The organism is Collinsella sp. TM09-10AT (assembly GCF_003436275.1).
GTDB lineage: Bacteria > Actinomycetota > Coriobacteriia > Coriobacteriales > Coriobacteriaceae > Collinsella.
In genome coordinates this window covers 1-57,671 of the sequence record NZ_QSOP01000013.1, presented here as the reverse complement: position 1 = coordinate 57,671, position 57,671 = coordinate 1, and the positions used below count along the sequence as shown (strand labels likewise).

Here is a 57,671-nt window from a genome sequence, read left to right as displayed (position 1 = left end):
GACATGTCGCTGCTCATCTCGCAAATCCTGGGCATTGTGGTGACGGTCGCTATTGTGCTGGTGCTCGACTTGGTGATTGCCGCGGTGGTCAAGGCGCTGTTCCGCGGCAGCCTGCGCGTGGACGAGGCCGATGAGGCGCTGGGCTTGGATGCGAGTCAGCACGGCGAGAGCGCTTATCCTTCGTTCTCCGGACTCGATTAGCAGCTTCCCCAAGCACCGCACCTTGCCGTTCAATCGTCGCTCACGTACTTAAGTACGCTTCGCTCCTCTTTCACGGCAATCTGCGGCACTTGGGAAACCTGCTAAGACCAGTCAGTTGAACTTTTTGATTTCTGAGGTTGGTTTGCGGCACCTGGGAAACCCGCGTCTCATGTAAAGGGATACGTTGATTTTTGAGAGGAATTCATTATGAAAAAGATCACGGCTATCGTGCGCCAGGAAAAGCTTGAGGTTCTTAAAGACGCGGTGTTTGCTGCTGATGTTCGCGGCATGACTATCAACCAGGTGCAGGGCTGCGGCGCGCAGCATGGCTGGAAGGAATACGTGCGCGGCAACGAGTTGCTTGTCAACACGATCCCTAAGGTGCAGTTCACCCTCATCTGCGCCGATGAACATGTCGACGGCATTGTCGACATCATCTGCAACGCCGCCCGTACCGGCGCCGTTGGAGACGGCAAGATCTGGATTGAGCCGGTCGAGGAAGTTATCCGCATCCGTACCGGCGAACACGGCCCCGCCGCGGTGTAGGATCGACCGCCTGCCATCCGCAACGTTAAAATGCTGCAATGAGGCACAAGACTTGCGTTGCGGATGGGCGGATTATGGGTCGCAATAAATATCCCGAGGAGACGGTCGCGAAGATTCTCGACGCGGCACTGGAGCTATTCTGCGCACAGGGTTATGAGGGGACGAGTATTCAAGATATCGTTGACCGTCTCGACGGCATGACCAAGGGCGCTGTCTATCATCACTTCAAGAGCAAAGAAGAGATTTTCAACGCCGCGTTTGATCGGGCGATGACTCCGATTGTTGAGCACCGCCGCTCGATGCTTGGCGTCGGTAATATGACCGGAGCCCAAAAGCTCAGGCGGCTGTACGCGCCCGAGTCCGTTGTTCCGCAAATTGAGCTATGGGCACGCATGCATCCTGCGGCGGATCCGGTAAAAAGCTCGCGTCTACTGGCGATGCAGTACCAGGGCTCGTTTGACGAGTCAGCCGATGGCTGTCTCTTGCCAGTGATCGAGGAGGGCATCGCCGACGGCTCCATTGCGTGCGAATGCCCGCGCGAAGCGGCGGAGGCCGTGTCGTTGCTGGCGAATCTCTGGTTGCTGCCACTGTTCCGTCCGCTCGAGCCCAAGGAGCGAATGCTCGCTCGTGCACAATGTCTGGCGCAGATGGCCGCTGCGGTGGGACTCGATTTGGGCGAGGAAGTGCTCCAGACAACGGCACGGATTTGGGACGTATGGGACCGCGCTGGGTGGTAATATAGATACCAACGGTATGTAATTGATTTGTGAGGGTAGCCACGGCTGCCCTTTTCAAGTCATTAAATACATACTAGTGGTATGTATAGGGGGTGGGCTTATGGCTGGGCTGAGAGACGTCGGCGTCTCGTTGAAATCAAAAACAGTGCGGTCAATCAGGCTCGCGGAACTTCTGGTTGCGCAGCTGTGCACGTATTCGATGCTGTCGGCGCTGTGCTTTGCGTATCCACTTTACTTGTTCGATTGCAGTGGATCGTCAACGTTATATGGCGTCGTCGTGGCGACGGCATTCATACCCGGCGTACTCGCAACTCCGGTTGGCGGAATCTTGGCGGATAGGGGAAGACATCGCGAGGTCCTCGTGGCCCTTGGCATTGCTCTGATGACTGCATCGCTGCTGTCTATCCCCATGAAGCGCTCGTTGCCTCTTGCGGTCGTCGTAGTAGCGATACTTTGTGTTCAATATGGTGTTCAATCGCTGCTAAAGCCAATGCTCCAAATTGAGACGGTGCACATGGCGGGTGAAAAGAAGGTTGAGCGGGCCACTGCATTGGTTTCGCAGGTGACCATGGTGAGCAATATCTCGGGTCCTGTGGTCGGGACGGCAGTCTATGGGTGCTTTGGCATCGATGCTCTTTGCGCAACCGCGTCGGTGGCGTTTGCGATTTCAGCTCTCTTGTTTGGGGTCGCAATCAAACAAAATGCCTCATCTGAAACGATGGGAGACGGCGCGACTCGTACGACATACCGAAACGATTTTTGGGAGTCGATTCGGTATCTGTTGCAAAATGCATCATTGGTCGCTGTGATTTTGCTTGCGGCCGTTTTGAACCTTGCGTTGGTTGGGCTAACGATTGGCGCTCCCATTATTGTTACAAAGCATCTCGGCATGCAATCGTCCTGCGTTGGGATAGTTGAGGTTGCTCTGGGCTTGGGTGGTCTTACTGGCAGTGGCTTGGTCAGCATTTGGCCGCATCGCTTTTCTCTCAATGGCATATGTCGATATGTTGCGAGGATCTGTTTTGGAGTCGTACCGATTATCGTTACGCTACTGTTCGGCGCAGATGTATGCGTGTTCACCGTGTTTGCGGTTGGTTCGGCATGGATCATGGTGTGGGCAAGCATTGCGTCGGTTGAAATCATCGCGTTTGTTCAGCGGGTAGCGCCGGCTGAGCTCTGCGGAAAAGTGCTTTCGGTCGTTTACATGGTCCTTTCCTGCGCAACACCTATCGGCCAATTGACGTACGGGGTTGCATATGATCGATGGACACCGGCGATTGTATTCGCAGGCATGCTGGCGGTGCTGACGTTGACGACGGCTCTGTTTTATCGGCTGAAAAATCGCTTGCGGCGATTGTCTTAACGTGCTGGGGCACCGTGAATTTGCGGAGGCAGTGGCCCGCCGCGCCGGGACGGCATTGTTTGGGCATGCCTCTCCTTCGTCTACAATATCGTGCAGACGAAGGAGAGGCACGCCCATGATCAAGATGTTCGCGAGTGACTTAGACGGAACGCTGCTGAACGCCCTGCACGAGGCGGATGGGACCATCCGCCGTGCCATTCGCGAGCTGACCGAGGCCGGCCTGCATGTGGTTCCCGCGACCGGACGCTCGACGCTGCCGATCGGCGAGCATGGCTTTACGGGGCTGGCGCTCGATGCCTGCTGCTCTAACGGCTCCATCGTGCGCGACAGTCATGGCGAGGTGCTCAAGACCTGGACCATCGATCCGCAGATCACCGAGGAGCTGCTCAAGGAGTTTCCGGATATCTGTTTTGACTGCTCCACGCCCGACGGCATGTTTTCGAGCGGATCGTTCGAGATGCACCAGGCGGGCTTTAAAAAAGACAGCCCTATCAAGCGCATCGTGATGCGCGGCATGCGTGCGCGTGGCGGGTACCACGAGGAACAGTACTTCGACCAGTCGATCGGTGACATCCTGCGCCACGATGTGTGCAAGATCAACTGTCGCGTGACCTCGCCCGAGCTGGAGTGCGACCTTAAGGCGTATCTGGCCGAGCGCTCGGACCGCGTGGTCAACGCGCCGTTCGATCCGGTGATGTTCGAAATTACGGACGTGGCGTGCAACAAGGGCGAGAGCGTGGCATGGCTGGCGGGCTACTACGGTATTGCCGAGGACGAGGTCGCGGTCTACGGCGACGGCGGCAACGATATCGCCATGCTCAAACGCTTCCGCCACAGCTACGCGACCAAAAACGCTAGCGATGCAGCTAAGGCCGCCGCGAGCGCAACTATCGGCAGTTGCATGGTCCACGCCGTCCCCAAACACATGCTCGCCACCATGCGCAAGCAAAACTCCCGCACCGTCATCGAATAATGTGACAAAGAGACTGCCCCCTCGTCACATTCCAAATATTGCCTTTACGTGTTGATACACACGGTGTGCAATAATACTCGCACTGTGCAATAGCGCACAGGCTGAGTAACAAGGAGGACGCTTGTCCCAGCTCGAGAAATGCGATCGCCGGTCCCTTCGCTCGCAGCGTGCCCTTCGCCAGGCGCTTGCCAGCGAGCTTGCCGAAAGCGGCGACCTTTCGCGCATTAATGTCGCGTCGCTCACCGAGCGCGCTGGCCTTACGCGTCGCACGTTCTATTCGCACTACCGCGATATCTCCGACTTTATCAATCAAATCGAGGACGGCTTGCTGGCCGAGATCCGTGAGCGCATTGAGTTCATTACCGCAGCTCAGCTGCCTGATCTCTATCACAATATCGATGAGCTCGAGCCGGCGCCCGGTTCGGTTGAGCTGCTGCGTTATCTTGCGGCCAACCGCGACTTAATCGGTGCGCTGCTGGGGCCGGGCGGCGACCAGGCCTTCATTAAAAGGATTATCGACACTGCGCGTGAGGCTGTGGTGCCGCGTGCGCAGACGGGCATTTTGGGCCTGGCGCTGGGCACGTTCTTTGACTACTACGTCACCTACGTCGTGAGTGCCGAGGTCGGCATGATTCAGCGCTGGTTTGAGCGTGACCTTTCCGAATCGCCCGAGGCCATGGCGCGCATTATGACGGTGCTCGCTTTTGTTCGTCCTGGTGACCTGTATGGCCAACCCATCGATATCAACGTGCCGGAATACGGCATGAAGCTATTGAACTTGCAGCTCGAGGACGCGGCCGACACCGCCGCAACCGTCGAGTCCAACAACTAAGAGGAGAGACAGATGAGCAAACTCGTCGAGGGCATCAAGGATCGTATGGTTGCTGCCGCACGCGAGGCCGCGCCCGCCGTGGTGGACGCCGCGCAGAAGGCCGCGACCGCGGCAGCCGAGAAAGTTGCCGAGGCAGTTGCCGATGCCAAGAACGCGGCAGGGGAGACGTCCGTTACTAGCGAGCCCGCCACCGCCGCTGAGCCCATAGCCGCCGCCCACGCCCCCGAAGGCGCGATCTTCAATCCCGAGAACGCCCGCGGCAACCTACACCTGGGCATCGACGTGGGCTCCACCACTGTTAAGCTCGCCGTGCTCAACGACGACAACCAGATCGTCTACGCCAAGTACCAGCGCCACCACACCGACGTCCGTGCCTGCGCCCGCGACCTGTTCGAAGGCGCTGCGACCGTGCTGCCGACGGCCCAGATGACCTGCGCCATTACCGGCTCGGGCGGCCTGCTGCTGTCCCAGTGGCTCGACCTGGAGTTTGTCCAGGAGGTCATCGCCAGCAAGCGTGCCGTCGAGACCCTCATCCCGGCCACCGATGTCGCCATCGAGCTGGGCGGCGAGGACGCCAAGATCATCTACTTTGATAACGGCATCGAGCAGCGCATGAACGGCACCTGCGCCGGCGGTACGGGCGCGTTCATCGACCAGATGGCAACCCTGCTGCACACCGACGCGAGCGGCCTCAACGAGCTCGCGGCCAACGCCACCACCATCTATCCCATCGCCAGCCGCTGCGGCGTCTTTGCCAAGACCGACGTCCAGCCGCTGCTCAACGAGGGCGCCCGCCCCGAGGACGTGGCCGCTTCCATCTTCCAGGCCGTTGTGACCCAGACCATCTCGGGCCTGGCGTGCGGCCGTCCCATCCGTGGCAACGTCGCCTTCCTGGGCGGCCCGCTGCAGTATCTCTCCGAGCTGCGCCACCGCTTCTACCTCACGCTCAACCTGGACGAGGAACACCGCATCGTGCCCCAAAACGCTCACTTGTTTGTGGCGAGCGGCGCCGCCATGGCGCACGAGTCCAACAAGCTCAGCACGTTCCCGCAGCTCATCGAGGCCATCGACAGCTTGGGCGACACGCAGGGCGCCGAGGTCGAGCGTCTGAATCCGCTCTTTGCCACCGACGAGGACTTTGCCGAGTTCAAGGGTCGCCACGACCAGGAAGTCGTCCCCAAGGGCAAGCTCGACGGCTACACCGGCCGCGTGTTCATCGGCATCGACGCCGGCTCCACCACCATGAAGGCCGCGCTCGTGGGCGAGGACGGTCAACTGCTGCACACTTGGTACGGCAACAACAACGGTGACATCCTGGGCACGGCCAAGGTCATCATGGCCGATTTCTACAACCACATCCCCGCGGGCTGCACCATTGGCCACGTGACCACCACGGGCTACGGCGAGGCGCTGCTCATCGAGGCCCTCAAGGCCGATTCCGGCGAGATCGAGACCGTCGCCCACCTGCGCGGCGCCAAGGCGTTCCTGCCCGGCGTCGAGTTTATCCTGGACATCGGCGGCCAGGACATGAAGTGCCTGCGCGTCAAGGACGGCGTGATTGAGCACATCATGCTCAACGAGGCCTGCTCGTCGGGTTGCGGCAGCTTTATCGAGAGCTTCGCCGTCTCTATGAACATGGACGTACGCGCGTTCGCCGATGCCGCCATCCATGCCAAGGCCCCCGTCGACCTGGGCAGCCGCTGCACGGTCTTTATGAACTCGCGCGTCAAGCAGGCGCAGAAGGAAGGCGCCACGGTGGGCGACATCGCGGCCGGCCTGTCTTATTCCGTCATCAAGAATGCCCTGTTCAAGGTCATTAAGCTGCGCGATCCCAAGGAGATCGGCAGCCAGGTGATCGTTCAGGGCGGCACCTTTATGTCCGACGCCACGTTGCGCGCGTTCGAGCAGCTCACCGGCGTTCACGCCGTGCGTCCCGACATCGCCGGCTGCATGGGCGCCTACGGTGCGGCCTTGCTCGCCCGCGATCGCGCTGGTGCCGACGGCACCTCGACCATTCTTTCTGCCGAGGACATCGCACACCTCACCGTGACGCAAAAACACGTCCGCTGCGGCCGTTGCTCTAACAACTGCCAGCTCACCGTCAACGACTTTGGCGGCGGCAGGCGCTTCATTACCGGTAACCGCTGCGAGAAGGGTGCCGGCCACAAAAAGCAAAAGACCGAGGCGCCCAACCTCTTCAAAAAGAAGAACGATCTGCTCTTTAACCGCGAGGTGCTGAGCCCCGACGAGGCCCCGCGCGGCACCGTCGGCATCCCGCGCGCGCTCAACATGTACGAGAACTACCCCTTCTGGCACGCGTTCTTTACGCGCTTGGGCTTTAGCGTGCAGCTGTCTGACCAGTCGAGCAAAAAGACCTACCAGGCGGGCATCGAGTCCATGCCGTCCGAGAGCGTGTGCTATCCGGCCAAGATGAGCCACGGCCATGTGATGAACCTCATCGACCGCGATGTCGACTTCATTTGGATGCCGTGCGTGCGCTGGGAGCGCAAGGAGGATCCGACCGCCGGCAACTGTTACAACTGCCCCATCGTCATGAGCTACCCCACGGCGTTGGCACTCAACATCGACGAGATCCGCGAGCAGAACATCGAGTTCCTGTACCCGTTTGTGCCCTATCATGACAAGACCGAGCTCAAGCGCCGTCTGTACCAGGTGCTCGCCGTCGACCGTGTGGCCGATGCTGAGGCCGGTCGCGGACGCGTGCGCGGTCCCAAGATCACGCGCTCCGAGGTCGATGCCGCCGTCAACGCCGCCTTTGAGGCCGATGCGCGTTTCCACGAGGACATCCAGACCATGGGCGAGGAGGCTCTTAAGTGGGTCGAGGACCACGGCGGTCACGGCATCGTGCTCGCCGGTCGTCCCTACCATAACGACCCCGAGATCAACCACGCCCTGCCCGAGCTTATCTCGAGCTTTGGCTTTGCGGTCTTTACCGAGGATTCGCTCGCGCATCTGGTAAAGCCCGAGCGTCCGATTCGCGTCGTCGACCAGTGGATGTACCACAGTCGCCTGTACGCCGTCGCCCGTTTTGTGACGATGCGCAACGACCTGGACCTGATCCAGCTCAATTCCTTCGGCTGCGGCCTCGATGCCCTGACCACCGATCAGGTGCAGGAGATCCTGGAGGCCAGTGGCAAGATCTACACCGTGCTCAAGATCGACGAGGTGTCCAACCTGGGCGCCGCGCGCATTCGCATCCGCTCGCTCATGGCGGCACTCAAGGACCAGGAGGCCGAGCGCTTGGCCGAGGCCACGGCTGCGGGCAAGGTCTTTGAGCAGGGCGACGCTGCGCCGGTGGCGCCCTCCACGGATGCCCCCGCGTTCGCGAGCCGCAAGTACACGTTCGAGGCTCAGCGCGAGAGTGCTTCGACCGCATGGCCCAAGGTGCCCTTTACCGAGCAGATGCGCGACGAGGGCTATACCATCCTGTGCCCGCAGATGGCGCCGATCCACTTTGACCTGGTCAAAGAGGTGTTCCGCGGTGCCGGCTACAACTTGGAGCTGCTGCCCTCGACCGACCACGATGCCGTCGAGGCTGGCCTGCGCTATGTGAACAATGACATTTGCTACCCGTCGATTCTGGTGACGGGCCAGATTATGGAGGCCATCGAGAGCGGTCGGTACGACCTGTCCAAGACCGCCGTGGTCATCAGCCAGACCGGCGGCGGCTGCCGTGCCACCAACTACATCGCGCTCATCCGCAAGGCCCTGCGCGAGAGCGGCCACCCCGAGATCCCGGTGATCTCGCTTTCGGCCGTGGCGCTTGGCGAGGACAACCCCGGCTTCAAGCTGACGCCGGCGCTGCTTAAGCAGGCAGTCTACGCGGTGCTCTTTGGCGACGTGATGATGCAGATGCTCTACCGCTGCCGCCCGTACGAGGCCACGCCCGGTGCCGCCAACGCGCTCTATGAGGAGTACATGGCGCGCGCTCGCAAGCTGGCGCCCAAGTTCAACAGGCATAACTACACCAAGCTGTGCCGTGAGGCCATTCGCGCGTTCGACACCATGCCACTTGTGGGCGAGGGCACCAAGCCGCGTGTGGGCGTGGTCGGCGAGATCCTGGTCAAGTTCCACCCCACGGCCAACAACCACGTGGTCGATGTCATCGAGCGCGAGGGCTGCGAGGCCGTGGTGCCGGGCCTGCTCGACTTCTTCCTGTACTCCATGAGCAACGCCGAGCTGCAAAAGGACGAGCTGGGCAGCTCCGCTACGACACGTGCGGGCATGCAGGCGCTCATCAAGCTCGTGGACTGGATGCGTACGCCGGTTGAGGAGCTGCTCGAGAAGTCCCAGCGCTTTGAGGCGCCCGAGCGTATCGGCACCATGGCCGACAAGGCCCGCACGGTGCTATCGGTGTGCAATAACATGGGTGAGGGGTGGCTGCTCACAGCCGAGATGCTCGACCTGATCGACCACGGTGCGCCCAACATCATCTGCACGCAGCCCTTCGCGTGCCTGCCCAATCATGTGGTGGGCAAGGCCGTAATCAAGGAGCTGCGCCGTCAGCATCCCGAGAGCAACATTGTCGCGGTGGACTACGACCCCGGTGCGTCCGAGGTCAACCAGCTCAACCGTATTAAGCTCATGATCAGCGTGGCGAAGGAGAACATGCGCGCCGGTAAGGGCTTTAAGCTCGAGAAGGTGGCGCCGCTCGCGATGGACGAGGTCACCGGCCAGATGCGTGCTCATGACGGCTGTGTGAGCTGCGGGCCGGCCAGCGAGGAGGCCGTGGCATCGGTCGCCGAGCGCCTGGGACGCGGCATTAAGAAGTAACTGGCCTGCTATGGGCTAGATATGGGACAAACGGGTGGCAGCCGTACCGGTTACCACCCGTTTTTACTGGACATCTGTTGCGTAAACGGTCCAACTATCACCCCCTGCGAACTTAGATTTCGGAAGTATGCGGCAAAATTTGAATAGGCCGAGCACGCTGGATATGTCCAAGCTCTGTGCCTGCGGTTTTATTGGTGAAAAACCGGGGTGTGCTCGAGGGCTCCGGAATTTGCCGCATACTTCCGAAAACAACGTCTCGGTGGCACCAAAAATTGCCTCCAGAACCCTGAGATAATGAACATATGTAGCCGTTCGCCGCAAATTATCGTCCGTTCATGGAACCTATCTCCAACGAGTTGTAACCATATGGTTTGATGTTGGAAACATATGATTGCCGGCGGGCCGTAGGTGACGTTTGCGCTGATATCGGAGGTACCAAGTATGTTTCGTGCTCCGTTAAACAAGTATCGGGCTGGCTAACATGAGCCGCCGTTTTGTCTCGATAACCCTTGCAGTGGTCTGCCTGGCTGTGCTCCTGGGCGCTACAGGGCTGTTTGCTATAAGCCGAGAAACGTCCTATATGCAGGAATGCGTTTCCGAAGGCTTTGCCATTGATGGTTACTATCGGGATGACAAAACGAGTCGGGAAACCCTGGCTTTTCTTGAGGAGGACAACTGTCGATGGCAGCTGGTCGACCAAGACGGAATCTGCACAGACGGGCAGTTTAAGCGTACGGATGACCCCAACATCCTGTTATTAAAGAAGGAAAACGGTGAAGAATTCGGTACGGTCCACGTGGCGTATATTTCGCGTCGACGCGATCAGGGTTGGCTCTACCTATTTAGAGATACCAAGGTGACCCGCTTTAATCTGGTGAGCACTTATCCGGCGTTTATGGTGGAGTCCGGCGATGTCGATGTGGAAAGTTGATTTACGGCAATAAAGCAGCGAGCGGGGGCGCGGTCATGAACTACGCCCCCGCTTTTTGCTCGTATTCGTGCCGCGTCTGCGCCTCGTCTCGGCCTGCGCCCTGCGTTACCTCACATCAAACTCCACGCGATCGAGTTCGGGTACATTGAGGTCGATGAGCTTGCGGGCGACGTGGCGGTCGTGCGCCCCGAGCGCCTCGCTTGTCGTCACGTGGGCGACAATCTCACGCTCGACAATGCCTTCTTCGTTGCCCTCAGTTGCCGAGGTCTCGACGGCAACGGTGTAATCCTTAAAGCCCGGCAGCACCGCGGCAAGCTCGCGCGTGGTCTCAGTGATGCCGTAGCCGTCCTGCACGCCGGCCTGCGCCGAGCCAATGGACCCCGCGGTCATAACGATGCAGGGGATGGCAAAGATGATCGTGTCCACGATGATGCGGCGGCGCACTTTGCGCGACAGCTCGTCGACCTCGGCATTTTCCTCGGCGGTCACAATGCCGTCGCCGTTGAGGTCACGCTTGAGCGGCACGCGCAAAAGAAGTAGTACGGCTTCGGCCGCCAGCGCGATAAAGACGACGTTGATGCCAAACTCGTAAAGCGCCGAGAGAAACAGCGACCCGCTTGCGATGGCGATGCCATAGCCCGCCGCGCACAGGGGCGGCATGAGCGCGGTCGCCACGGCCACGCCGGCGATGAGCGTTGCGGGCTCCTGGTCGCGTGAGTTGCCTAGGCCGCCCGCAAAGCCGCCGGCGAGCGCGACGGCGAGGTCCCACACGGTGGGCGTCGAGTTGTCGATAATGGCGGCTGTGGTGGCGCCAAGGGGCGAGAGCTTAAAGTACAACGTGGATGTGACCAGGCAAAAGGCCATTTGCAGCGCAAGGCCGGCGACGGCTTCGACGGTAATCTCGCGGTCGAGCGTGGCGATGCCGTATGCCATGGCAAGGACCGATCCCATAAGCGGGCAGATGAGCATGGCGCCCACGATGGCGATGTCCGAGTCGATATCGAGGCCGATGCTTGCGATGAGCATGGCGATGATGAGGATGCACAGGTGAGAACCGGTCAGGCGTGCCCCGTTTACAAAGCGCTTGCGAATCACGTGGTAGGGCGCGCGACCCTCGCGAATATTGAACGCTTGCTTTAGGAAGCGGGTGGCGTTCTCCATGGCCTCGCTATGGGCGGGGCGGATGCCGTGGCGCCGGTGATGGCGTTCGCGTAGTCGCTTGATCTGTTGTTTGTCGAGTTCCATGTCCACCTCGTTCTGGCACGGGCCGCGCAACGCGCCCGTTGTCCTAACTCTACACCGTGGCGGGCGGGGTGTCTGTTGGATGCGGGATCCGATAGGGCGGATGACGCGGGAGCAAATGCAAATCACAGGCTCAATTCGATCCCGCAAGAATATGATGCACCAGCTCCTACATATGTGACGAAATTGTGAAGCACGAGAGCGCGAATTTCAAAAAAATCCGCTGGTGACCAATGTTGCGCAACAGAATTCAAAAATCGGCACCTACAGTTTGAATCGTATGGATACATCCGTGTCAAAGGGAGAAAGCCATGGCAAACTACAGTCCACAACACTTTGAGCCTCGGGCTAAGGCCGTCAACGTCAAGGGCGTTGCCAACCGCGCCGTCGCAACCGTTTTGACGGCGGGCCTCATCGCTCAGCCGCTCATGTCGCCGCTGGCGGCAATCGCCGCACCGACGGCAGATAACGGCGATTCTGTTCAGGGGGGGGGTAGTTCTGTAGAGAACACCGTTGCCGCCGGTAACCAAGCGGTCGTAAAGACGGCTGCCCAGCTGGCCGAGGAGTCGGCAAAGCAGTTCAAGGACGCTCAGGCCGCCTACGATGCCGCCCAGAAGAAGGCCGACGCGGCGGGCCAGTCTCAAAAGCAGGCGCAGCAGCAAAAGAATCAGGCCTCGCAGGCCGTGACCGATAACGCCGCCGAGCAGAACGCAGCAGAAGTCGCCGCGCTCCAGGAGAAGATTGACGAGCTCAAAGCCGCCGTCGAAAAGACCGAGCAGCAGCAGAAGAAGCTGGGCGACCTGAACGATCGGCTCGAACAGGCCAACAAGAGTGTCGAGGATAAGACCCAGGCGCTCAAGGACGCCAAGGCAAAGCAGGATGAGGCCAAGAAGGCCCTCGATGATGCCCAGGCCAAGCTCGAGGCCATGGGTATGGACGAGTACGAGGCCGCCAAGAAGGCCGTCGAGGACGCGCAGGCAAAGCTCGATGACGCCAATAAGGCCGTTACTACTGCACAGGCCAATCTGGACCAGGCCAAGGCTGCCGAGGCCAGCGCCCAGCAGGAAAAGCAGAATACCGAGGCGGCTTTGACGACTGCCCAGGCCAAGAAGCAGGAGACTGCCGCTGCTCTCGCAGCCGCAACCACCGCGCGCGATAACGCCCAGCAGAAGTTCAACCAGGCGCAGGCCGCGCTCGATGCTGCCGTCTCGGGTACGGGTGTTGACCTGAGTGCGCTTGAGGCCGCCAAGAAAGCTGCTGCTGGTGAGCTCAAGACCGCGCAGGCGGAGCTCAATGCCGCGACGGATGCCGACGCCACCGCACAGACAAATCTGCAGGCCGCCCAGGCTGCCGTCGCTGCCGCGCAGGAGAAGGCCAACGCCGCCAACGCTGCTGTGGCATCTGCCCAGTCTGCATACGATGCGGCAAACAAGGAGTACAAGGACGCGGCCAGTAAGCGTGACGCCGCGAAGACGGCATACGAGCAGGCCCAGCAGACCGAGGCCGACAAGAAGGCGGAGTACGATAAGCTTGTCGAAGTTCGCAAGCAGAAGCGCAGCGAGTGGGAGGCAGCCTGCGCTGCTTCGAACGCCGCGGAAAAGGCTTATGACGCTGCTAATGTCCAGGTTGAGGCTCTTGAGCAGCAGATTGCTGAGCTCAAGTCCAACATGACCGTTGACCAGGAAGTCATCAGCCAAGGTATACTCGGCTTCATGAACTATATTAGCGACGGCAGCCAGTTCACAGCCACGCAGAAAAAGAACGCCCAGGAAGCCGTATCGATGCTGACCGGTGCCGCTGACAAGGCCGAATGGTATGACCAGTACGTCGATCAGGACATGTCTCGCGACACCAACCCGCTTTCCTTGGAGCAGATGCGCAACGCCCTGACATATCTCGACACCCAGAACAACCTCCGCAAGGCGAACGGTCAGTCGGCGCTCAGCGTCAGCCTCCGCATGACTGCGGCAGCCGCTCTTAATACATCATATTCATCGAACATCTGGGGACACTCGAACTGTTACTTCGACAACGGCGAAAATCTTGCTGGCGGAGGCGGCGCATATACCGGCGGCGAGACCGAGGATACGCTTGGCTGGCCATATACCGGTCTCTACACCCAGGAGAAAAAGGCATTCGATAAGTACGTCGAACAGTATGGTGACGCACTTGGAAGCCATCGATATGATTCATACTATATCTACCAGCACTACTACAGCATCTACAAAGAGTGCGGGCACTATCTCAACATCATCGATGCCGGCACGAAGGCTATCGGTATCGCGACCGGTAGCGGTAAGAACACCGATTCCGAGGTAACCATATTCGATTACAGCGCTGATGACACTCAGGCCGATTTCACTGTCTCCGAGTTCAAGAAACTCCTCAACGACTACATCGATTCCGCTTACAACGCAGGCGGCACGCAGGAGCAGAAGGAGCAGCTCAAGGAGCTTCAGGGCAAGCTCGCCGAGGCGCAGAAGAACTTTGGAACTACTAGGAAAGCTTACTTCGCAGCTGTAAACGGGCAGGATGCCGCCCAGGACGCTTTCACCGCAGCAGATGTGAACATGAACACCGCCAAGGGTGAGTACGAGAAGGCTAAGTCCGACACCGCCGCCGCGAAGACGGCATACGACGCCGCGAAGGACGCACTCGGCGGAATCGACATCGAGTCCCTCAAGCAGAACCTCGATGCCGCCAAGAGCAAGGCCGCCACTGCCCAGGCAGCTCTCGATAAGGCAAACGCCACGCTTGCTGACAGCAAGACGAAGGCAGCCGAGGCCGCTGCTCACAAGGCGAAGGCTCGCAGCGCCCGCGACGCCGCCAAGACAAAGTCCGAGCAGGCCAATGAGGCGTATGACAATGCCACTGCTTCGGTCAAGGATCTTACCGCCAAGCGCGATGCCGCCAAGACGGATCTTGCGAACAAGCAGGGCACGCTTAACGATGCCAAGAAGGCCGACGACACTGCCCAGGCTGGCGTTGACAAGGCTCAGGCCGCAGATGTGCACGCCGCGACCGCTCTTTCGGGCGCCAAGCAGGCAGTTGCCGCCAAGACGCAGACCCTGTCCGACGCACAGGCGAAGGCCAAGGCCGCCGAGGGCGAGCTGGCTACCGCGAACAAGGCCTTCGAGCGCTTCGCCGGCGCTCAGAAGGCGGTCGACGACGCCAAGGCCGCCTATGACGCTGCCGTCACCGGTGTCGCCGATGCCCAGAAGCAGCTCGAGGCCGCCAACGAAGCCGTCGTCGATGCGAACCTCGATATCGTCAAGGCCAAGGCCGAGCTTGCCAACGACGAGGCGCTCAAGGCCGATCTTGAGGCTGTCGACCACAAGGCATCCCTTGCCGCGGGCACGACGGGTAACGAGAAGCTGGTCAAGCTGAACGCTGCCTACGCTCGCTATAAGGCCGCCGTCGATGCCGCCGCTGGTCTCAAGGCTGCTCTGAGCGATGCCGATGCCAAGCTGTCCGATGCCAACGACGCCTATGCCGCCGCGCTTGCCGAGCTTGGCGATGCCAAGGATGCCCTGGCTGCCGCTCAGGCCGAGTACGACAAGTATCATCCCAAGGCTGAGCCGCAGGCCAAGCCTCAGGTTGCGCAGGCTGCTGCAAAGGTCTCCGTTGCCAAGAAACAGGCTGCGCCTGCCGCGCTCGCCCAGACCGGTGATGACTCCGCGCTTGCGGGCGAGGTCTTCGTTATCGGCGGTATTACACTCGTGGCTGCGGGTGTGACGCTCGGCGATCGTCGTCGCAAGCAGATGTAGCGTTTCGAGCGTAGTTTCTGCAACGAACTTCGGTTCATAGCGGGACCGTCTCGATAGCCAAACGATAAGGCCGGCGCGCTGTCATACGCAGCGCGCCGGCCTTTCTTTGCGTTGGTATCAAAAAGCCCGGTCGGCAGCCGCAAAAGCTACCGACCGGGCAAGTCGTAGGCAATATGGTTGCCGTCGAGCAGCTGCTCAGCTTAGCCCAGCAGGCTTAAGCCCACGGAGACAAACGCCAGGATAACGCCGACGATGGACTCGCCGCCGAGCAGGCCGCTGGCGACAACCAGGCCCTGTTCCTGGAAGGCGGCGTCCTTGGCAGCCCTCTCCTCGTCAGAAAGACCAGCGGTGGCGTCGCGGTGGGCGGACCACTTGTCGTAGGCGAGCTTGACGCAGGAGCCCAGGAATGCCGTGAGTGACATGTAGAACGGCAGATACACGCCCAGGCCGATCATCATGGCCGGAATGCCGAGCCAGTACATGACGATGCCGGCGATAAAGCCGCCGGCGAACCACGGCACGCTCGGGATGCCCGAGACCATGGTGGCGACCACACTTGCCTGCGCGGCAACAAAGCTCTTGTCGGGGCCAAAGGCGTCCGGGCCATAGGCGGTAACGAGCGCGACCATGACGGCTGCGGCGACCAAGGCGCCCACGATGCCGCCGATGGCCTGGCCGATCCACTGTGCGCGCGGGTTGGTGCCCAGCACGGCACCGGCCTTAAAGTCGTTCATGACGTCGCCCGCAAGGCCGCACGCCACGGCTACGATGCCGGCGATAAAGAACAGCTTGACCTGAGCGATCTGTGCGAAGGCAGCCACGATGAGCATAACGATGAGGCCAAAGATTTCCATGGGGTCGATGCCCGTCTGGCCGCAGCTCTGTGCGCTCATGATGGTGGTGACAAAGGTGAACAGCGTGACGATGACGGCCGGAACGGGGCCAAGGTCAAGCACGATGGCGATGACCACGGCGATGGCGGCAGCGCCTAGGCCGATGATGCCGGCGTCGAGCTTAAGGGAGCCCGAGATGAGCGACTGCTCGTCGGTGTCGGTGGAGCTGTCGGCGGCAAGACCGCGGACGATGCCGGCGATCTGCGGCAGGATGTCCTTGAGGACGACGGCGACGCCAAAGCCCATCATGAGACCCATACCCAGGGACTTGACGATGCCCTGCGCGGTTACAACGTCGAACAGACCGGCAGCGGTGCCGCCCACAATGATGCCAAAGTTGCCTAGCAGGGCACCGGCAAACCAGAAGGCGACCGGGGCGAAGCCCACGAGGAAGCCGACGGAGAGCAGCATGGGCGAGTTGTAGATGCCAAAGGTCACGCCGGGGATGTTGAGCGTGCACAGCATGCTGGGCACCACGCCCAGGGCGTCACGAAGCACGCTGTAGATGCCGGCGATGGCCATGGAACCAAAGAGCTGCTTGCCGGTCTTGCCGCCGGCCTCGGTGGCGCGCAGGGTCTGAGCTGCGGCGTTGCCGGTGGGGAACTCCAGCGCGGCGTCCACGATAAAGTGACGGTGGATGAGCGCGGTGGCCAGCAGACCCAGGATAGTGCCGGCGAGTGCCACGATAAACATGTCGAGCCAGCTGATCTGGTCGGCATAGCCCAGCATCCAGGCACCCGGGATGGTAAACGCCAGGCCGCCGGCGACCATGGCGCCTGCGGACATGATGGTGTGGGTGACGTTTGCCTCGTTGAGGCTGGCGTTGCCCATGAGCTTAAGGAAGAACAGCGAGATGACGGCAGCGAAGACGATCGGCCAGGGGAGTGCGCCCATCTTGAGGGCGGTGTAGGCCGAGCTTGCCGTGATGATCACGCAGCCAAGGACACCGATGACGACGCCGCGCAGCGTGAGTTGCCCGCGCATCGAGGCGCGGTTCGAGGGATTGCTCATATAGAACTCCTTTGCGTATATCCGCTTCCCCCGGGAGCGCCGCTACGGATACGGCGCGGGAAGTCGGGTTACCAAGGGCCGCCGCGTGAGCTCGCGCGCGACCGCGCACCAGTATAGCCGCAAGCTAGTCATTTTGGGATGACTGGTTTAGGTAGGCGATATACTGCTGGGCAGACGAAAGGAGCGCCGACGATGCTTAATGGGTGCGCATATATATTGACGGTCGACGTGGGCAACACGTTCATTCGCTTTGGCCTGTTTGCCGAGGATTCAGCCGCGGCACAGGAATGCCCGCTCGCGACGTGCGAGATCACCACGCCGTCGAGCATCACAGCCGACGAGGCGCGCATGAGGCTCGCGCAGGTCATGGGTGCACTGGCAGCCGATGCGGGCATGCCGGGCGCGCTTGTGCCCACGGCTGCCGTGCTGAGCTGCGTGGTGCCGGCGCTCGAGCGCCCGTGGAAGACGGCGCTTTCCCGTACATGCACGGGGCGTGTGCTCACGGTGGGGCCGGGCCTCAAGACCGGCATGCCCGTGCACTACGACGATCCGGCCGAGATCGGCCCCGACCGCATCGCCGACGCCGTGGCTGCCCGCGCCGTCTACGGATCGCCGTGCATCGTGATTGACCTGGGCACTACGACCAATATTGAGGTCATCGATGCGCGCGGTACCTTTGTCGGCGGCGTCATCGCGCCAGGTCTGGCGCTCGGCGCCCGCTCGCTCTCGGCTGCTGCGGCACGCCTGCCGCAGGTCGAGCCCTCGGCACCCACGCATGTAATCGGCCGTAACACGCGCGAGGCGATGCGCTCGGGCGTGGTTCTGGGCGAGGTGGCCCGCATCGACGGCATGCTCGACATGGTGCTTGCCGAGATGCGCGCGACCAAGGCCGCGGGGGAGGGCGACGTGCCCATCGTCATTACCGGCGACGACGCTGAGGCACTCGCGGCGTTGGTCGGCCACAGCCTGACGGTCGACGACGCGCTGACGCTGCGGGGCCTCGCCGAGCTCTACCGCATCAACCAAAAGCCCCGCCGCGTGTAAAAGTGAGGGCGCCGGTGGGACAAACGCCTCCACCTTTCACCTGCTACAATGGGTCAAACTATTGCGATTACGGAGGTGTCTGCCATGTCGGACGATCTTCATCAAACTTCGTCAGGCAAGCGCCTGGACGTCATTAGCTGGGACGAGTTCTTTATGAGCGTGGCCATCGCCGCGCAGCGCCGCAGCAAGGACCCCAACACGCAGGTGGGTGCGTGCATCGCCAGCACCAACCACCGTATCCTTTCGGTGGGCTACAACGGTACGCCCTCGGCGCTCAACGACGACTTTTTCCCGTGGGGTACGAGCGACGACCCGCTACAGGACAAGCATAACTACGTAGTCCATGCCGAGGCCAACGCCGTGCTCAACTACCGCGGCTCGCTTAAAGACCTTGAGGGATCCACGGTCTACGTCACGCTGTTCCCGTGCCACGACTGCGCCAAGATCCTGGCGCAGGTGGGCGTGGGCGAGGTCGTCTACCTGGACAATAAGTACGCCGATACCGACGACGGCCGCATCAGCCGTCGCATTCTCGACTCCTGCGGCATCAGCTACCGCCAGGTTATCGTCGATGTCCACATTGGCACCGGGGAACAAACTCAGCAGTAGCGGCAGCGTGTGCTAGCGCCGGGCGTCGGCAAAAGCAGCTAAAAAAACCCCGTCCCAAATTGACTACTCGTGAAAGTCGCGTCTGCGCGCATGGACGGCTCGTGAGCGGGTACATGGCTGTAGTAACATAGCTTCTGTTCGCGGGCGCGCCCGCGTAATTGTGAGAAAGGAGCCCCTGTGGCTGTTAACGAAGAGCTGCTTAAGAAGGTTCTTGAAGAGATTCGCCCCAACCTGCAGGCCGATGGCGGCGATATGGAGTATGTGGGGGTCGACGACGAGGGTGTTGTCAAGCTGGAGCTGCAGGGCGCCTGCGCCGGCTGCCCCATGAGCTCGCTAACCCTTTCCATGGGTATCGAGCGCATCCTGAAGGAGCATGTGCCCGGCGTTACCCGCGTTGAGCAGGTCAATGCTTCCGGCGAGGCCGAGGACCTGTACGACGAGTACGCGCCGTTCTAAGACGCGAAAGCTGCGGACGGTACGCTCCGCATAGACGTTACGTCCAAATATGCGGCTGCGAGCGTAAGGCCCGCGGCCGCATATTTGGACGTAGGGAGCAGGGGATCGATATGCTCAACGACCTCTACCATATGCTTGATCCCGTCGCGATCTCGGCGGGCCCCATCACTATCTACTGGTACGGCCTGGCCTACGTGGTCGGCGCCCTGCTCACGGCGGTCGTTATGTACCGCACGCAGCGTCGTTGGGGCTTCGACATTACGATCGATGACCTGACGAGCGTCGTGGTCGGCGCGGTCTTTGGCCTCATCATCGGCGCGCGCCTGTTTTACGTCGTCTTTTACGGCGATGGCTACTATTGGACCCACCCGCTCGAGATCTTTGCCACCAACGAGGGCGGCATGAGCTTCCACGGCGGCCTGGTGGGCGGCATCTTGGGCGGCATCATCGTGTGCCGCATGTATAAGCTCGACGCCTGGACCGTCGCCGACCTTGCCGTGATCGGCGCCCCGCTGGCCCTGTGCCTGGGACGCTGCGCCAACTTCGTAAACGGTGAGCTGTGGGGTAAGCCGACCGATCTGCCCTGGGGTGTGGTCTTTGGCGGCACCGCGGGCGATGTGCCACGCCATCCCTCCCAGCTCTACGAGGCGTTTCTTGAAGGCATCGTGCTCTTTTGCATCCTGCAGGTGCTCAGTCGCAAAAAACCGCTGCTGCCCCAGGGTACGTTTATGGGCGTGTTTGTGATGGGCTACGGCATCGTCCGTTTCCTCGTCGAGTTTGTGCGCGTCCCCGATGCCCAGCTGGGCTATCTGCTGGGCGGCGTCATCACCATGGGTCAGCTGCTGAGCCTGCCGCTCGTAATCGCGGGTCTGGCGCTCATCATCTTCGCCCGACACCGCAACCGTCCCCAGCGCGTCTACCTGGACGCCTAACCAAGACCACCACAAAGGGGACAGGCGCCTTTGTGGTGGTCTGCTGGGCAACGATGGCAGAACTGTAACGTTTTCCCAGATAAAACCTGCCAAAATAAACCTGTCCCTTTTTGGCGGGTTTCTAGAAAGGCTCTTTGGACTGTGAAGGATTCCGACCTCTCCACAACGGCTGCGCGCGACGCTGCCCGCATCGTCTGGTTTAAGCGCTACCCCGCCAAGCAGACGCTCATCGCATTTCTGCTCGCGCTGTTGGCGACCACGGCGTTTTCCATCGATCCCGCGCCGGTCTCGAGCAACGCAGTCTTGGCGATTGACCCCAAAGCCTCGGGCATGCTGTACGTGTGCTACGAGGTGCTCCTCTCGTTTGCCGGCCATACCGACGCGGTCATGCTGCTTGCGCTTGCCTGCCTGCTCACTCTGCCGTTTCGCTACGTATTCTTTGGCCGCGGCGATGCTTGGCGTCCTTCGGTGATCCTTCCGTCGCTGTTCTTTGCCGTCTGCATGGTGTTTGGCCGCAGCTACGACCTCACCGATTCTGCCGAGATCGTACTCGGCGACAAGGCTCGGATCATCTGCGCCTGGATAGGCGGTGCGGGCTGGATGCTCTTGGCGGTCGTTGCCTTCTACCTGGCTTTTGAGTGTCTAGATTGGCTGAGCTCTCGGCGCATTCCGTTTTCCGAAGCGCACTTTGGCCGCGTATGGCGTGTGGCTCACGCCGTGCTTTCGGTCCATCCCTTTGTCGGGCCCTTCCTGGTGCTTATGGTCGCCTGGGCGCCCACGCTCATCGCTTCGCTGCCCGGCCTTTTTATGGGAGATACGGGTGCGCAGATTCGCCAGTGGTTCAACTACCCCAACGGCACGAGTGACTACCTGCGTCTGCTCAATCCCAATGTGTTGCTCAACGGACATCACCCCGTGGTGCACACGGCTATCATCGGTTCGTGCGTCCAGCTGGGGCTTTCACTGTTCAACAGTGCCAACGCAGGTCTTGCCATCTACACCTGCGCTCAGTTCGTCATTACGGCCGCCTGCATGGCCTATTCCATCTCGTCGCTGCGCAAGCTGGGCGTGAGTCTGCCGGTCCGCGGCGTGATCTTGCTGTTCTTTGTGTTTATGCCCATGTTCTCCAACTACGCGGCCCTGCTTACCAAAGATGTGCTGTTTGCCGACGCGTTTTTGGTGCTGTTGGTGCAGACCGTGAAGCTCGTGGCCTGCGGCCTGCCCCGTCGCGATGCCAATGCCGAGCGTGCGGGCGAACAGAGGCCCGTGCTCTTTGCGCGCCATGACTGGCTGCTGCTCGCTCTGGGTGCCATGGGTTCCACGTTTCTGCGCAACGGCGGCCTGGTGTTTCCCCTGGCGGCATGCGTAATCGCGGCGGCGTTTTGCGCATGGGACGCGCATGTGGCTCGTCGTGCAGTCAAGCAGGCCGGTGCTGCGCCTTCGGGCGCCATCTCGCGTTTCCGCTGGGTGGGAGTTCTTGCGGTGCTTGGACTCTGCCTTGCCTCTAATATGTACTTCACCAAGGTCTTTATGCCGGCGCACGACATTACGCCTGGTTCCAAGCGCGAAATCCTCTCGATTCCGTTCCAGCAGACGGCTCGTTTCGTCCAAAAGCACGACGGCCTCAACTCGGGTGTCAACCCTACGGTTAAGGAGGACGGTACTATCGTGGAGGCTCCTTGCGACGGCTTGGTGACCGACGATGAGCGTGCCGTGATCGACCGTGTGCTCAAGTACGACAATCTGGGCCGCCGTTACAACCCCGACAAGTCCGACGCCGTCAAGAACTGCTTTAACGAGTACGCTTCGCAGGAGGACATCAAGGCCTATTTTGAGGTCTGGGCGCAGATGTTCAAAAAGGATCCCGAGTGCTACATCTCGGCGCTCATCAATAACTACTACGGCTACTTTTATCCGAGTGCCCGCGATGCGTGGGTCTACAGCACGGCGCGCAGTGCCGAGATTATGGCGAAGCCCGATAACCTCAAGTACTTTGACTTCCATCCGGTCGATAGCAAGGTTGTGCGCTGGTGCGACCACCTGATCAACCTGTATCGCGTGGCGGTGCAGCGCATTCCGTTTATCTCGCTCACCATGAGCTCGGCCACCTATGTGTGGATTATGATCGCCGTGGTGGTCTACCTGTTGCGCCGCCATTCGTGGCGCGGGCTGGCCATTTGGGTGCCGCTGCTGGGCGTGCTCGCCGTGTGTCTGATCGGTCCCTGCAACGGTTCGACCTATATGCGCTACCTGTATCCGGTTATCGCCTGCATGCCCTTTGCCATCGGCGCCACCATCACTCGCAGCGACCTTCTCTGGTCCTAATTTGGTGTAAAGGGGACAGGTTGCTTTGCACCAAAGGATGGCATCATCGCGACGCCTTCATTTTGGGGTTTATCTCGCAGGCCAGTAGGTATATCATAACGACGTTTGTTTATATTGCCCGAGCATCTGCGCTGGGCTTTAGGTCAAAACCGATAGGAGACACGTATGTCCGGACACTCTAAGTGGGCCACAACCAAGCATCGTAAGGGCGCGCAGGACGCCAAGCGTTCCGCCCTCTTCTCCAAGCTGAGCCGCAACATCACCGTTGCTGCCCGTCTCGGCGGTGACCCGCTGCCCGAGAACAACGCCAGCCTCGCCGCTGCCGTTGCTAAGGCCAAGGCTCAGTCCATGCCCAAGGACAAGATCAAGTCCGCTATCGACAAGGCCTTTGGTTCGGGTGCCGATGCCGCCGTCTACGAGAACATCGTGTACGAGGGCTATGGTCCCGCCGGTGTCGCCGTCTATGTTGACTGCCTGACCGACAACCGCAACCGTACTGCCGCCGATGTCCGTTCCGCCTTCTCCCACGCTGGTGGCAACCTGGGCACCTCCGGCTCCGTCGCCTTCCAGTTTGAGCGCAAGGGCCAGATCGTCGTCGCCAAGGAGATCCTGGACGAGAACGCCAAGAAGGAGACCATGATCGCCAACGGTGCTGCCGGTGACGAGGATGAGTTCATGATGGCCATCGCCGAGGCCGGTGGCGAGGACTACGAGGACGCCGGCGAGGAGTGGATCGTCTGGACCGCTGCTAACGACGTCATGGCTGTCTCCAAGGCGCTCGAGGAGCAGGGCGTCCAGGTCAAGGGTTCCGAGACCACCATGGTTCCGACCACCCCGACCGAGGTCTCCGGTACCGACGCCAAGAAGGTTCAGCGCCTCATCGACCGTCTCGAGGAGCTCGACGACGTCCAGGACGTCTACAGCACCATGGACATGACCGACGAGGTCATCGCTGCCCTCGAGGAGGAGTAGCGCCTGCACGGGTTAAGCCGTGCATATCTGGGCATAATGAAGCGAGCATGCAAGCCTCGTGGAATAGATGAGCCGGATCCGCGTGCGTATGGCACCGGACCCGGCTCTTTTATAATGATGCGAATCGTTTTGCATTCTGTGGACCGAAACCTGAAGGGAGCGCGCGTGCGCGTACTCAAACGAGCCCTAGCGATCGTGTATCTTGCCGCCGCCATCGTGGCGTTGGGTACGCTTGTCTGCCAGTTCTGGGGGCCGTATACGTATCGCTTTATGCTGCTGATGCGCGACCCCATGCCGCGCATCGTCGTGACGGCGTGCGCCGGCGTCGTGGCGTTTGGCGTACTGCTGAGCTTTTTCCGCCTGATGTTCGCCCGTCGCGAGCCGTCCTGCGTGCATCCGGCGGGGGAGCGCAATATCGAGGTTACCCTTGCGGCGCTTTCTTCGTGCGCCAGGGTTGCTGCCGAGCGCGACGACCGCGTGATGGTCGAGCATGTCGAGGCTCGCGTCCAAGGCCCCGACGATTCGCACGTCCGTTTTAAGGTCGAGGCTATCGCGCTTGACGATAAGGACGTGGCATCTCTGGCTACCGCGATGCAGCAGCGCATCGAGAAGGCCTGCGACACCATGCTCGGCACGCCGGGTACGACCGCGCGTGTCCGTTTTTTGCCGTCCAAGACTACCGTCCAGACCGTGGAGGTTTCCGGTGAGTGATACCAATCAAGATAAGACCGCTCGTACGCCGCGCCTGACGATTGACCAGAGCGCCACGTCGGCGAGCGAACCTGTTGATTCCAAAGCAGAGGCAACCGAGTTACAAGACGCGGCAGCCGCGGATTTTGACGAGGCTATGGGTCTCATCAAGGGTACGGGCGCTGCCATCTGGAGCTATGCTGTGCGTCATCCCAACACCACGCTCGGCGCCGTCGCCGGCTTTATCCTCGCCGTGTTGGTGCTCACGTTGGGCCTGTGGGACACGCTCGTCATTGCATTCTTCGTGCTGATCGGCGCTGTGATCGGCCAAATTCGCGACGGCGAGAACGGGATCGTCAACTTCTTCGGCCGTCTGTTTAGCGGCCGCTAATATGTATTCGACTGTCGCATCCGCGGCAGGCATAAGGAGGAACCATGGCTTTTAATACGAAGGTCGATGTAGCCGATACCGAGCTCGAGGAGAACGAGGCGGTCGTCGCCGAAGCTGAGGATGTGACGCTCGAGGATGAGGCTCTCGTCGAGGCCGAGTCCGATACGGATGAGGACGACGAGGAAGCGGATGAGTCCGAGGACTCGCTGACCTATTCCAACGGCGTGATCGAGAAGATCGTTGCCATGGCCACCCGCGAGGTTCCGCACGTTCTGGGCATGAAGGGTAACCTCATGCACTTTGTGCAGGAGCAGTTTGGTGCCGAGAATCTGACCAAGGGCGTGACGGTCGAGGTCACCGACGATAATCGCGTGGTCGTCAACATCTCCGTCATCATCGAGTACGGCGCCTATGCGCCCGCGATCTTTGACGATGTTAAGGCACGTGTCACCGAGCGCCTTGCCGCGATGACTGGCCTTGAGGTGGCGGGCGTCAACCTGCGCATCGAGGATGTCATCACCCCCGAGGAGTACGAGCATCGCACCAGCCAGCACGAATAACCTTCCAAAAAGGGACAGGTTTGTTTTGGCAGGTTTTATCTGCGAAAACGTTAAACGGCCGACCGCGCAAGCAAAAGCGTGGCCGGCCGTTTTTGTACGCTCCCGATGTAGTCATACCGCTCGTCTAACTAAGGGTTGCAATCCCCACGTTCCGCGTTACCCTAATGGGCGCATTGTTTCCAAATTGTTAACGAGGGGTTGCCGTAATGGCCGACGAACACGAGACCGAAAGCAGGGCATGGGCGATTGAGGCCGCTGCGGCAGAGGCGGCGTCGCGTGCCGCCGAGGAGGTGCATCGTCCTCCGGTGGTGCCGATGGAGCGCGTTGTCGATCGCGATGTTATTGAGCAAGGCGAGCGTGCCGGCCGCAAGCGCAGCCAGGAACCAGGCTTTCCGCGCTTTTTTGCCGAGCTCAACCTGGGCCTGATCCTGACGGCCTTTGCCATCGTGGCCTTTAAAACCCCCAATCACTTTGCCTTCGGCGGCACCTCGGGCGTGTCGGTCATTCTTTCTACGCTGTTCCCGACCCTGCCCGTCGGCGTCTTTATGTGGATTATCAACGCAATCCTGGTCGTTCTGGGCTTTATCTTTTTGGAGCGCAAGGCGATTCTGTGGAGCGTCTTCGCTTCGTTTGCGCTTTCGGCCTACGTCTCGCTGTTCGAGCTCTTCCTCCCGACGGATGTTTCGATGACGGGCGATATGTGGCTCGACCTGTGTTTTGCCGTTATCTTGCCGGCGCTCGGCAGTGCTATTGTCTTTGACATTGGCGCCTCGACGGGTGGCACGGACATTCTTGCCATGATCCTCAAACGCCGCACCACGCTCGAGATTGGCCGCGCACTGTTGCTGGTCGATATCGGCATCGTGACCATCGCGGCTTTCCTGTATGGCCCGCGCGTCGGCCTGTACTGCGTGCTCGGCCTGTTTGCCAAGACGCTTGTGGTCGACAAGGCCATCGAGAGCATTCACCTGCGCAAGGTCTGCACGATTATTTGCGCCGAACCGCGCAAAGTCGAGGAGTTTATCGTCAAGCATCTCAACCGCACGGCAACGATCAGCCGTGGCTACGGCGCCTTCTCGGGCAAGTGCGTCACGGTGATCATGAGCGTGCTGAGCCGTCGCGAGGCAGTGCAACTGCGCCGCTATACCCGCGAGATTGACCCTGGCGCCTTCATCACCATCGTCGATAGCTCCGAAATCGTCGGCAAGGGCTTCCGCGGCACGAACTAGCGCGGACGCACCCTTCGAATCATTGAATAAGGCCGGCTACGTTGCAAATCGGCCATCTTGGGGTATTTGTCCCCACATTGGGCGATAATGATGCTAAAGACATCGTTTGCGATCCAGGTGATTCGCTCTAGATACGAAGGGATGATTTCGATGTTCTGTTCGCAGTGTGGCGCCCCCATGGGCGATAACGACAAGTTCTGCGGCGTGTGCGGCGCTCCTAATGCCGGTGCCGCTGGACCCGCTCCCCAGGGACAGCCTCAGCCCCAGCAGTTTGTTCCGCAACCGCCCGTGGCGAATGCGCCAAAGGGCTGTGTGGCTCAGGCGTTCCAAGATATGACCAAGACTCCGGGTGTGCTTCAGCGTGTATGCCAAATCGCGTTTTTGCCGGCGCTGATTTGCGTTGTGTCGGTGCTCGTGTTGTTTATTCCCGTTATTGGCGGCATTGCGGCTGCCATCGGCTTTTTGGCAGCTTGCATTGCGAGCGTGTGTGGTTCCGGCTTTGGTATCGAGTGGGGCCGTGATCTTTCGCTCAAGGTTGATGACGGTATGGATCGTCCACTCATGCGTTCCACGTCGTTTGGCCTCGGAGTCTTTTCGAGCGTTATCTCGGTCGTGCTCGAGGTTATTGCTGCCATTCCCGTTATCGGTGTAGTGCTTTCGCTGGTGGAGAGCGTGGTAATTGGCGCCGCGGGCTCGTATTCGTATTACGGCTCTTATGCACTCGAGGCAGCGCTGTTCGGCTCGCTTGGCCTGCTTGTCCTGGCTATGATTGCCACGGCGGTCTTGGGGGTCTTCTTTAAGATGTTCGCCGACATTGCCGTGATGCACTTTGCGGTGACCGGTCGTGTCGAGAGCGCGTTTTCGCTCGATAAGGTCTGGGCGGCCTTTAAGCACAACAAGACCAAACTGTTCTGCGCTTCGTTCCTTCCCGAGTTTTTGACGGGCCTGGTCGCCAACGTTGTCACATGGATCCTGACGCTCGTCTTTGGCACCATTGCCTCTGTCGGTATGTATAGCTACTACTACCGTCCTTCGGCTATTGAGGCGCTTGTTACCGGCGGTGGCATCACGCTCGTATTGTTCTTGGTGCTGACGGCGTTTGTCACGGTATTCCTCACGGTCTTTGGCAAGATGCTCAAGCATCGTGCCGTTGGCTATTGGGTAGCGCGTTATGCAGCTGAATGGGCTGATGAGGATAAGGATGACGTCCTGACCTTTGTGCTGCCGTTTGAGAAGAAGTCTGCTCCGGCTGGTTTTAGCGCCGACGCAGCGCCCGTATCCGATTCCGCTGCGGCGCCCGAGTCCGAGCACGCGCCCGAGCCCGAGCCCGCGCCTGAGCCCGAGCCTGCGCCTGAGCCCGAGCCCATGCCGGAACCGGAGCCCGAGCCCATGCCGGAACCGGAGCCCGAGCCCGAGCCTGCACCAAGCTCCGACGAGGACCCGCAGGACGAGTAGCCCTGCCGCCTGCCATTTGGGGACGGGGTAGAAACGGTAGAAATAGCGCTTGACAAATGAGCGGGGGCGGACGTGTCGAAACGTCCGCCCCCGCTTTGATATCGCGATGTGGCTATGACTGCGAGATGGCCGCGAATCGACTACTCGCCGCGCTTCTCCTCGCGGCGAGCGGCGGCACGTGCATCGTGGATGCCCTTGATCGCGGCATGGCGTGCCGTGCGGGCGTCATGGATGGCGTCGCGAGCCTCGGCGGTCGTTGCCTTGGCAGAGCGCAACTTGGCGGCCAGGTCGGGGTTGGTTTCGGCGACCGCGGCAATCGTGGGGCCGTCGAGCTCCTCTTGCGTGGGCTCGGCCAAAAAGTCGATGGCATACTGGGCGGCCACCATGGAGCCCTTTGCCAGCACAGTCTCGTCGATCTTGTAGAAGCAGGAATGTTGGGCGTACGTGGCGCCAATCTTGGGGTTGCGCGTACCTACAAAGGCGAGCACGCCCGGTACACGGCGCAGGTACTCCGAAAAATCCTCGCCCGAAAGTGTGCCGCGATAATGGCCTTCGCCGGCTGCACCCAGGCACTTGACCACGGCCTGACGACAACGCTCGCTCGAGGCGGCATCGTTTTCGACCTTATAATTGGCGATGGTGTAGTCGGTGAGCTCTGCCTCGGCGCCCAAGGCGGCCGCGGTATGCTCCACGATGCGGCGCATGAGCTCCGGCATTTCCTCGTGGGTCGAATCTCCGTAGGTGCGCACCGTGCCGGCGAGGTAGGCCGTGCCGGCGATAACGTTGCGCGCGGTGCCGCCGTGCAGCTCGCCGACGGTAATGACGGCCGGCTCGTAGGGGCTGATCTCGCGCGAAACGATGGTCTGCAGGGCATTGACGATCTCGGCGGCCACCATAACGGCGTCGTGGCCGCGCTGGGGCATGGCACCGTGGCATGAGGTGCCGCGAACATCGATGCGGAACCAGTCGGTATTGGCCATGCGCGGTCCGGGCTCGCAGCTCACGGTGCCGGCGTCGACCTCACTCCAGATGTGCGCGGCGTAGGCGCCATCGACGCCGTCGAGCACGCCCGTGCCGATCATGAGCTTGGCGCCCTGGCCGTTTTCCTCGCTGGGCTGGAAGACGATGCGGACTTCGCCGTGGATGTCGTCGGTCATATGGCGCAGGATCTGCAGCGTGCCGAGCATCATGGCGATGTGGCAGTCGTGGCCGCAGGCGTGCATGCAGCCCTCGTTGACGCTGGCGAAATCCTCGCCGGTCTGCTCGGTGACGGGCAGGGCGTCGATATCCGCGCGCAGTAGGATGCGGCGGCGCGGCGTGCCGTCCTCGCGGTAGGCGTCGGGCGCGGTGCCGCGAAGGGTCGCCACCAGGCCCGTCTTAAGGGGACGCTCGTAGGGGATATTCATGGCGTCGAGCTGGTTGGCGATGTCGGAAGTCGTGCGCTCCTCGGCAAGGCTCAACTCCGGGTGCTTATGGAAGTGGCGGCGCTGCTTAATGATGTAGGGCTCAAACTCGGCGGCGATATCCTGGATAGCCGCGGTGACGTCGTCTGCCGCGCGAACCTCGGTTGCCGCCATAATCTGCTGTGCCTTGGTCTTCGTCATGGTCGATTTGCTCCTTGCTGGTTTTGCAAAATCGTACAAGCTCATTCCAGTATGCCACCTGCCACTTGGCCTGGCAAAGGTGCCGTTTGCCGCTTGGCGTTTTGTAGCTGGAGCGGGGGAGTACACTCGGGGGTGTTGAATTTCCTGCCAGAGATGGGGATGCCCATGCAACATATCGATCGGATTATCCGCTCCAAGAACGTCTTTACCGCGCAAGACGGTATCGATACCGCCCGCGAGCTGGCGATTGCCATTGCAGGCGACCGTATCGTCGCAGTCGGTACGCTCGATGATGTGATTGCCGCCGCTCCTGCCGCCACGCCGGTTATCGACTACGGCGAGCAGTTTGTCTGCCCCGGTTTCCACGATGCGCACCTGCATTTCTTCCATACTTCGGTTGGCTCCTCGCCGTACATGCTCATGGATATGGGCACGTCCGAGGCAGCATTGGTGCAGCATGCGCTCGAGTTTTCCAAAGGCTTGCCAGATGACGCCTGGGTCGTGACCCAGGGTTGGCGCGATTACCGCTGGGATCCGCCCGAGCACCCTACCAAGGCCTCCCTCGATGCGGCATTTCCCGATCGTCCCTGCGTTATGTACTCGGGCGACGGGCACACGCTGTGGCTCAACAGCCGCGCACTCGAGGCGCTTGGCGTTACGCGCGACAGCGAGCCTCCGGCGGGTGGCAGTTACGACAAAGATGCAAATGGCGAGCTTACGGGTATCGCCCACGAGGCGGCTGCTATGCAGCTGCTGCCGCGCTGCCTGGAGTGGCTGGGCGAGGACCGCATCGCGAGCGCTTACGCCGACCAGATGAAGCGTATGGCCGAGCAAGGCATCACCTCAATCTGCGATATGTCGCTCATGCCCATGCCGGGCTGCGACTTTATTCGCGACGATGTTTACGACAAGCTGCAGGCCTCCGGCAAGCTGGGCATCCGCGCCCATCTGTTTCCCACGCTGCTGGATGACCAGTCGCGCTTGGAAGAACTCCAGACCCGCTACGCGAACAACGCGCTGCTCTCGGCGCCAGGCTTTAAACAGTTCTTCGACGGCGTGTCGAGCGAGCATACCGCATACCTCACTGAGCCCTATACCAACCCGCGCTTCCCGGGCGACCAAGGCCGCCTGACGGTCCCTGTCGAGCGTATGCGCAAGTTGGTTTTGGCGGCAGCCGAGCGTGACCATACCGTGCGCATCCACGTTATCGGCGACGGTGCCATCCATGCCGCACTCGATATCTTTGAGGAGGCGGCAGAGCTCTACGGCTTGCCCCAGCACGGCCACAATACGCTTGAGCACCTGGAGAATCTGCTGCCTCAGGACATCGATCGTCTGCGCAAGCTCAACGTCATTGCCTCGAGCCAGCCTTGCCACATCACGCTCGACCCGGGTGGCCCGGAGCGCGACCTGGGCCTGGAACGCAGCCGCATCATGTGGCCGTTCGCAACTTATCAGCAGCGCGGTATCCGTCAAGCTTTCGGTACCGACAGCCCCATCACGGCCGTTACCAGCATGAACGTGCTCTACACGGCTATTACGCGCCAAGACCCCAAAAGCCACTGGCCCGAGGGCGGCTGGCTGCCGAGCGAGCGCATCGATGCGGCAACGGCCCTGCGCAACTACACCCTGGGCAGCGCCTACGCGGCAGGCGACGAGCAAAACCTCGGCAGCCTGGAACCCGGCAAATACGCCGACCTGGTAGTCCTGGACCAAAACCCACTCACCATCGACCCCCAAGAACTCCAAGCCACCAAAGTCCAAGCCACCTACCTAGCCGGCAACCTGGTCTACGAGCGCTAATATTCATGTCGTACCGTTAAACGCGGCTCGTGCAGCCTATTTTGGGATGGCGCTCGAGCCGCGTTTGTTTGCAAATGGGGGGTTCGTTAGGAGCGTCCCCGCCCTGCTTGATTTGGGCGCGGGGCGGAGGCGCCGCCGCCCCGCGCCCAATTTGGACAGCAGCAATGCTATCTCTAGGTGTTTTGCATACTTTCCATTACGAATTGCATAAAAAGGCTGGGATGTTCTTCCGGATCCTGATGTACCCCCGTCCGCGCCGTGCAAAAAACGGAGTATTCAGCACCGCGAGCTCTGCCTGTGCCGCTGCGGCTGAGTAACGTTGCAGAGATTGACGTCATTTTGTGCTCCGGTGCGGCGTGAGGCATGCCTTTCTGTCCTGACGGGGTTTGCCTGCCGACCAAAATCGCCGGCCGAAGGCGTCCTTGGGACCAATATGGTGTGTCCGGCACGTATGCAGCCGTCCTAGTCTGCTGAATACTCCCAAAAATGCACGGTGCTCCCCAGGGGACCCGTGCGCGCAGCGAAAACCATGCACATGTCGCTATCCGCATCGCCATTTTGCTGCACTGACTTTTCTGAATGCCGGGCCCGAATTAGTTAACCTGCCTCCCGTGTGGCTCCGGAGGGGCGGGGCATAAGGTTTATCGCGAGTTCCGCACGAGCCGAAGGCCACTTAATGTGGCCTTCGTGCGAGCAGGACTGCCCGAGCAGGAAACCTTATGCCCCGCCCCTCCGGAGCCACACGGGAGGCATCGCTAAGTTATCCCCCGGCATTCAGAAAATCTAAGTGCCAAAAAATAAGATTTTTTGACTCTGTGTTGTATAACCCGCCATTCGTGGGTACCATTCAACGCGTACGCAAACAAAAAGGGTTAACCCGCGCGGCATGACCGCGCGGCCCACAAAGGAGGAAACAAGCATGTCGTCTTTGAAGCCGCTTGCAGATCGCGTCCTGGTCAAGCCCGACGAGGCCGAGCAGAAGACCGCCTCTGGTCTGTACATCGCCAGCAACGCTCAAGAGAAGCCGCAGCGCGGCACCATCGTTGCCGTGGGCGCCGGCAAGGTCAACGACAAGGGTGAGCGCATCCCCATGGACGTCAAGGTCGGCGACGTTGTCATCTACGGTAAGTTCGGTGGCAACGAGGTCAAGGTCGACGGCGAGAAGTATCTGCTCATGCGCGCCGACGACATCTACGCAGTCGTCGAGGCCTAGTCTCGTCAGAATCTCTGATTCGTCTTTGAGCGCGCTCGCCGCATAGGACTCGGAAGCGGCGACGCGAGTCACATTTCTTTTGGAGGATTACCTACTATGGCAAAGAACATTACGTTCAACACCGATGCCCGCGCTAAGCTCGCCAAGGGCGTCAACACTCTGGCCGACGCCGTTACCGTCACCATGGGCCCCAAGGGTCGCTACGTTGCGCTGCAGCGCACGTTCGGTGCCCCGACCATCACCAACGACGGCGTTTCCGTCGCCAAGGAGATCGAGCTCGAGGACAACATCGAGAACATGGGCGCCCAGCTGGTGAAGGAGGTTGCCACCAAGACCAACGACACCGTGGGTGACGGCACCACCACCGCAACTCTGCTCGCTCAGGCCATCGTCAACGACGGTCTGCGCAACGTCGCCGCCGGCGCCAACCCGCTGGCCATCCGTCGCGGCATCGACAAGGCCGTCAACGCCGCCGTCGCCGAGATGAAGAAGCAGGCTAAGCCGGTCGAGACCAAGGAGCAGATTGCTTCCGTCGGTACCATCTCTGCCGGTGACCCCGAGGTCGGCGAGAAGATTGCCGAGGCCATGGAGGTCGTGGGCAAGGACGGCGTCATCACCGTCGAGGATTCCCAGACGTTCGATATCACCATCGACACCGTCGAGGGCATGCAGTTCGACAAGGGCTATGTCTCCGCTTACTTCGTCACGGATAACGACCGCATGGAGGCCGTGATGAAGGATCCGTACATCCTCATCACCGACCAGAAGATCTCCAGCGTTCAGGACATCATGCCCGTTCTCGAGGCTGTCCAGCGCGCTGGCCGTGGCCTGCTCATTATCGCTGAGGACATCGACGGCGAGGCTCTGCCGACCCTCGTCCTCAACAAGATCCGTGGCGCTCTCAACGTCTGCGCCGTCAAGGCCCCGGGCTACGGCGATCGCCGCAAGCGCATCCTCGAGGACATCGCCGTCCTCACCGGTGGCCAGGCTGCTCTGGACGAGCTGGGCGTGAAGGTCGCTGACATCACCGCCGATATGCTCGGCACCGCTAAGTCCGTCACCATTTCCAAGGACAACACCGTTGTCGTCGGCGGCGCTGGTTCCAAGGAGGCCATCGACGCCCGTATCGCTCAGATCAAGGGCGAGATGGAGAACACCACCTCTGACTTCGACCGTGAGAAGCTCCAGGAGCGCCTGGCCAAGCTCTCCGGTGGCGTTGCCGTCATCAAGGTCGGCGCTGCTACCGAGTCCGAGCTCAAGGAGATTAAGCACCGCGTCGAGGATGCCCTGCAGGCTACCCGCGCTGCTGTCGAGGAGGGCATCGTCGCCGGTGGCGGCGTCGCCTTCATGGACGCTGCTCCTGCGCTCGACGCTGTTGAGCTCGACGACCCCGAGGAGAAGATCGGCGTCGACATCGTCAAGAAGGCTCTGACCGCTCCGGTCGCTACCATCGCCAAGAACGCTGGCTTTGAGGGCGCCGTCGTGGTCGACAAGGTTGCCGAGCTGCCCGCCGGCCAGGGTCTCAACTCTGCCAACGGCGAGTGGGGCGACATGATCGAGATGGGCGTCCTCGACCCCGTCAAGGTCAGCCGCGTCACCCTGCAGAACGCTGCTTCTGTCGCCAGCCTGATTCTCATCACCGAGGCTACCGTCTCCGATGTGCCCAAGAACACTCAGCTTGAGGACGCTATCGCTGCTGCTACCGCTGGTCAGCAGGGCGGCGGTATGTACTAAGGCCGACAAGGTCTAGAACTCCCACCGGGAATCCGGGGGCGTGACGGGGGCTTCTCTCCGGAACGTCCTCGGACATGCAAAGAGGCTCCGCATCGCGCTTCGCGCTGCGGAGCCTCTTTGCGTCCTGCGGAATGTTCCGGAGAGAAGCCCCCGTCACGCCCCCGGATTCCCTGCGTTTACGGCCTTGAGGTCGGCGGGCGGAGAAGGACGTGGTCGATAGGGATACGTGTCCCCTTCGCTGTTTCGCGCTTTGCGCGAAAGGCGCGCTACTTTGGGATGGATGGGGAACGTGGTTGTTGCGGTGGCTTTTCCCTTTTGCTGTTTCGCGGCTTTGCCGCGAAAAGCGCAGCACTTTGGGATGGGCGGGTACGTTATTGTCGCGCTGCTCTGTCCCGGCCGCATTTCTAGAGCGTTTCCCCCGCCATAAATTACCCTTGGCATACTTGCGCGAAAGCCTACTGGTGCTACACTTGCAATTGCTGTTTCAGGGCGGGGTGAAATTCCCCACTGGCGGTAAATCGGGCGGTGCTAAAGGGGTGCCGTGGCGCAGTCGAGGTGCCTGCGGCCGAGCCGATGAGTCCGCGACCCGTGTGTGCGTTGGTTCGCATGCCGGCTGAACTGGTGAGATCCCAGTACCAACGGTTAGAGTCCGGATGAAAGAGGCAGGTGATCTTATGTCTGAACAGTCGCAGCATATCCATTTTGAGAACACGAATAGGTGGAGCACCAAACAGCTCGTTACCATGGCGTTGATGTGTGCCTTGAGCGCGTTGTTTATGTATGTGCAGCTACCCATCCTTCCCTCCGCGCCGTTTTTGACGTATGACCCGTCGCTGGTGCCGGCGATGGTGTGCGGGTTTGCGTATGGTCCTGGCGCCGGTACTGCTGTTGCCGCTATGGCGATTGTTATCCATGCGCTTACCACGGGCGATTGGGTCGGCGCACTTATGAACCTGGTTGCTACGCTGGGCTACATTCTGCCCGCGGCTATCGTGTACCAGAAGATGCATACCTATAAGGGTGCCGTGATTGGCCTAGTGTTCGGTGTCATTGCCGCTACGGCGTTGTCTATGGTCGCAAACCTTACCATTGGCGTATGGTTCTGGTATGGCTCGGTCGATGTGATCGCCCCGCTTATGATTCCTGCCGTGCTGCCGTTCAACCTTATCAAGACCGTGCTTAACTCGGTGTTGACGCTAGCGGTGTATAAAGCAGTCTCCAACCTCATCACGCCTAAAAAGGACCAGGTCAAAGGCCGCGCATGATTGAGTGTCGGGGCGTTTCCTTTAGCTATGACGGTGCCGTGTCGGCACTCGACGGTGTCGATCTGAACATCGAGGACGGGGAGTTTTTCTGCATCCTCGGTGGCAATGGGTCGGGCAAGTCGACGTTTGCCAAGCATCTGAATGCGCTGCTGCAGCCCGATGCGGGCACGGTACGTATCAACGGTATGGATGCGTCCGATCCCGAGCTGGTCTACGACATTCGTTCGACCGCAGGCATGGTGTTCCAGAATCCCGACGACCAGCTGGTGGCAACGCTTGTCGAAGATGACGTTGCGTTCGGTCCCGAAAACCTTGGCGTGCCATCGGCGCAAATTGCGCAGCGCGTACGCGAGGCGCTGAAGGGCGTGGGCCTGGTGGGCTTTGAGCGCCACGAGACCCATGCGCTTTCGGGCGGTCAAAAGCAGCGTGTGGCGCTTGCCGGTGTGCTCGCCATGGAACCGCGCGTGCTCATTTTGGACGAGGCGTCCTCGATGCTCGATCCGCGCGGGCGCAAGGGCCTTATGAAGGCCTGTCACGTGCTGCACGAACGCGGCATGACCATCGTGATGATTACGCACTTTATGGAAGAGGCCGCCGAGGCCGATCGTGTCGCGGTGTTTCGGGCGGGGCGCGTTGCCATGCTCGGTACGCCCGAGGAGATTCTGACGCGGGCAGATGGGCTCGTGGAGCTCAACCTGGATATGCCGGCGTCGTGCTGCTTGGGCATGGCGCTTCGTGCGAAGGGCGTGCCCGTTCATGCGCAGGTGCGCGAGGCGGATATGGTCGCCGAGATTGTGCAGGTATATGCCGACCGGAGTGGGGAAGACACCGCAGGGCGGCCTTCTGCATCCGATTCTCGTGTGCTCGACAACGTCTCCTCTGCAACCGACGGGACAGCCGTGTCGGAGCCCGTCATCGAGATTTCGCACCTCTCGCATAGTTACTCGCTGAGTGCCCGCGAGCGCCGCCGCTGGCATAAGCGCTCGGTCACTGCGGGCAAATCGAGCAAACAGGCTCTCTGGGGAAACGACCCCAGCAGCCCGTGGGCGCTGCGCGATGTATCGCTGACGGTGCGTCGCGGCGAGTTCCTGGGCTTGGCAGGTCATACCGGTTCGGGTAAGTCGACGCTGGTCCAGCATCTCAACGGTTTGATTCGCCCCCAGGAGGGATTCGTTCGCGCGCTGGGGCTCGATCTGTCAAACAAGAAAGACGCCGCCGCGGTTAAGGCCAAGGTCGGCGTGGTGTTTCAATATCCCGAGCGTCAGCTGTTTGCCGAAACCGTGACGCAGGACGTGGCGTTTGGCCCGCACAACCTTGGCTTGCCGCAAGATGAAGTCGACCGTCGCGTCGAGTCGTCGCTCTCGCGCGTGGGCCTCGACCTTTCCACGGTCGGCGACAAGAGTCCCTTCGAGCTTTCGGGCGGTCAGCAACGGCGCGTGGCATTCGCCGGTGTGCTCGCCATGGAGCCCGAAGTCCTGGTGCTCGATGAACCCATGGCGGGGCTCGATCCGGCTGCGCGCAGGGATTTCCTTGAGCTTATCGATCGGCTTCACCGCGATGGCCTGACCGTTGTCATGGTTTCGCATAGTATGGATGACCTGGCCAACTGCTGCGACCGCATCGTCGTGATGAACGAAGGTGCGGTGTTTGCCGAGGGAACCCCCGCGCAGGTGTTTGCACATGCCGATGAGCTCAAGTCGATCGGCTTGGGCGTACCTGCTGCTCAGCGCATGGCGTTGGCGCTCGCGGAGGCGGGCGTGCCGCTGCGTTGCGGCGGGCTCTATACGGTTGAGTCGCTGGCCGACGAGCTGGCAGATTTGCTGATCGGTCGCTCAGACGGTCCTTCTAACGTCGCGGACATTGCTAAATCCAAGACGGTCGCGCGAGAGGAGGGCTGCTAATGGAGGCGTTTTCGTTTGGCAGCTACTATCCCGGCGATAGTGCGATCCACCGCCTGGACCCGCGAACTAAGTTGCTCTTGGGCTTTGTGTTTCTGATCACGACGCTCACGGTCAGCAGCTTCCGCGGACTGGCCCCGGTCGCAATCTTCGTTGTCCTGATCTATACCGTGTCCCGGGTGCCGTTGCGCCGGGTCCTATCATCGATGGCACCATTGCTGGCGATTGTCGTGGTGGTCGCAGTGCTCAACCTGTTTTCCGACCAGAGCGGGCGCATTCTGTGGCAGCTTGGCTTTTTGCAGATAAGCGAGGGCTCGCTGCATTCCGCCGCCTTTATGGCGTGCCGCCTGACGTTGATGATGTCCGGCATGAGCGCCATTACGCTCACCACGCCCACGCTCGACCTCACCGCGGGCTTTGAGCGCCTGCTCGCGCCGTTTGCGCGTGTGGGACTTCCTGCGCACGAGCTCGGCATGATCATGGGTATCGCGCTACGCTTTATGCCGCAGTTTGCCACCGAGATGAAGCAGACGGCCGATGCGCAGGCAAGCCGCGGTGCACGCGTGACGGGAGGTCCGCTCGGCGGCGTGCGTATGCTCGGCAGTGTGGCGATTCCGCTGTTCACGGGCGTTTTCCGCCATGCCGAGACGCTGTCTGCTGCCATGGATGCACGCTGCTATCACGGTGAGCAGGGCCGCACGCGCCTGCATGCGCTTGCATTTCGCCGCGGGGATGCGCTGGCTGCGGTGGTGACGGCGCTGCTGCTCATCTGTGTCATCGTCATCAACCTTCAACTTGTTTAGGCGCGATTCGAGCGCAAGAAAGGGGTCCCTATGACCGACAACGATCGCACGGCTCAGCTTGAGCGCGCCTGTTCATATCTCAGGCGCATTCCGGCGTGGTATCTGGCCACGACCGATGTGGCCGACGGGCATCAGCCTCGTGTGAGGCCGTTTTCTTTTGCCATGGTCGATGACGGTAAGTTGTGGTTTTGCACGTCGCGCGACAAGGACGTGTGGGCGGAGCTGAGTGCGAATCCCAAGTTTGAGCTCTCGGGCTGGAAGCCGGGGGAATGTTGGATCGTATTGACCGGCGAAGCCGCACTTGAGGACGACGCAGTTGCGAGCGACAAGGTGCGTCAAGCGGGTTTTAAGCACATGGTGGGCATCGGCGAGGAACACGAGAGTGCCAACGACGGCCGCCTTGCTTTCTTTTCGGTCCGCAACATTGCCGCGCGCTTCTGTGATATCGACGGCAGCGAGGAGCGCCTGGAGCTCTAGCGCGTCTCAAATTAACTACCCGTTCCGAATTAGCTAGCGCCAGGAGGACACATGGACGGATTGAATACGGTGTTGGAGTATCTGACGTCGGTGCCGGCATGGTATTTGGCGACGAGCGTTGACGGACAGCCTCATGTGCGTCCGTTTTCGTTTGCGCAGATCCAGGATGGCAAGCTGTGGTTTGTAACAGCGCGCACCAAAGATGTGTGGCAAGAGCTGCTGCAAAACCAGCGCTTTGAGGCCACGAGTTGGTGGCCGGGCCATGGCTGGCTCATCTTGCGCGGGCGTGCCGGCTTGGATGACCGGGCTTTAGGCGAAATGCGCGAAGCCGGGTGGAAGCATCTAGAGCACCTGGGCGAGCACTATGAGGGGCCTAACGACCCCACGCTCGTCTTCTTTAGCGTCGAGGATCCCGAGGCTTTTATCTGCAATCACGACGAATGGGTGCCGGTCGAGCTCTAGCCAGCTGGCTCATCCTAACAACTTGGTTTTCGCATGGGTGGGCCCCGTATTGCCCGGCGCCGTTAGGAGCGCCGGTCAATACGGGGCCCGCTCCATTTGTCAATTCCTTCAAGCGAATGTGTCGGGAATGTTTCAATGCATGAATATGCAAGCCATTTACGTATTCATGCATCTTTTGGTGCTAAAGTTTCAACCCACTTCATAACGACTGCTGCGAAATGCGCATCGGTGCATAAATCGCAGACAAGGAGTCTGATATGTCTTTGAAGGTTGGAATCGTCGGCGCGGCTGGATATGCCGGAGCCGAGCTCATTCGCCTCGTCCTCGGTCATCCCGAGTTTGAACTTGCTGCCATTACGTCCAACGCCGATGCCGGCCAGCCGTTGTCTGCGGTGTACCCGAGCTTCACCGGCGTAAGCGATCTTGTCTTTACGACGCATGATGCCCCTGAGCTCAAGAACTGCGACGCGGTCTTTTTGGCCGTGCCGCACACGGCTGCCATGGCACAGGTGCCCGCGCTGCTTGCATCGGGCGTCTCCTGCTTTGATCTTTCGGCCGACTACCGTCTGAACGACGCGTCCGTTTTTGAGGCTTGGTATGCCGCCGAGCATACGAGCCCCGAGCTGCTCAAGACCCGTGCCTTCGGTCTGCCCGAGCTGTTCTGCCAGGACTTGGAGACCGCCGCATCCGACCATGCCGACGGCAAACCCGTGCTGGTCGCCTGCGCCGGTTGCTATCCCACCGCAACGAGCCTTGCCGCCGCGCCCGCCGTGCGCGCGGGCTGGGTGGCCGAGAACGGCCCCGTGATTGTCGATGCCATCAGCGGTGTGACGGGTGCCGGCAAGTCCTGCAACGCTCGTACGCATTTTTGCAGCGCCGACGAGAATTTGGAAGCATACGGCGTGGGCAAGCATCGCCACACGCCCGAGATTGAGCAAATCCTTGGCCTGACCGATCGCGTCGTCTTTACCCCGCACCTGGCACCGCTCAAGCGCGGTCTGCTCTCCACGGTGACGCTGCCGCTCGCGCCGCAGGCTCTCGACACGCTGGCTCTTGAGGATGTCGTCGACCATTACAAGCAGTTCTACGCCGGTCGCACTTTTGTGCGCGTGCTCGATGCCGGCCAGCAGCCCAAGACGGCTTCGGTCGTCGGCACCAACGCTGCCCAGATTGGCCTCGCGCTCAACAAGCGCGCGGGCGTGCTGGTGGCGACGGGCGCCATCGACAATCTGTGCAAGGGCGCTGCGGGCCAAGCGGTCCAGTGCGCCAATATCGTCTTTGGCTATGACGAGCGACGAGGCTTGCCCACAGTGGCGTGCCCGGTGTAGCACATTCGATTGTTAACGATTTGGTAGTCGGGCATCGAGTGGGGCGCCACTCTTAAGCTGGTCTCATGATCACGACTGGCATGGCGCACCAACCGATGTCCGTTTTTTGTTTGATATAAGGAGTCGTAAGGACGATGAATACAGAGCAGTTCGATATCAAGATTCGTGCCGTCGAGGGTGGCATTACGGTAGCGGCCGGCTTTAAGGCCGCGGGTATTCATGCGGGTTTTCGCAAGAATCCCGAGCGCTTGGATTACGCGCTCGTCGTGCCCGATAAACCCTGTCCCGGTGCCGGCGTGTTTACGACCAATCGCTTTTGCGCAGCGCCTGTGCAGGTGAGCCGCGCCAACCTGGGCGGTGTGGGCAAGGGCTATGGCATCATCGCCGGCGTTTCAATCAACTCCGGCAACGCGAATGCCGCCACGGGCGAGACGGGCCTTGCCTGCGCGCGCGAGACGTGCAACATCGCCTCGCAGGTCATCGGCTGCGAGCCCCAGCAGATTCTGGTTGCCTCCACGGGTGTGATTGGCCAGATTCTGTCGATCGACACGTTTGAGACCGCCATTCCTGCTGCCTACGAGGCGCTCTCCGCCCACGGTGGCGCCGATGCCGCTCGTGCCATCATGACGACCGACACGCACTCCAAGGAGTACGCCGTATCCTACGTCAGTGAGGCTGCGGGTCATGCGGGCAATGTCTATACGGTAGGCGGAATGTGCAAGGGCTCGGGCATGATCATGCCCAATATGGCCACCATGATCGCAGTTATCACCACCGATGCCCCCGTCGAGCCTGCGGCACTTCATGCCCTGCTGCTCTCGACCGTCAAGCAGACCTTTAACAAGGTAACGGTCGATTCCGACACCTCGACCAACGACACCTGCATCATGCTTGCCTCCGGCGCCGCTGCCGCAGATGCCGAGCCTATCGTCGAGGGCTCCGATGCCTTTGACGAGTTGGCATTTGCCGTGCACGAGGTGTGCGAGAGCCTGGCGCGCAATATCGCCGCCGATGGTGAGGGCGCATCCAAACTTGTTACGGTCAACGTTACCGGCGCCGCCAACGACGAGGAGGCCGATATCGCCGCCCGTGCCGTTGCTAACTCGCCGCTCGTTAAGACCTGCATCGCCGGCCACGACTGCAACTGGGGCCGCGTTGCTATGGCGCTTGGCAAGTGCGGCGTGAAGTTTAATCAGGAAGACGTTTCCATCGACATGATGGGCATGCCTGTCTGTCGCGATGGTCTGACTGTTCCCTTTGACGAGGACGAGGCTCTACGACGTTTCGAGGCGCCCGAGATCGTGATCTCGGCCGACCTGGGCGCAGGCGACGCGGCAACGACCGTGTGGACCTGCGACCTCACGCATGAGTACATCTCCATTAACGGCGACTACCGTTCCTAGATTCCAGGCACGCTGCGCATCTTGCCGCGATTGCGGACAGCGGAGCACGGCGCGATAACGATACGAAAGACGAGGCAGATTATGAAATTCGCACGCGATTGTCGTTCGAACGAATCCAACGAAGCAACCGCGCAGCTGCTGTTCGAAGCGCTGCCGTGGATTAAGAACCTGACCGGTAAGACGGTTGTTATCAAATATGGCGGAGCCGCCATGGTTGATGAGCAGCTGCGCCGCGACGTGATGAGCGACATCGTGCTGCTCAAGATCATCGGCATGCGCCCTGTTATCGTGCACGGTGGCGGCAAGGCCATCAACGAGGCGCTGAGCCACTACGACATCCCCGTCGAGTTTAAGAACGGCCAGCGCGTGACCACGCCGGCGACTATGGATATCGTGCGCGAGGTGCTGGGCGGCAAGGTTAACCAGGAGCTGGTTGCCGCCATCAACCACCACGGCAACCTGGCCGTGGGCGTGTCGGGCAGCGATGCTGGCACGCTCATCGCCGAGCCGCTCGATCCCGAGCTCGGTCGCGTGGGCAAAGTGACGCACGTTAACACCGACTATATCGAGCGCTTACTCGATAGCGAGTACATCCCCGTTATCGCTACCGTCGCGGCGGGGGAGGACGGCGGTTTCTTCAACATCAACGCCGATACCGCCGCCGGTGCCGTTGCGGCAGCGCTCCACGCGCACAAGGCGATCTTTTTGACCGACGTCGACGGCCTGTACAAGGACTTTAGCGATAAAGACTCACTCATCTCCAACCTAACACTCGACGAGGTTAACGAAATGCTCTACGGCGGCGAGGTCGATAAGGGCATGATTCCCAAGCTGCGCGCGGCCGTCGATGCGCTTGCCGGCGGCGTATTTCGCGCTCACATCATCAACGGCACCACGCCGCATTCGCTGCTGCTGGAGCTGCTGACCGATGCCGGCGTCGGCACCGTGATCCATTCCACCGAGACGGCTTACGAGTTCGATACGCATCCGCATCCGCTTTCGACGTTTGCTGCGCGTCTGACCGAGAACCTCGACGAGGTCGAGAAGCTTCAGACGGTCTAACTGACCCGCAGCCGCCCCATTTCTGCACCCATAGGCCTGCGCCGTCCGGCGCTCAACGAAAGGCATCCCATGTCACTTGCAGCTCAGCAATCGCTTGAATCCCATTACGTTATGCATACCTTTGGCCGCTCTCCGGTCGAGTTTGTCGAGGGTCACGGCATGAAGCTCACCGGCGACGATGGTCGTGAGTACCTCGACTTTCTTGCCGGCATCGGCGTGTGCAGCCTAGGTCATGGTGACCCGGCCGTGCTCTCGGCGCTCGAGGCACAGACCAAAAAGCTCATGCATGTCTCCAATTACTTCTACATTGAGCAGCGCGGACAGGTCGCGGCGCTGCTGTCCAAGCTTGCTAACGACGACGTAGATGGTGCGCGCGTGCTTGCCGATGCCATTGCCGCCGGCGATGAGACCACGGCAGCTGCTCTTGGTGCCCCGGCTGCGGATGAGCAGGTTTGGGAGACCTTCTTTGCCAACTCCGGCGCTGAGGCCAACGAGGGCTCGATGAAGCTCGCGCGCCTGTACGCCAAACGTGCCGGTAACGGCGGCAACACTATCGTGTGCATGCGCGGCGGCTTCCACGGCCGTACGCTCGAGACCATTGCCGCCACCATGCAGGATTGGCTGCAGGATAGTTTCCGCCCGCTGCCGGGTGGCTTTGTGGCCTGCACGCCCAACGATATCGATGAACTGCGTGCGATCTTTAAGCAGCTGGGGAGCGAAATTTGTGCCGTGATGCTCGAGCCGATCCAGGGTGAGAGCGGCGTGCACCCCATGACCGAGGAGTTTATGGCGGCAGCGCGCGACCTGGCACACGAAGTGGGCGCCGTGCTTATCGCCGACGAGGTCCAGTGCGGCATCTTCCGCTCCGGCAAGCCGTTTGCATTCCAAACCTATGGCGTGGAACCCGACATCATGAGCCTTGCCAAGGGCATTGCTGATGGCGTGCCCATGGGTGCCGTCGTGGCAAAGAAGGAGATTGCCGACGTGTTTAAGCCGGGCGACCACGGCTCGACCTTTGGCGGTAGCTGCTTGGCCATCGCGGCGTGTGCCGCGACGCTCTCCGCGCTCGTGCACGGCGATTATGCCGACCATGTTGCCAAGGTAGGCGCCTATATGGAGGCAAAGCTCGCCAAGCTGCCGAACGTGACCGAGGTGCGTGGCCGCGGCTTGATGCTCGGCTGCGATCTGGACGATACTGTGGGTGATGCACACGACGTTGTGGCCCGTGCATTGGGGGCTGGTGCCGTGATTAACGCTACGGGTGCCCATACGCTGCGTTTCTTGCCGCCGCTCGTCTGCGAGGAAGCCGACGTGGACAGTCTGATCGAGATCCTGTCGGACGTTTTGGCCTAACACAGCGAAATAACTTAACTTTGACCGGGTTCCGGACTGCGGACGTGCCCTATGTGGCATGATTCAGCGGTCTGGAGCCCGTTTTGCCTTAGATTTGCTAAGGCGGGGAGACCTGCTGGTCAAATAACATTAAATATGAGTACTGTTACCGATTTGGTCGCAGCAATTTTGGACTAATAAGACCAGATGGCAAGTCGAAATGGCGATGAATGCACGATTTTGATCCAATTGCTAGTCCTTATAATGGACATATGTTTCGTAACTTAAGCAAATACTATCTTTTGATATGTTGTAAGCAAGGTGGCAGTACTCATTTTTGCCATTTTCTGGCCACGGCCTTTGTGACAGTCGTGCTGGCGGGTTCGAATCCCATGAAATGGGCCCAAAAAAGAAAGGCTCCCATTGCTGGGAGCCTATCAAATCAGTGGTGGGCGATGAGGGATGTCGCGTGCGGCTGACGCCGCCCGCTCTCGCTTCGTCGCTCCGCTTCTCGCGTGCTGCGCTGGAAAACGCTTCGCGTTTCCTCAGCTCCGCACCCTTGCGGGTTCGAATCCCCCCGCGATGGGCCCAAAAAAGAAAGGCCCCCATAGCTGGGAGCCTATCAAATCAGTGGTGGGCGATGAGGGATGTCGCGTGCGGCTGACGCCGCCCGCTTTCGCTTCGGGCCTGCGGCCCTCGCGTGCTGCGCTGGAAAACGCTTCGCGTTTCCTCAGCTTCGCACCCTGTCGGGTTCGAATCCCATGCGCTGGGCCCAAACAAAAACGGTCCCCTTGCGAGGACCGTTTCCAATTCAATGGTGGGCGATGAGGGATTCGAACCCCCAGCCTTGTGCGTGTAAAGCACCTGCGCTAACCGTTGCGCCAATCGCCCGTGCGGAGAGAGTATAGCAAAACAATCGCCTCATTCATCTCATATCCATTAAAGGTAACCGGCGCGTGTCGGCGCGGAGCTGATTCAGTTGAGATTGCCTGAACATTCCGCCCCTCTTTACGCCCTCGGGTATACTCAAAAGCTACTGATTCGATTTGATACCCAGCAACAGCAGAGGGGATAGTATATGTGCGGTTTTGTCGGTTTTGTCGGTGGGACGGATAACCAATCCGAGGTGCTCACCAAGATGATGGACCGCATCGTCCATCGTGGTCCCGACATGGGCGGCCAGTTTATCGACGGCCGCGTTGCCCTCGGCTTCCGCCGCTTGTCGATCCTCGACCTGACCGAGGCCGGCGCTCAGCCCATGGCCAATGAGGACGGTAGCGTCGTCATTGTCTTCAACGGCGAGATCTACAACTTCCAAGAACTCCGTTCCGAGCTCGAGGCCAAGGGCTACAAGTTCCACTGCGGCGCCGACACCGAGAGCCTCCTGCACGGCTACGAGGAGTGGGGCGAGGCAGTACTCGATCGCTTGCGCGGTATGTACGCCTTCGTCATCTGGGACAAGAAGAAGAATAAGCTTTTTGGCGCCCGCGATATCTTTGGCATCAAGCCGCTCTACTACTATCCCATGGCCGATGCGGGCGACGGCGCTCCGGGCGTGCTCTTCGGTTCCGAGATCAAGAGCTTCCTGGACTACCCGCACTTCCACAAGGCGGTCAACAAAAAGGCCCTGCGTCCGTACATGACGCTGCAGTATTCGGCAACCGAGGAGACCTTCTTCGAGGGTGTCTACAAGCTGCCGCCGGCGCATTACTTTACCGTCGATATCCCGACCGGCAAGATGAACATCGAGCGCTACTGGGATTGCGATTACTCTGCCGTCGAGAAGCCGTTCGAGGAGTACGTCGACGAGCTGGACGAGGTCGTGCACGAGAGCGTCGAGGCCCATCGCATCGCCGACGTCAAGGTCGCGTCGTTCCTCTCCGGCGGCGTCGACTCCAGCTACATCGCCGCTTGCCTCATGCCCGACAAGACCTTCTCGGTGGGCTTCGATTACAAGAATTTCAACGAGACTAACTACGCCAAGGAGCTTTCCGATAAGCTCGGCGTCGAAAACGTTCGCAAGATGATTACCGCCGACGAGTTCTTCGGTGCGCTCGAGGACATCCAGTATCACATGGACGAGCCGCAGTCCAACCTGTCTTCCGTGCCGCTGTGGTTCTTGGCCGAGATGGCCCGCAAGGACGTCACCGTCGTGCTTTCGGGCGAAGGCGCCGACGAGCTCTTTGGCGGCTACGCCTACTACGAGGACACGGTCCCAGTCCGCAAGTACAAAAAGATGGTGCCGCTGCCCATCCGTCGCGCGCTCGGTAACCTGGCGTTGCATATGCCGTACTTCAAGGGACATAACTTCCTGGTCAAGGGTGCCGAGATCCCCGAGAAGTCGTTCCTGGGACAGGCTCTGGTATGGCCGGAGCGCGAGGTCGACGGCGTGCTCAAGCCCGAGTACAACACCGGCGATGGCGCCTTCGAGCTTGCCGCTCCCATCTATGCGCGCGTGAAGGGTCAGCCCGAGCTGGTCAAGAAGCAGTACCTGGACATGAACATGTGGCTCCCGGGCGACATTCTGCTCAAGGCCGACAAGATGTGCATGGCGCACTCGCTGGAGCTGCGCGTGCCCTTCCTGGACCGCAAAGTCATGGAGTTCGCCGAGCACATTCCCGACCGCTACCGCATCAACGAGAACGGCAACAAACAAGTACTCCGCCACGCTGCCAACAAGTCGCTGCCCGATGAGTGGGCCACCCGTCCCAAGGTGGGCTTCCCGGTGCCCATTGTCTACTGGCTGCGCGAGCAAAAGTGGTACGACTATGTCAAGGAGTACTTCACCGCGCCGTGGGCAAGCGAGTTCTTCGATACCGACGAGCTCATGCACCTGCTCGATCTGCACTTTGCGGGCAAGGGCGATTTCCAGCGCAAGATCTATACGCCGCTCGTGTTCCTGGTGTGGTACAAGCGCTTCTTTATCGACGAGGACCAGCCCGCTGTTCAGGCTGCCTAGCCTCGGCTTACGAACGCCTGCGCGTAACGGCTCCTCCGGGAGCCGTTTTTGCGTGGGTGCGTTTCAGTTACTATAAAAACCGTCCCTGCCAAATGGCTGAGAAAGGCGAAAGATGCACCATTCGGATTCCGCGACCGTGACCACGGTCGATACGCTTGCCAAGCTTCTCGATGTGTGCGGCGAGCTGCGCGCATCAGAGCAGGTTGACGAGCGTGCCGTGACCGGCTGCTCGTTTGATTCGCGTGCGGTCTCGGCAGGTGACGTGTTCTTTTGCAAAGGTGTTGCCTTTAAGCCCGCGTTTTTGAGCATGGCGCTCGATGCGGGCGCCGTCGCATTTGTGTGCGAGGAGTCGCTGGTCGAGTCTCTGGAGCCGCTGGCGCAGGAGAGCGGTGCTGCGATGCTGGTTGTTGATAGCGTTCGCACGGCCATGGCCCTGTTGCCGCCGGAGGTCTACGACCGTCCCGACCACGACGTCAAGATCGTGGGCATCACCGGCACCAAGGGAAAGACCACGGCCGCTTTTATGCTCCAGTCGATTATCAAAGCGGCGGGCGAGTCCTGCGGCATGATCGGCTCGGTGAGTACCGACGATGGCATCGAGTGCTACGAGAGCACCAATACTACGCCCGAGGCCCCCGAGGTCTGGCGCCATATCGCCAACTGCCGTGAGTCCGGTCGCCAGTCCATGGTCATGGAGGTCTCGAGCCAGGCACTCAAGTACCAACGCGTCGAGAATCTGCCGTTTGACGTGGCGTGCTTCCTCAACATCGGCCGTGACCACATCTCGCCGATCGAACACCCCACGTTTGAGGATTATTTTGAGAGCAAACTCAGGATCTTTGACCAGGCGAAGACCGCCGTGGTGAATCTGGGCACCGAAGAGGTTGACCGTGTGTTGGAGGCAGCGTCGACGGCCGAGCGCTTGGTGACCGTTGGCGTCGAGCATCCCGAGGCAAGCCTGTGGGCGAGCGATGTGCGCATGGTCGGCTTTAACATCGAGTTTAACCTGCATGGCCTGTGTGCCGACGAGTCCGAGGCGGGGGAGAAGGTCCTGCTGGGCATCGCGGGCGACTTTAACGTGGAAAACGCGCTGGTCGCTATCGCCGCTGCGCACGAGATCGGCATCGGTATCGATGCCATCAAGAAGGGCCTCTCCAAACTGCGTGTGCCGGGCCGTATGGAGGTCGTGGAGTCGAAGGACGGCCGCGTGATCTGCGTCGTTGACTATGCGCACAACCAGCTTTCGTTCCGTTCGCTTTTCTCGTCGGTCAAGCGCGCGTTTCCCACTAGTCCAGTCATTGCAGTGTTTGGCGCTGCCGGCGGCAAGGCGCAGGAGCGCCGCGAGCAGCTTCCGCGCGAGGCCGCACCATATTCCGACCTGATGATCTTTGCCAACGAGGACCCGGCTCACGAGGACCCGATGAAGGTCTGTCGCGAGCTTGCCGAGCATGTTCCCGACGATACGCCGAACGAGATCATCCTCGATCGCGAAGCCGCTGTGCATGCGGCGTTCAAGGCGGCGCGCGAGGAGTACGTCAGCCCCAATGCTCCCACCATTGTCTTGCTGCTGGCAAAGGGTGACGAGGAGCTCATGCACGTGGGTGACGAGTTCGTGCCTATCGAGAGCGACCTTTCGTTGGCCAATCGCCTGATCGATGTTACCCAGTTTGACTAATGAACCATGATGGCGGCGGCGCCCTGAGTGCGCTGTCGCCATAAGCGTGTTCCCTCAATCAAAACATGCCGTCCAAGTCCAAACCCTTCTACGTAAACGGAGTAACCATGTCCCACAACACCCTGCCGACCGTTGCCGAGCTTTCGGGCGAGATGCGCGAGCGCTTGGCCAAGGTCAAGTACGTCTTTACCGACCTGGATGCCACGATGCTCGCACCCGGCTCGTGCGTGCTGTGCGACAACGACGGCAACCCCTCGACCAAACTCGTCGAGGCCGTCGTGGCACTTGCCCGCGCTGGTATTCAGGTGGTTCCCACCTCGGGCCGCAACCGTACCATGATCCACGAGGACGCGCGCGTGCTCGGCCTCAACTCTTACATTGGTGAGATGGGCGGCCTGGTCATGTACGACCTCAAAGCCAACGATTGGGAGTATCTGACTGGCGACATGCCTTACGACCCCGTTTGCGGCCTTACTCCGCACCAGGTGATCGAGCAGACCGGCGTGTGCGAGAAGATCCTCGCCCGCTGGCCGCACAAGATCGAGTATCACAACGACATGTCGACCGGCTACAAGTACCGCGAGGTCACCGTCGGCATGCGCGGCGATGTGCCCGACGATGAGGTCCAGGCCATCCTCGACGAGGCCGGCTGCGGCCTGGTGTGGGCCTGTAACGGTCACCTGACGCATCTGTCCAAGCCGACGACGCTCGAGCTCGATCGCGTCGAGGACGGTCGCGCGTTCAACATCAACCCCGCGGGTCTCAACAAAGGCGTCGCCATTGCGCGCTTCTGCGAGCACCTGGGGATCGAGCGCGAGGAGACGCTCGCGCTCGGCGACTCCGAGTCCGACTTCTACATGGCCGATCACGTGGGCACGTTCTGTCTGGTCGAGAATGGCCTGACGAGCGCCGGCGCGCCCGAGTTCCTGGCTGCTTGCGAGAACGCTTTCGTTACGCGCGGCAAAATTGTCGACGGTTGGGCGGCGACGGCAGAGCTGCTGGTCGCGGCGCGTTCGTAGCGCGGCGTCGCCGCACTTGGATATGTCTTTTCGAGAGAGACTGGTGAGGTAATGTCCGATATCGAGAATCCGGCAGGCGACACGCGCCCGATCGGTGTGTTCGATTCTGGCCTGGGCGGTCTGACGGTTGCGCGCGCCATCGCGACGGCGCTGCCGCACGAGTCCGTCTACTACTTCGGCGACACCAAACGCTGCCCCTACGGCACGCGCACCGAGGATGAGGTGCGCTCGTTTGCGTTGCAGGCGGGCCGTTGGCTGTCGAAGCACGACGTCAAGATTATGGTCATCGCCTGCAACACGGCGACAGCTGCGGCCTTACGTCTGGCCCAGCAGGTGCTCGACGTTCCCGTGATCGGCGTGATCGCGCCGGGTGCCCGTGCGGCAATCAACAGCACCCGTTCGCGTCGCGTGGGCGTGCTCGCCACCAACCTCACCATTCGCTCGGGCGCTTACACGCGCGCCATTCAGGATCTAGATGCCGGCGTCGACGTATACGGCTGCCCCGCCTCGAGCTTTGTCGAGGTTGTCGAACACGAGCTCGCCTCGGGTGCGCATCTGCAAGAGCAGTGGCTTGAGAACGAGGACATCTTCGATACGCCTGCCGTGCGTGCGCTGGTGGGTGCCACGGTTGAGCCACTGCGCGACCACGGTATCGATACCGTGGTGCTCGGCTGTACGCATTTTCCGCTGTTGGTGGGACCTATCCGCCATGCGCTGGGGTCTGGGGTGCGCGTCGTGAGTTCCGCCGAGGAGACCACACGAGAGCTGACCGATATCCTCACGCGCCGCGAGCAGCTGGCGGGTGACGCCGCCGAGCCGCAGCATCGTTTTGCCACGACGGCCGATAACATTGCCGAGTTTGCGGTGGCGGGCAGCTTTATCTTTGGTCAGCCGCTCAAGAGCATCGAACATATCGATATCGATGAGCTGGAATAGATGTAAGGCAGCCGCCAAAGCCTTCGCCACATCTTTTGCCGAAAGGATATTTCTATGGAGTACATGCAGGTCAACCGCGCCAACGGCCGCGCCGCCAACGAGTTGCGTCCCGTTAAGCTCACCCGTGGCGTCATGAAGCACGCCCACGGTTCGTGCTTGGCCGAGTTCGGCGACACGCGCGTGCTGTGCGCCGCCACCATCGAGGAGGGCGTGCCGGGCTGGCGAAAGGGAGCTAAGGCCGGCTGGGTGACCGCGGAATACGCCATGCTGCCGACGTCGACCGGCAAGCGCTGCAAGCGCGAACACGCCAACCGCAAGGGCCGCTCCATGGAGATCGAGCGCCTCATTGGCCGCAGCCTGCGTACCGTCGTCAACATGAAAGCGCTCGGCGAGTACACCGTCACCGTCGACTGCGATGTGATTCAGGCCGATGGCGGTACGCGTACGGCGAGCATTACCGGCGCCTGGGTGGCACTGCACGACGCCCTCGCCATGTGGGTCGAGGCGGGCAAGATCGAGCGCATCCCGCTTACCGGCCAGGTGGCCGCCATCTCCATGGGCGTTGTCGACGGCAATACGCTGCTTGACCTCGATTATTCCGAGGACAGCCATGCCGAAGTCGACATGAACCTCGTCGCCACCGACACCGGTGAGATGATCGAGCTCCAGGGCACTGGCGAGCAGGCGCCCTTTGACCGTAAGCGCCTCAACGCCCTGCTCGACTTGGGCGACAAAGGCATCGCCGAGCTCATCGAGCTTCAGCGCCAAGCCATCGCCTAACCTGCCAAAAAGGGACAGGTTTATTTTGGCAGGTTTTATCTGGGAAAACGTCGAAGTATAAGACTGCCGTTGATTGAGAGGGGAGAGGCGGAGGCCCTCGTCGCCCTCGGCGCGGCATTGCTATAGAGACAAGGAGACCACTCATGGCACTTGAGAAGATCGACATCGACACCCTCGACCCGGCGGCGACCATTGTCGTGGCAACGGGCAACGCCCATAAGCTCACCGAGATCGAGGCCATTTTGGGCAAGGTCATGCCCGAGGTGCGCTTTGTGGCGCTCGGCCAGCTGGGCGAATTTGAGGACCCCGAGGAAAACGGCACGACGTTTTTGGAGAACGCCATCATCAAGGCGCAGGTTGCCGTCGAAGAGACGGGGCTCATGGCCATTGCCGACGATTCGGGCCTGGTCGTCGACGCGCTGGACGGTGAGCCCGGTGTGTATAGCGCGCGCTACGCGGGCGTTCACGGCGACGATGCCGCCAACAATGCCAAGCTGCTCGTGAATCTGGAAGGCGTGGCAGACGAGGACCGCACCGCGCGCTTTATGAGCGTCGTTGCGCTCATCGATACGGACGGCCTGGTCACCTATGGCGAGGGCGCCTGTGAGGGCGTTATCGCGCACGAGGGCCGCGGCGATCACGGCTTTGGCTACGACCCGCTGTTCCTGCCGGTCGATACGCCGGGCAAGACTATGGCCGAGCTCACGGCGGACGAGAAGAACGCCATCAGCCATCGATTCCATGCGCTCGAGCACCTATCCGCCAAACTGACGGGCGAGGAGTAGGCCGTGCGTGCGGTGGTTCAGCGCGTGCTCAACGCCGGCGTGACGGTCGACGGCGAGTACGTGGGCAAAATTGGGCGCGGCTATCTGGTGCTGTTGGGCGTGGGCCACGGCGACACGCGCGCCGAGGCTGATAAGCTGTGGGGCAAGCTCCGCGGCTTGCGCATTAACGAGGACGAGAACGGCAAGACCAACCTGGCACTTGCCGATGTCGACGGCGAGGTTCTCGTAGTGTCGCAGTTCACGCTGTTCGCCGATTGCCGTCACGGCCGCCGCCCATCGTTTACCGATGCCGGCGCCCCCGATGTTGCCAACGAGCTCTACGAGTACTTCTTGACGCTCGTTCGCAAAGATGTCGAACACGTGGCGCACGGCATCTTTGGCGCCGATATGAAAGTCGACTTGGTCAACGACGGTCCGTTCACCATCGTCCTCGATACCGACAATCTGTAAGTAGCCAAATTAGCTACTTGCGCGTGGTCGCAACAGGGTGCTATAGTATTAGAGTTTTGTCTATCTTAGGGGTATTATCCCCTTTTTGAATTGCATCTTCTGGAGGCCCTGTTCATGGAAGAGATGGAAGTCAATCACGTCGACGACATCCACGAGAAGCTGACCGATATGGTGGGCGATCGCGTTAAGGTGAAGGCCAACATGGGCCGCACCCGCGTCGTCGAGCGCATGGGCACCATCAAGAGCGTCCATCCGGCAGTCTTTATCGTCGAGGTTGACGAGCGCCGCGGCCGCAAGTCGCGTCAGTCCTACCAGTATATCGATGTCCTCACCGGTCAGGTCGAGCTGTTCGACCCCGAGAGCGGCGAGCATATCTTTACCCCGCTCGGCAATCAGCTCGAGGAGCACTAGCGGTGACCGATCGGTCCCTGACTCTTTCCGCGCCGGCAAAGATTAACCTCTACCTGGGGGTTCATACCGAGCGCGATGACCGCGGCTACCACAGGGTCGATTCCCTGATGGCAGCCGTCGGTCTTTCCGATTCCGTGACGGTCGCGCCGGCGCAGGCGCTGACCGTCCAGACGGTTCCGGCATCAGATTTTCCCATGCAAAAGAATACGGCGTATCGGGCTGCGGTTGCTATGGCCGAGCATTATGGTCGCGAGGCAAACATCTGCGTGATGATTGAGAAGCGCATTCCATTGTGCGCCGGCTTGGGCGGCCCCTCGACGGATGCGGCCGCGGTCATTGTCGCCTTGGCGGAGCTCTGGGGAATTGATCGCACCGACCCCGCGCTCGACGACATTGCGCGGGGTATTGGTGCTGACGTCCCGTTCTTTTTGCACGCGAGCCCTGCGTTCTACGTAGGTGGGGGAGACGTGCTGGCAACTGAGTATCCCGCGCTGCCCGCAACGCCCGGCGTGTTGGTCAAGCCGCGCGAGGCAAGCGTTTCGACAATTGAAGCCTATCGACGTTTTGACGAGGCTCCGGTGCCTGCAGACAAGCCCGGCGCGATCGCATCTGCCCTTCGCTCGGGAGACGCAGAGGCGGCCTACGCGCTCGTCCACAACAACCTGGGTGCCATTTCCGCACAGATGGAGCCGCAGATTCAAATGGTTCTCGATTGGCTGCGTAAACAGGACGGCACCGTTGCTGTAGATGTGTGCGGATCGGGTGCCTGCTCATTTGCCATTTGCGACACCGCCGCCACGGCCGAAAGGCTTGCCGACGCTGCCCAGCAAAACGGCTGGTGGTCCTGCGCGACGGAGCTCATTCCCAACACGGTTCAAATCGACGCGCCAAAGAAATAAAATTTTCTCTAGCACGCGGCGAAAATCTTTGTTACTATAGTCGAGCTAACGGGTTGTGGCTCAGTTTGGTAGAGCACTGCGTTCGGGACGCAGGGGTCGCTGGTTCAAATCCAGTCAACCCGACCAGAGCATGAGGAGGGACCGCTTCTTGCGGTCCCTTTTTTTAGCTATTGTTGTGATACCGCGATACCCGCGGTATACTCATTCGAGCTTGTCTCGCTGTATTGTGGAGGTCTAAATGTTTGGACTGAGGGCTCCTGAGCTCATCATTATTCTCGTCGTTGTCCTGATTATCTTCGGGCCCAAGAACCTGCCGAAGCTCGGCAAGTCCCTCGGCTCTACCGTCAAGAATATCCGTGAGGGTATGGAGGGCGACGATAAGGCCGAGACCAAGCAGGCCGAGGAGGTCGTGGTCGAGCAGTCCGAGGAGGACAAGGAGATCGCTGAGCTCGAGGCCAAGCTCGCTGCTGCCAAGAAGAAGCAGGCAGAGGACAGCGACGCGGACGCAGAGTAGTCCCATCCCTTTGGGGTGAGCACCTGACCGGCTTGCCCGCAGGCTAGCCGGTCTTTTTCGTTTTGTTGACAGTTGATTGTTTGATCAGAGTTGGGGAGATATCCGTATGGACGCAAGCCAGATCGTACTGACCGCTGAGGGCCGCCAGAAGCTCGTCGAGGAGCTCGCTTGGCGTGAGGGCGATTACGCCAAGGAGATCGTCGAGGACATCAAGGAAGCCCGCGCGTTCGGCGACCTTTCGGAGAACTCCGAGTACGACGCCGCCAAGGACAAGCAGGCCCAGAACGCCGCTCGTATTGCCGAGATCCAGGCCATCCTCGCCAACGCTCAGGTTGCTGCCACCACAGGTGATCTGACCGTCTCCATCGGTTCCACCGTTTCGCTGATTGATCCCAACGGCGAGGTCATGGAAGTCACGCTCGTCGGTACCACCGAGACCAACTCGCTCGAGCACAAGATTTCCAACGAGTCTCCGGTCGGTCACGCCATCATCGGTCACGGCGAGGGCGACTCCGTCGAGGTCGTTACGCCTTCCGGCAAGACTCGCGTCTACACCATCGCCAAGATTGCACGCTAGACCACGGTCCCGCGTAAAGGTTTGTTTTCGCTCCCTGGGACCGAATCCTGGGGAGCGTTTTAGTTTGAGGAGCTAACTTATGGCAGAGAACCAGAACGCCGCAGATCAGGCATCGACGCTCAACGACGAGCGCGCCACCCGCCTGGCCAAGCGCGCCGCCCTGTTCGAGGCGGGCCAGAACCCCTATCCCGAGCACTCTGAGCTTGAGGACTACGTTGCCGATATCGAGGCTAAGTACGCCGAGCTTGCCGATGGCGAGGACACCGAGGACGTCGTGAAGATCGCCGGCCGTGTGGTCGCCAAGCGCGGTCAGGGCAAGATCATGTTCATCGTCGTACGCGATGCGACTGCCGAGATTCAGCTGTTCTGCCGCATCAACGACATGGACGAGGCCGCCTGGAATACGCTCAAGTCCCTCGACCTGGGCGACATCCTGGGCGTGACCGGCGTGGTTGTGCGCACCCAGCGCGGCCAGCTTTCCGTTGCCCCTAAGAGCGCGACCCTGCTTGCCAAGGCCGTTCGTCCGCTGCCCGAGAAGTTCCACGGTCTTTCCGACAAGGAGACCCGCTATCGCCAGCGCTATGTTGACCTGATCGCCAACGACGACGTTCGCGAGACCTTCCGTAAGCGTTCGCAGATTCTCTCCACCTTCCGTCGCTTTATGGAGTCCGACGGCTACATGGAGGTCGAGACCCCCATCCTGCAGACCATCCAGGGCGGCGCTACTGCCAAGCCGTTCATCACGCACTTCAACGCGCTCGATCAGGAGTGCTACCTGCGCATTGCTACCGAGTTGCACCTCAAGCGCTGCATCGTCGGCGGTTTTGAGCGCGTGTTCGAGATCGGCCGTATCTTCCGTAACGAGGGCATGGACCTTACCCACAACCCCGAGTTCACCACGATGGAGGCCTATCGTGCCTTCTCCGACCTCGAGGGCATGAAGGCGCTCGCCCAAGGTGTCATTAAGGCGGCTAACAAGGCCATCGGCAACCCCGAGGTCATCGAGTACCAGGGCCAGACCATCGACCTTTCTGGTGAGTGGGCCAGCCGTCCCATGACCGACATCGTCTCCGACGTGCTCGGCAAACAGGTCACCATCGATACGCCGGTCGAGGAGCTTGCTGCTGCCGCGCGCGAGAAGGGCCTGGAGATTAAGCCCGAGTGGACTGCTGGCAAGATTATCGCCGAGATCTACGATGAGCTGGGCGAGGACACCATCGTCAACCCCACGTTCGTGTGCGATTACCCCATCGAGGTCAGTCCGCTTGCCAAGCGCTTTGAGGACGACCCGCGCCTGACGCACCGCTTTGAGTTGGTTATCGCCGGTCACGAGTACGCCAATGCGTTCTCCGAGCTCAACGACCCGGTCGACCAGGCCGAGCGCTTTGCCGCCCAGATGGCCGAGAAGGCTGGTGGCGACGATGAGGCCATGGAGTACGACGAGGACTACGTGCGCGCCCTCGAGTACGGTATGCCTCCCGCGGGCGGCATCGGCATCGGTATCGACCGCGTGGTCATGCTGCTCACCAACCAGGCTTCCATCCGCGACGTGCTGCTGTTCCCGCACATGAAGCCCGAGAAGGGTTTCCAGTCCGGTGCCGCTGCCGCCAAGGCTGCCGAGGCCGGCAACGCCGCGAGCCCGTTCGTTAAGTCGCTTAAGCCCACGCTCGATTACTCCAAGATCGCCGTCGAGCCGCTGTTTGAGGAGTTCGTCGACTTTGATACCTTCTCCAAGAGCGATTTCCGCGCTGTGAAGGTCAAGGCATGCGAGGCCGTCAAGAAGTCCAAGAAGCTGCTGAACTTTACGCTCGACGACGGCACCGGCACCGACCGTACCATCCTCTCCGGCATTCACGGTTATTATGAGCCCGATGACCTGGTCGGCAAGACCTTGCTCGCCATCACCAATCTGCCGCCGCGCAAGATGATGGGCATTCCCAGCTGCGGCATGCTCATCAGCGCTATCCACGAGGAGGATGGTGAGGAGCGTCTCAACCTGATCCAGCTCGACGCCTCCATCCCCGCCGGCGCAAAGATGTACTAGGGGGTTACGCGGGTTTACCAACCCGCGTAACCAGTTGACGCTGCAAGCCCGCCAGAGCGGCAATCTGCCTTTCAACTTCGGCGGCATGATCAGAAGATCAATGCCGCCTCGTTTCAAGGCACCTTGCTCGCTCTGGCGGGCTTTCGCTGTCGTTGCCAAGGCATCGGCGTTGCCTTGGCTGTCAAGCTGGACGTCGCTCGCTGTCCGTCCTCTACCTGCGGCGTTGCCCTGGTTGGCACTTAGGGACGTTCCTTTTAATATGAGCAGGACATTGTCAAGAGGCAA

At 60.8% G+C, this 57,671-nt stretch carries 47 protein-coding genes, 2 tRNA genes and 1 riboswitch (1 of these 50 running past the window's edge); of the genes, 45 read left to right on the top strand and 4 right to left on the bottom strand.

What is annotated here, in order from left to right; all coding sequences use genetic code 11:
* The 8 genes from DXD77_RS06705 to DXD77_RS06670 form a co-directional block, all read left to right on the top strand.
* On the top strand, positions 1-201 hold the 3' end of the coding sequence (locus DXD77_RS06705; protein ID WP_117563834.1) for an ammonium transporter. It extends 1,077 nt beyond the left edge of the window; the window shows 201 of its 1,278 coding nt (coding positions 1,078-1,278); its start codon lies off the left edge, out of view; it ends in the stop codon at positions 199-201.
* A 207-nt stretch (positions 202-408) separates the two neighbouring features.
* Positions 409-747, top strand: a complete 339-nt coding sequence (locus DXD77_RS06700) for a P-II family nitrogen regulator (RefSeq protein WP_117563833.1) — start codon at positions 409-411, stop codon at positions 745-747.
* A 74-nt stretch (positions 748-821) separates the two neighbouring features.
* Positions 822-1,484, top strand: a complete 663-nt coding sequence (locus DXD77_RS06695; protein WP_158548909.1) for a TetR/AcrR family transcriptional regulator — start codon at positions 822-824, stop codon at positions 1,482-1,484.
* 100 nt (positions 1,485-1,584) lie between these two features.
* Positions 1,585-2,847 carry an MFS transporter gene (locus DXD77_RS06690; protein ID WP_117563831.1) on the top strand — a complete coding sequence of 421 codons (1,263 nt, stop codon included), beginning with the start codon at positions 1,585-1,587 and terminating at the stop codon, positions 2,845-2,847.
* Between the two features lie 115 nt (positions 2,848-2,962).
* On the top strand, positions 2,963-3,820 hold the full coding sequence (locus tag DXD77_RS06685) for an HAD-IIB family hydrolase (RefSeq protein WP_117563830.1): 858 nt from the start codon (positions 2,963-2,965) through the stop codon (positions 3,818-3,820).
* Between the two features lie 121 nt (positions 3,821-3,941).
* Positions 3,942-4,652 (top strand): TetR/AcrR family transcriptional regulator, encoded by a 711-nt coding sequence (locus DXD77_RS06680; RefSeq protein WP_117648260.1) that lies wholly within the window; start codon positions 3,942-3,944, stop codon positions 4,650-4,652.
* Positions 4,653-4,664: 12 nt separating this feature from the next.
* A complete protein-coding gene (locus DXD77_RS06675; RefSeq protein WP_117646020.1) occupies positions 4,665-9,446 on the top strand; it encodes a 2-hydroxyacyl-CoA dehydratase in 4,782 nt (1,593 codons plus the stop codon).
* Between the two features lie 481 nt (positions 9,447-9,927).
* Positions 9,928-10,377, top strand: coding sequence for a hypothetical protein (locus DXD77_RS06670; RefSeq protein ID WP_117563827.1), 450 nt, complete (start codon positions 9,928-9,930; stop codon positions 10,375-10,377).
* Positions 10,378-10,482: 105 nt separating this feature from the next.
* On the opposite strand, the gene DXD77_RS06665 is transcribed toward DXD77_RS06670, so the two are convergent.
* Positions 10,483-11,622 (bottom strand): DUF389 domain-containing protein, encoded by a 1,140-nt coding sequence (locus DXD77_RS06665; RefSeq protein ID WP_117563826.1) that lies wholly within the window; start codon positions 11,620-11,622, stop codon positions 10,483-10,485.
* A gap of 308 nt (positions 11,623-11,930) precedes the next feature.
* On the opposite strand from DXD77_RS06665, the gene DXD77_RS06660 reads away from it, so the two are divergent.
* A complete protein-coding gene (locus tag DXD77_RS06660; protein ID WP_117563825.1) occupies positions 11,931-15,386 on the top strand; it encodes a CAP domain-containing protein in 3,456 nt (1,151 codons plus the stop codon).
* 200 nt (positions 15,387-15,586) lie between these two features.
* On the opposite strand, the gene DXD77_RS06655 is transcribed toward DXD77_RS06660, so the two are convergent.
* Positions 15,587-17,290 (bottom strand): OPT/YSL family transporter, encoded by a 1,704-nt coding sequence (locus tag DXD77_RS06655; RefSeq protein WP_117563824.1) that lies wholly within the window; start codon positions 17,288-17,290, stop codon positions 15,587-15,589.
* Between the two features lie 192 nt (positions 17,291-17,482).
* Here DXD77_RS06655 and DXD77_RS06650 point away from each other — a divergent pair, with 192 nt between their 5' ends.
* The 11 genes from DXD77_RS06650 to DXD77_RS06600 all read left to right on the top strand — a co-directional run bounded on the left by DXD77_RS06650 (position 17,483) and on the right by DXD77_RS06600 (position 27,953).
* Positions 17,483-18,334: a type III pantothenate kinase gene (locus tag DXD77_RS06650; RefSeq protein ID WP_117563823.1), complete on the top strand. Its 852-nt coding sequence runs from the start codon at positions 17,483-17,485 to the stop codon at positions 18,332-18,334.
* A gap of 84 nt (positions 18,335-18,418) precedes the next feature.
* Positions 18,419-18,943, top strand: coding sequence for a dCMP deaminase family protein (locus tag DXD77_RS06645; protein ID WP_117563822.1), 525 nt, complete (start codon positions 18,419-18,421; stop codon positions 18,941-18,943).
* A gap of 177 nt (positions 18,944-19,120) precedes the next feature.
* The gene (locus DXD77_RS06640) at positions 19,121-19,399 is read left to right on the top strand and encodes a NifU family protein (RefSeq protein ID WP_035137589.1); all 279 of its coding nucleotides are present in this window, start codon (positions 19,121-19,123) and stop codon (positions 19,397-19,399) included.
* Positions 19,400-19,509: 110 nt separating this feature from the next.
* Positions 19,510-20,331, top strand: coding sequence for a prolipoprotein diacylglyceryl transferase (gene lgt, locus DXD77_RS06635; protein WP_117563821.1), 822 nt, complete (start codon positions 19,510-19,512; stop codon positions 20,329-20,331).
* Between the two features lie 141 nt (positions 20,332-20,472).
* Positions 20,473-22,656 carry a DUF6020 family protein gene (locus tag DXD77_RS06630; RefSeq protein ID WP_233506760.1) on the top strand — a complete coding sequence of 728 codons (2,184 nt, stop codon included), beginning with the start codon at positions 20,473-20,475 and terminating at the stop codon, positions 22,654-22,656.
* A gap of 165 nt (positions 22,657-22,821) precedes the next feature.
* Positions 22,822-23,628 carry a YebC/PmpR family DNA-binding transcriptional regulator gene (locus DXD77_RS06625; RefSeq protein WP_055251993.1) on the top strand — a complete coding sequence of 269 codons (807 nt, stop codon included), beginning with the start codon at positions 22,822-22,824 and terminating at the stop codon, positions 23,626-23,628.
* Between the two features lie 165 nt (positions 23,629-23,793).
* Positions 23,794-24,339: a hypothetical protein gene (locus DXD77_RS06620; protein ID WP_147324129.1), complete on the top strand. Its 546-nt coding sequence runs from the start codon at positions 23,794-23,796 to the stop codon at positions 24,337-24,339.
* Entirely contained in the window at positions 24,332-24,709 is a 378-nt protein-coding gene (locus DXD77_RS10570) for a DUF2273 domain-containing protein (protein WP_231500738.1), read from the top strand. Before DXD77_RS06620 ends, DXD77_RS10570 begins: the two co-directional genes overlap by 8 nt.
* Positions 24,710-24,753: 44 nt before the next feature.
* A complete protein-coding gene (locus DXD77_RS06610; RefSeq protein WP_055251999.1) occupies positions 24,754-25,269 on the top strand; it encodes an Asp23/Gls24 family envelope stress response protein in 516 nt (171 codons plus the stop codon).
* Between the two features lie 206 nt (positions 25,270-25,475).
* Positions 25,476-26,498 (top strand): YitT family protein, encoded by a 1,023-nt coding sequence (locus tag DXD77_RS06605; RefSeq protein WP_117563819.1) that lies wholly within the window; start codon positions 25,476-25,478, stop codon positions 26,496-26,498.
* 150 nt (positions 26,499-26,648) lie between these two features.
* Positions 26,649-27,953 carry a zinc-ribbon domain-containing protein gene (locus DXD77_RS06600; RefSeq protein ID WP_158549107.1) on the top strand — a complete coding sequence of 435 codons (1,305 nt, stop codon included), beginning with the start codon at positions 26,649-26,651 and terminating at the stop codon, positions 27,951-27,953.
* Positions 27,954-28,093: 140 nt separating this feature from the next.
* On the opposite strand, the gene DXD77_RS06595 is transcribed toward DXD77_RS06600, so the two are convergent.
* On the bottom strand, positions 28,094-29,557 hold the full coding sequence (locus DXD77_RS06595; RefSeq protein ID WP_117563817.1) for a M20 family metallopeptidase: 1,464 nt from the start codon (positions 29,555-29,557) through the stop codon (positions 28,094-28,096).
* Positions 29,558-29,722: 165 nt separating this feature from the next.
* On the opposite strand from DXD77_RS06595, the gene DXD77_RS06590 reads away from it, so the two are divergent.
* The 12 genes from DXD77_RS06590 to DXD77_RS06535 all read left to right on the top strand — a co-directional run bounded on the left by DXD77_RS06590 (position 29,723) and on the right by DXD77_RS06535 (position 44,358).
* On the top strand, positions 29,723-31,360 hold the full coding sequence (locus tag DXD77_RS06590; RefSeq protein WP_233506759.1) for an amidohydrolase: 1,638 nt from the start codon (positions 29,723-29,725) through the stop codon (positions 31,358-31,360).
* A gap of 919 nt (positions 31,361-32,279) precedes the next feature.
* Entirely contained in the window at positions 32,280-32,573 is a 294-nt protein-coding gene (groES, locus tag DXD77_RS06585) for a co-chaperone GroES (RefSeq protein ID WP_022094351.1), read from the top strand.
* Positions 32,574-32,669: 96 nt separating this feature from the next.
* The gene (groL, locus tag DXD77_RS06580) at positions 32,670-34,307 is read left to right on the top strand and encodes a chaperonin GroEL (protein WP_022094352.1); all 1,638 of its coding nucleotides are present in this window, start codon (positions 32,670-32,672) and stop codon (positions 34,305-34,307) included.
* A gap of 476 nt (positions 34,308-34,783) precedes the next feature.
* Positions 34,784-34,976: riboswitch (FMN riboswitch) on the top strand.
* A gap of 5 nt (positions 34,977-34,981) precedes the next feature.
* Positions 34,982-35,572 (top strand): ECF transporter S component, encoded by a 591-nt coding sequence (locus DXD77_RS06575; RefSeq protein ID WP_117648258.1) that lies wholly within the window; start codon positions 34,982-34,984, stop codon positions 35,570-35,572.
* Positions 35,569-37,473, top strand: coding sequence for an energy-coupling factor transporter ATPase (locus DXD77_RS06570; RefSeq protein WP_117648257.1), 1,905 nt, complete (start codon positions 35,569-35,571; stop codon positions 37,471-37,473). Before DXD77_RS06575 ends, DXD77_RS06570 begins: the two co-directional genes overlap by 4 nt.
* Entirely contained in the window at positions 37,473-38,273 is an 801-nt protein-coding gene (locus DXD77_RS06565) for an energy-coupling factor transporter transmembrane protein EcfT (RefSeq protein ID WP_117648256.1), read from the top strand. Before DXD77_RS06570 ends, DXD77_RS06565 begins: the two co-directional genes overlap by 1 nt.
* A 30-nt stretch (positions 38,274-38,303) precedes the next feature.
* Entirely contained in the window at positions 38,304-38,750 is a 447-nt protein-coding gene (locus DXD77_RS06560) for a pyridoxamine 5'-phosphate oxidase family protein (RefSeq protein ID WP_117648255.1), read from the top strand.
* A gap of 51 nt (positions 38,751-38,801) precedes the next feature.
* Positions 38,802-39,212, top strand: coding sequence for a pyridoxamine 5'-phosphate oxidase family protein (locus DXD77_RS06555; protein WP_055252303.1), 411 nt, complete (start codon positions 38,802-38,804; stop codon positions 39,210-39,212).
* A gap of 257 nt (positions 39,213-39,469) precedes the next feature.
* Entirely contained in the window at positions 39,470-40,540 is a 1,071-nt protein-coding gene (argC, locus tag DXD77_RS06550) for an N-acetyl-gamma-glutamyl-phosphate reductase (RefSeq protein ID WP_117648254.1), read from the top strand.
* A gap of 134 nt (positions 40,541-40,674) precedes the next feature.
* The gene (gene argJ / locus DXD77_RS06545) at positions 40,675-41,943 is read left to right on the top strand and encodes a bifunctional glutamate N-acetyltransferase/amino-acid acetyltransferase ArgJ (RefSeq protein ID WP_117648253.1); all 1,269 of its coding nucleotides are present in this window, start codon (positions 40,675-40,677) and stop codon (positions 41,941-41,943) included.
* A gap of 81 nt (positions 41,944-42,024) precedes the next feature.
* Positions 42,025-43,005, top strand: a complete 981-nt coding sequence (gene argB, locus DXD77_RS06540) for an acetylglutamate kinase (protein ID WP_117648252.1) — start codon at positions 42,025-42,027, stop codon at positions 43,003-43,005.
* A gap of 69 nt (positions 43,006-43,074) precedes the next feature.
* A complete protein-coding gene (locus DXD77_RS06535) occupies positions 43,075-44,358 on the top strand; it encodes an aspartate aminotransferase family protein (RefSeq protein ID WP_117648251.1) in 1,284 nt (427 codons plus the stop codon).
* A gap of 794 nt (positions 44,359-45,152) precedes the next feature.
* On the opposite strand, the gene DXD77_RS06530 is transcribed toward DXD77_RS06535, so the two are convergent.
* A tRNA-Val gene (locus DXD77_RS06530) sits at positions 45,153-45,228 on the bottom strand.
* A 187-nt stretch (positions 45,229-45,415) separates the two neighbouring features.
* On the opposite strand from DXD77_RS06530, the gene asnB reads away from it, so the two are divergent.
* The 13 genes from asnB to lysS all read left to right on the top strand — a co-directional run bounded on the left by asnB (position 45,416) and on the right by lysS (position 57,386).
* On the top strand, positions 45,416-47,296 hold the full coding sequence (asnB, locus tag DXD77_RS06525; protein WP_117563808.1) for an asparagine synthase (glutamine-hydrolyzing): 1,881 nt from the start codon (positions 45,416-45,418) through the stop codon (positions 47,294-47,296).
* Positions 47,297-47,408: 112 nt separating this feature from the next.
* Entirely contained in the window at positions 47,409-48,971 is a 1,563-nt protein-coding gene (locus DXD77_RS06520; protein ID WP_117563807.1) for a Mur ligase family protein, read from the top strand.
* Between the two features lie 107 nt (positions 48,972-49,078).
* Positions 49,079-49,990: an HAD family hydrolase gene (locus tag DXD77_RS06515; protein ID WP_117563806.1), complete on the top strand. Its 912-nt coding sequence runs from the start codon at positions 49,079-49,081 to the stop codon at positions 49,988-49,990.
* A 51-nt stretch (positions 49,991-50,041) separates the two neighbouring features.
* A complete protein-coding gene (gene murI, locus DXD77_RS06510; RefSeq protein ID WP_117563805.1) occupies positions 50,042-50,926 on the top strand; it encodes a glutamate racemase in 885 nt (294 codons plus the stop codon).
* Between the two features lie 54 nt (positions 50,927-50,980).
* Positions 50,981-51,706: a ribonuclease PH gene (rph, locus tag DXD77_RS06505; RefSeq protein WP_117563804.1), complete on the top strand. Its 726-nt coding sequence runs from the start codon at positions 50,981-50,983 to the stop codon at positions 51,704-51,706.
* 143 nt (positions 51,707-51,849) lie between these two features.
* Positions 51,850-52,491, top strand: coding sequence for an RdgB/HAM1 family non-canonical purine NTP pyrophosphatase (gene rdgB / locus DXD77_RS06500; RefSeq protein WP_117563803.1), 642 nt, complete (start codon positions 51,850-51,852; stop codon positions 52,489-52,491).
* 3 nt (positions 52,492-52,494) lie between these two features.
* Positions 52,495-52,941, top strand: coding sequence for a D-aminoacyl-tRNA deacylase (gene dtd / locus DXD77_RS06495; RefSeq protein WP_117563802.1), 447 nt, complete (start codon positions 52,495-52,497; stop codon positions 52,939-52,941).
* 114 nt (positions 52,942-53,055) lie between these two features.
* Positions 53,056-53,352: a Veg family protein gene (locus tag DXD77_RS06490; protein WP_006234957.1), complete on the top strand. Its 297-nt coding sequence runs from the start codon at positions 53,056-53,058 to the stop codon at positions 53,350-53,352.
* A gap of 2 nt (positions 53,353-53,354) precedes the next feature.
* The gene (ispE, locus tag DXD77_RS06485) at positions 53,355-54,251 is read left to right on the top strand and encodes a 4-(cytidine 5'-diphospho)-2-C-methyl-D-erythritol kinase (RefSeq protein ID WP_233506758.1); all 897 of its coding nucleotides are present in this window, start codon (positions 53,355-53,357) and stop codon (positions 54,249-54,251) included.
* 49 nt (positions 54,252-54,300) lie between these two features.
* A tRNA-Pro gene (locus tag DXD77_RS06480) sits at positions 54,301-54,377 on the top strand.
* A gap of 112 nt (positions 54,378-54,489) precedes the next feature.
* Entirely contained in the window at positions 54,490-54,765 is a 276-nt protein-coding gene (gene tatA / locus DXD77_RS06475) for a twin-arginine translocase TatA/TatE family subunit (RefSeq protein WP_022094895.1), read from the top strand.
* Between the two features lie 106 nt (positions 54,766-54,871).
* Positions 54,872-55,342, top strand: a complete 471-nt coding sequence (gene greA / locus DXD77_RS06470; RefSeq protein WP_006234960.1) for a transcription elongation factor GreA — start codon at positions 54,872-54,874, stop codon at positions 55,340-55,342.
* A 79-nt stretch (positions 55,343-55,421) separates the two neighbouring features.
* Complete coding sequence (gene lysS, locus DXD77_RS06465; protein WP_117648250.1) at positions 55,422-57,386, top strand: lysine--tRNA ligase; 1,965 nt, start codon at positions 55,422-55,424, stop codon at positions 57,384-57,386.
* Positions 57,387-57,671: the final 285 nt, after the last annotated feature.

What these genes read in the sequence shown, in the direction of transcription:
- rph (WP_117563804.1), top strand. Translation starts at nt 50,981, where the DNA reads ATGGAGTACATGCAGGTCAACCGCGCCAACGGCCGCGCCGCCAACGAG.
- DXD77_RS06575 (WP_117648258.1), top strand. Translation starts at nt 34,982, where the DNA reads ATGTCTGAACAGTCGCAGCATATCCATTTTGAGAACACGAATAGGTGG.
- lgt (WP_117563821.1), top strand. Translation starts at nt 19,510, where the DNA reads ATGCTCAACGACCTCTACCATATGCTTGATCCCGTCGCGATCTCGGCG.
- DXD77_RS06625 (WP_055251993.1), top strand. Translation starts at nt 22,822, where the DNA reads ATGTCCGGACACTCTAAGTGGGCCACAACCAAGCATCGTAAGGGCGCG.
- asnB (WP_117563808.1), top strand. Translation starts at nt 45,416, where the DNA reads ATGTGCGGTTTTGTCGGTTTTGTCGGTGGGACGGATAACCAATCCGAG.
- rdgB (WP_117563803.1), top strand. Translation starts at nt 51,850, where the DNA reads ATGGCACTTGAGAAGATCGACATCGACACCCTCGACCCGGCGGCGACC.
- DXD77_RS06675 (WP_117646020.1), top strand. Translation starts at nt 4,665, where the DNA reads ATGAGCAAACTCGTCGAGGGCATCAAGGATCGTATGGTTGCTGCCGCA.
- DXD77_RS06565 (WP_117648256.1), top strand. Translation starts at nt 37,473, where the DNA reads ATGGAGGCGTTTTCGTTTGGCAGCTACTATCCCGGCGATAGTGCGATC.
- murI (WP_117563805.1), top strand. Translation starts at nt 50,042, where the DNA reads ATGTCCGATATCGAGAATCCGGCAGGCGACACGCGCCCGATCGGTGTG.
- DXD77_RS06690 (WP_117563831.1), top strand. Translation starts at nt 1,585, where the DNA reads ATGGCTGGGCTGAGAGACGTCGGCGTCTCGTTGAAATCAAAAACAGTG.
- greA (WP_006234960.1), top strand. Translation starts at nt 54,872, where the DNA reads ATGGACGCAAGCCAGATCGTACTGACCGCTGAGGGCCGCCAGAAGCTC.
- DXD77_RS06650 (WP_117563823.1), top strand. Translation starts at nt 17,483, where the DNA reads ATGCTTAATGGGTGCGCATATATATTGACGGTCGACGTGGGCAACACG.
- DXD77_RS06610 (WP_055251999.1), top strand. Translation starts at nt 24,754, where the DNA reads ATGGCTTTTAATACGAAGGTCGATGTAGCCGATACCGAGCTCGAGGAG.
- DXD77_RS06515 (WP_117563806.1), top strand. Translation starts at nt 49,079, where the DNA reads ATGTCCCACAACACCCTGCCGACCGTTGCCGAGCTTTCGGGCGAGATG.
- DXD77_RS06700 (WP_117563833.1), top strand. Translation starts at nt 409, where the DNA reads ATGAAAAAGATCACGGCTATCGTGCGCCAGGAAAAGCTTGAGGTTCTT.
- DXD77_RS06595 (WP_117563817.1), bottom strand. Translation starts at nt 29,557, where the DNA reads ATGACGAAGACCAAGGCACAGCAGATTATGGCGGCAACCGAGGTTCGC.
- argC (WP_117648254.1), top strand. Translation starts at nt 39,470, where the DNA reads ATGTCTTTGAAGGTTGGAATCGTCGGCGCGGCTGGATATGCCGGAGCC.
- DXD77_RS06570 (WP_117648257.1), top strand. Translation starts at nt 35,569, where the DNA reads ATGATTGAGTGTCGGGGCGTTTCCTTTAGCTATGACGGTGCCGTGTCG.
- DXD77_RS06645 (WP_117563822.1), top strand. Translation starts at nt 18,419, where the DNA reads ATGTCGGACGATCTTCATCAAACTTCGTCAGGCAAGCGCCTGGACGTC.
- DXD77_RS06695 (WP_158548909.1), top strand. Translation starts at nt 822, where the DNA reads ATGGGTCGCAATAAATATCCCGAGGAGACGGTCGCGAAGATTCTCGAC.
- DXD77_RS06655 (WP_117563824.1), bottom strand. Translation starts at nt 17,290, where the DNA reads ATGAGCAATCCCTCGAACCGCGCCTCGATGCGCGGGCAACTCACGCTG.
- DXD77_RS06670 (WP_117563827.1), top strand. Translation starts at nt 9,928, where the DNA reads ATGAGCCGCCGTTTTGTCTCGATAACCCTTGCAGTGGTCTGCCTGGCT.
- DXD77_RS06665 (WP_117563826.1), bottom strand. Translation starts at nt 11,622, where the DNA reads ATGGAACTCGACAAACAACAGATCAAGCGACTACGCGAACGCCATCAC.
- DXD77_RS06555 (WP_055252303.1), top strand. Translation starts at nt 38,802, where the DNA reads ATGGACGGATTGAATACGGTGTTGGAGTATCTGACGTCGGTGCCGGCA.
- tatA (WP_022094895.1), top strand. Translation starts at nt 54,490, where the DNA reads ATGTTTGGACTGAGGGCTCCTGAGCTCATCATTATTCTCGTCGTTGTC.
- DXD77_RS06590 (WP_233506759.1), top strand. Translation starts at nt 29,723, where the DNA reads ATGCAACATATCGATCGGATTATCCGCTCCAAGAACGTCTTTACCGCG.
- argB (WP_117648252.1), top strand. Translation starts at nt 42,025, where the DNA reads ATGAAATTCGCACGCGATTGTCGTTCGAACGAATCCAACGAAGCAACC.
- groL (WP_022094352.1), top strand. Translation starts at nt 32,670, where the DNA reads ATGGCAAAGAACATTACGTTCAACACCGATGCCCGCGCTAAGCTCGCC.
- DXD77_RS06490 (WP_006234957.1), top strand. Translation starts at nt 53,056, where the DNA reads ATGGAAGAGATGGAAGTCAATCACGTCGACGACATCCACGAGAAGCTG.
- DXD77_RS06660 (WP_117563825.1), top strand. Translation starts at nt 11,931, where the DNA reads ATGGCAAACTACAGTCCACAACACTTTGAGCCTCGGGCTAAGGCCGTC.
- DXD77_RS06600 (WP_158549107.1), top strand. Translation starts at nt 26,649, where the DNA reads ATGTTCTGTTCGCAGTGTGGCGCCCCCATGGGCGATAACGACAAGTTC.
- DXD77_RS06520 (WP_117563807.1), top strand. Translation starts at nt 47,409, where the DNA reads ATGCACCATTCGGATTCCGCGACCGTGACCACGGTCGATACGCTTGCC.
- lysS (WP_117648250.1), top strand. Translation starts at nt 55,422, where the DNA reads ATGGCAGAGAACCAGAACGCCGCAGATCAGGCATCGACGCTCAACGAC.
- DXD77_RS06685 (WP_117563830.1), top strand. Translation starts at nt 2,963, where the DNA reads ATGATCAAGATGTTCGCGAGTGACTTAGACGGAACGCTGCTGAACGCC.
- DXD77_RS06560 (WP_117648255.1), top strand. Translation starts at nt 38,304, where the DNA reads ATGACCGACAACGATCGCACGGCTCAGCTTGAGCGCGCCTGTTCATAT.
- DXD77_RS06535 (WP_117648251.1), top strand. Translation starts at nt 43,075, where the DNA reads ATGTCACTTGCAGCTCAGCAATCGCTTGAATCCCATTACGTTATGCAT.
- groES (WP_022094351.1), top strand. Translation starts at nt 32,280, where the DNA reads ATGTCGTCTTTGAAGCCGCTTGCAGATCGCGTCCTGGTCAAGCCCGAC.
- argJ (WP_117648253.1), top strand. Translation starts at nt 40,675, where the DNA reads ATGAATACAGAGCAGTTCGATATCAAGATTCGTGCCGTCGAGGGTGGC.
- DXD77_RS06605 (WP_117563819.1), top strand. Translation starts at nt 25,476, where the DNA reads ATGGCCGACGAACACGAGACCGAAAGCAGGGCATGGGCGATTGAGGCC.